This is a genomic window from Croceicoccus esteveae (assembly GCF_031846435.1).
GTDB lineage: Bacteria > Pseudomonadota > Alphaproteobacteria > Sphingomonadales > Sphingomonadaceae > Croceicoccus > Croceicoccus esteveae.
On sequence record NZ_JAVRHS010000005.1, the window covers coordinates 1 to 57671 of the forward strand.

The following is a 57671-nucleotide window of genomic DNA, read 5'->3' on the forward strand; positions in this document are numbered from 1 at the left end:
GTCTCATGAGGAGGCACAGAGCCTACAATCTTATTATAGAACCCGTTTTTTCCGCTTCTTGGTTTCGCTTCGAAAGATCACACAGCACGCCACGCATTCCACGTACCAGTGGGTTCCGATGCAGACTTGGGACAGGCTGTGGACTGATGAACAGTTGTTCGAACAGTATGGTATCGCTGACGACGAGATTAAGTTCATTGAAAGCCTGATCCGGCCGATGGAGGCGTAACGTGATCAAGCTGACAATCGATGAAATTTTGCTTCCCAAGCCAGATGGCCGTCTGCGCATTTACGCGTGGACGCCCAACGATCCGCCGCCTGCTTATACCGCACTGATAAAGGTCGGGCAAACCACGCAGGCCGACGTCAATGACCGCATCCGCCAGTCGCAGGGCCAGATGCAGCAGGCCTACACGCTGCATGTGGATGAAGTTGCGGAGCGCGATGACGGCTCCATCTTTCGCGACAATGATGTCCGCCGCCGTCTGATCGAGAAGGGCTTCGAGAAAGTCGTTATCGGTGCTTCGCGGGAATGGATGCGTTGCTCGCCAGCTGACGTGAAGAGTGCCATTACCGAACTGCGCAAAGGTCTACGCTTCGAATCCGCTCGTCACGAGACCTTCCCCATGCGCCGCGAACAAGCCGAGGCGGTGAAGGTCACTCACGACTATTTCCAGTCCCGCTGGGCCGAGGACCCTAAGGCTGTCCCACGCTTCCTGTGGAACGCCAAGATGCGTTTCGGCAAGACCTTCACCGGCTATCAGCTAGCGAAGAAGCTCAAAGCAAAGCGCGTGCTGGTCGTCACCTTCAAACCTGCCGTCGAGGATGCGTGGGAGGCTGACCTTAAGAACCACGTCGATTTCGATGGCTGGCAATACATCTCCCGCAATGCCGGGGGCAGTCCGCTCGATGTGCCCAAAGATACGCCACTAGTTTATTTCGGCTCGTTCCAGGACCTACTGGGCACGGACCGCTATGGTAACATAAAGGCCCGCAACGAGTGGATCCACGCGATCAACTGGGACCTTGTGATCTTCGACGAATATCACTTCGGCGCCTGGCGCGATGCCGCGAAGGAACTGTTCGAGGGCGAAGATGCCGAGGTCGCCAAGAAAGAGTTGGCCTACGCATCCAGCCTGGAAACCGTGAACGAGGATCTCGAAGACCTGTCTGAGGACGAGGCCGAGTTCCTGCCGATAACGACGAAAGCGTACCTCTATCTCTCCGGTACGCCCTTCAAGGCTTTGGCGACCGGCGAGTTCATCGAGGAGCAGATCTTCAACTGGACCTACACCGACGAACAGCGGGCCAAGGCCGAGTTCGCGGTCGCCCAACCGGAAGAGCGCAATCCTTATGCCGCTTTGCCGCAAATGCGGTTGCTGACCTACCAGATGCCCGACGAGCTCTTGGCTATCGCAAGCGGCGGCGAGTTCGACGAGTTCGATCTCGGCGAGTTTTTCTCTGCCAGTGGCAAGGATGTGCTCGCAACCTTCAAACATAAGAACGAGGTCCAGAAGTGGCTGGACATCATTCGCGGGTCCTTTGCACCCCAAACGCTCGATGCGTTGAAGGCCGGCGGGAAACCACCCTTTCCATACTCGGATGTCAGGCTGCTCCCCTACCTCAACCACGCATTCTGGTTTTTGCCAAGCGTCGCCGCGTGCGAGGCGATGAAGAACATTCTGGAAGAGCCGCAGAACGTCTTCTGGAAGGCTTACGACGTGATCGTGGCTGCGGGACCGCGAGCCGGAATTGGGCTCAACGCGCTGCCACCGGTTCGTGATGCGATCGGTTCCGGCCATGACACACAGACCATTACCTTGTCGTGTGGGAAGCTGACTACAGGCGTGACTGTTCCGCAGTGGTCTTCGATCCTGATGCTGCGCAACCTCAAGTCGCCAGAAACCTATTTCCAGGCTGCGTTTCGCGTCCAGTCGCCCTGGTCGATCAAGAACCCGGACGGCGACGGTCCCAATCGGGAAGACGTGTTGAAGCCGGTGTGCTTCGTATTCGATTTCGCACCGACCCGCGCGCTCCGGCAAATCTCCGAATACGGCATTGGTCTCTCGCCTAACGAGGGCAATCCCGAGAAGGCCGTCGCCGACCTGGTCTCGTTCCTGCCTGTGCTCGCCTATGATGGCGCCAACATGATGCAGATCGATGCCGGCGGCATTCTCGACATTGCGATGGCGGGGACATCCGCCACATTGCTTGCCCGAAAATGGGAATCCGCAATGCTTGTCAATGTCGACAACGACACATTGCGCCGCGTGCTGGCAGACGAAGAAGCAATGGCAGCGGTCGAACGGATCGAAGGCTGGCGCGCGCTTGGCGATAACGTGATCGAGACGATCATCAATAAGGCCGAAAAGATTAAGGACATCAAGAAGAAGGCGAAGGACAAGGACCTAGCGTCCAAGGAGAAGAAGGAACTGACGGACGAGGAAAGGGAGTACAAGTCTCTGCGCAAGAAGGTGCAGGAGAAGCTGATCAAGTTCGCAACACGTATCCCGGCATTCATGTATCTCACGGATTTTCGTGAGAACACCCTCGTTGATGTGATCACGAAGATCGAACCCGATCTATTCCGTACTGTAACGGGGCTGACCGTGGCTGATTTCAACCTGCTTGTGGATCTGAAGGTGTTCAACACGGAACGTATGAACGCTGCGGTGTTTGCCTTCCGACGCTACGAAGACGCTTCGCTCCGCTACACAGGCATCGACAGCCACGAAGGGCTCAGTACCGTTGGTGGCTACGACACCGTCATTGCGCGTGAAGCGTAAGCATCTCGGACGAAGCGAAACCTTCGCCCGCCGATTTTAAGCCGTCGTCCCCCACGTTATTGTGTCCAAAGGCTCCCAGACCAAGCCTTCTTCAACATGCGCTATCGCCATGTGCATTTCTGGCTTCAGCATATCGCTGGGGCGACATCGCACTTTTCCGATCGCTCGAAACGCCGCGAGGACAACGTCATACAAAGCCTTCGGGCCCGCCACCATCACGAATTCGGAAGATGTTGGCTCACCGAAATTTACACTGGGGGTGAAATACATATACGCGGTCGCGCAAATGTTCGGCTTGCCGGTTGCATGCTTTGAGAGAGCCTCACCCACGATGTCCGCGACAGTTGGACCTTCCGGATCCAAACTGTCCACGTCTACCTCAACCGTTGGAAGCGGCTCCTGCCTCCGCACGTAGTTCAGTTCGTGAGCTTGCCTCTCCATAAATTCGATCCTTCTTTGCAGCTGTAAGCCGGTTTGAGGCCAAGCTCGAAACCAGGTCAATCCACAACTTGTATGCTTAGACAGCTGCGCTGACCGGTGATCAGCGCAGCTCCCCTCACCATTCGAGGAGCGACTTACCGCTCAAGAAAGCTGCACCACGACAGTCCACAAATCCGGGTTCCCATGTTCGCCCTTCATGGGGCACCATTTGTTCTCATCGGAACGTTCCAAGATATTGTAGAAATGGCGGCATTCTGCCATTCTTGACCTCTAGCGCAGAAAGCGGGGTCTTGTTTTGTTCCGCTTTGCTCCAAGGTCTGATCTAGACAAGGCCGAAAGGCTGATCATGTGGCCAGGACGAGCGCAGCTTACCTTGATTGCCTTGTCAGTCGTTACCCCGCGCTCAGACCAAACTCACGCTGGCCGACCTCGCCTACACCTTCGATCGCCTGCTGTTCCAAGAACGGTGCGCAGCCACGGGACAAATGTGTCTGTAATCCGCCGAAAAGGACTTAAAGGCCGAGGAACATCGCCTAAAAGCCGCCAATCAGGTCCATCTGATGGGATTTACGGCGGTAATCCCCGCAATCCGCCAGTCACAGCGGCAAATTCATGGTTGTTGCAGGTGTCCATCTCGCCAATCAACCGCACTTGTGATGTAAATCATTCGTTCCATACGGTGTGATAGGTACTCCAGACCAGTGAGTTGCCGCGTATGAATTTTGAAGCACCCATTGCGGGGGAAATCTGGTCTGCGAAGTACCGTTTCAGCGGCTATGAGGCCGAACCGGCTGACGCAGATTTCACTGGCGCGCGACGCGACACAATGGTGGCTGAAAACTCCGCACCCGGACATCAAAGCGTTATAGACGCCGAGCGCCATTCAGACCGAATGCGCAATTTTGACCTCTCCGTGCTCGTCAATGACATCTTCATGAAGGCGCTCGACGCAGATGCCGGTTGGCTACTGGTTTTCGACGGCGAGGTCTGCTGCACGGTGCGGGCGAGCGAGTTATGGAAACGGCTGATGCGCGCCACCTATGACGTCGCCGAACCCGGCGTCCTTTTCGTTGACCGGGTGAATGCGCGCGACAAGCTGGCGCATTGGAAAACCATCAACGCTCCAAATTCTTGCGGCGAGCAGATGCTGTCGCCTTGTGGCGCGTGCCTGCTCGGCTCCATGAACCTCGCTGCTCGGGTCGAACGGCCGTTCAAAAAGGACGCGCGGCTCGATCTTGCGGCGCGCTTGTCAAACTCACTGGTACGGCGATCCGCCTGCTCGATAACATCATCGACATCAACCGCTATCCTCTCGCCGAACAGGAAGCCGAAGCAAAGGCGAAACGCCGCATCGGTCCTGGCATTATCGGGCTGGCCGACGCGCTGCTCTATTGCGGCCGCACCTATGGCTCCGCAGACGCGGTGGCCTTGCTGGAGGAGTGGCGGGGTGCCATCCGGACCGCTGTCTACCGCGCGTTGGCAGGACTGGCGGGCGAAAAGGGTGCCTTTGCGGTCTATGACCCGGTGGTGCTCGACCGGTCCAATCTGAAGGCGTTGGACGAAGACACGCGCGGGTTGATCGCGCAGCATGGTTTGCGCAATGCTTGCCTCACTTCGATAGCGCCGGCAGGCACCACTTCGCTGCTGGCGGGCAATGTGTCATCCGAAATTGAGCCGGTCTTTGCCTACAGCGATCAGCGGCACATGCTCAACTCCGGTAGCACAGCGCGGCAGGAAGCGGTCGAGGACGTTGCACTGCGCCAATGGCCTGCGCTGCGAGGCGACAAGGAGCAGCTGGCTGGACTGTTTGTCAGCGCCCGGTCCCTAACTCCCGCTGGCCATGTGACAATGCCGTCCTCGGCACAGGCGATGATCGACAGTTCAATCTTGAAAACGGTGAACGTGCCACACGAGATCGCCTTTGCTGATTTCAAGGAAGTCCACGGCGACGGCTTTGCACACGGTTGCAAGGGGCTGACGACTTATCGTCCAAACGTGATAACAGGTTCTGTGTTGAGCATCGAGAAACCTGCCGAAGCGAAGAAGGATATTCCTGCAAATCCGGTTCGTGACGACCCGCCAAATCGTGAGGAAATCCTGAATGGCACTACTTACAAGCCGAAGCGGCCTGGATCGGCTCATGCATTTTATGTGCCGATCAACCAAGGAGGGCGGCGGCACACGGCCGTTCGAGATCTTCATCAACTCCAAGAACACAGGTTACCACACATGGACGCTTGCGCTGACCCGCTCGATCCCGGCAGTGTTCCGTCGCGGAGGCGATGGCTCCTTCCTTGCCGAAGAACTGAAGGCGGTGCTCGACCCGCGCGGCGGTGCTGGGTCAGGAGAGCACTATGCGTCCTCGCTGCTGGCAGTGATCGGTGCCATTATCGAGGGGCACATGGCGCAGTTCGTGCCTGCGCAGCTCGACCTGCTCACTGAGCCTGCACTGAATGCGCCCACCCCGTTCCTGGCAGGATCCTACTACCCGCAATGTGAAATGCCCGGCATGATCCGCGAAGATGGATGCAAAAATGCCTCTCTTGTGGTTGTTCGAAGTGCGGGTGAGCGTGTGCGAGACTTAGCTGCATGAACGGAGCCAGGCGTCTTGCCCTTCGGCGCGCCCGCGAAGCGCGCGCACCTGCTGTTCTGCAGGGCGGCTTCCGGCCGTTCTTCCTGGTTGGCACTTTGTGGTTCCTGGGGGCGATGGCCTTATGGCTGGCGATGCTGGCCGGGGTGGTGCAACTCCCCTCCCACTTCCCTCCTGTCGCCTGGCATCGCCATGAGCTTATATTCGGCGGCGTCGGCGCGGCGATGGCAGGGTATCTGTTGACCGCGACGCCGAACTGGAGCGGTCGACTGCCCGCGATCGGGATGCCGCTCCTTGCCATGGTGCTCTGGTGGGCGCTCGCGCGGTTGATCAATGCCGTTGGATCGGGGTTGTGGGAAACACCGTGGCCAGCTGCGCTGATCGATACCAGCTTTTTCCTGGCACTGGCGGCCGTCTGCGGACGAGAGAGCTGGAACGGCAAGGGACGCGGCGGGACGAATGCAATCGTTGTCGGTCTGTTTGCCGCGTCATGTCTTGCAGACCACTATGCTGCGGCAGGCGCCCTGCCGGATCTGGTTGGCGTTCAGCGAATGGGTATAGCGCTCCTCGTCCTCCTCATATCCATCATCGGAGGAAAGCTGGTGCCGTCGTTCACCCGCAACGTGTTGCCGCGCGCAACCGGACGGACGATCACTGCGCAGCAGACCCGTTTCGACGATGCAGTTCATCTCATCACTGCGGCTGCCTGCCTGCTCTGGGTCGCAGATGCCGGCGTGCTGGCAAGGGTCATGCTTGGTCTTGCAAGCGCGGTTCACCTGGTGCGCGCGGTGCGCTGGCAGCCGTATCGGGTGTGGCATGAACCCTCGGTGCTCGCGTTGCATATCAGCTATCTGTGGCTGCCTATCGGCCTGCTGGCGCTGACAACCGCAGATACTGGCGATGAATCAAATGTTATTCACCTCCTCACGGCAGGCGCAATTTCCTGCATGATCCTCGCCGTCATGGCCCGCATGAGTATCGCACAGACCGGACGGCAGGCGCCATGGCGTCCGGCGGCGCTGGTTGCGGTGCTGCTGACTTCCGCCGGAGCCGCTGTTCGCGTTCTGGCTGGTACGAACATCGTACCTGTGGGCGAGGCATGGCGGCTCGCCGGCGGGCTCTGGATGCTTGGCTTTGCACTATTCCTCTTTTGCTTTGCACCAATGCTCTTACGTCGACGAGCAAAGCAACGATGACTTGAGTCAATGTGCAGCGGGTAAAGGCGCATACAGGAGCGGCATGCCTCCCGATGAAGCGCTGGATCGCGCAGAACGGCTGAGGCACGCTGCGGGGCAGTATCCAATCGCGACCTGTTTCTCCTGTTCCGAAAGCCGGATTGCGCGGGACCTGCTGTTCGGGCGAGGGCCTGGTGAGCTGTTGATGTCCCGCGATGCGGGGTACACGCTTTGTACCAGCTCGCTGAGAAGCTTCGTATTCGCGGTGCCGACATTGCAGGTGCCGCTGATCGTCATCATGCGCCACGAACGCTGCGGCGCTGTGAAGGACGCCGACATTCGGGGGTCCAGGCAGCTGTGCTGCGCAACGTTCAGCGTGCCGTTTACGAACGGCGACACGAAGCATTGCCTGCTCTGCTGGAGCCGCAGCGTTCGGGTAAGTTAAAGGTGTTCGAACCCTGTTTTCGGCAACCGGTGAGAAAACTTCTTTTGATCAGCAGATATGATCTGCCGCAAAACACCGAATGGCGAAGACCGTTACCCAGTGATCCGCGAAGCACGAAAGACATAAGATATGGACCGCGTAGCTGTTCTCCTGGCTGGCTTCACCGCTCTTGCTCTTCCTCACCAATCCGCTGTCGCGCAGGCGGCTCCCGCTGGCGCTTCGTCGGCAGCGAAACGGGCAGGCGCGCTGCCTGACTGGATCGATGTGGCGCTCGATACCCGGTATCGCTACGAATATGTCGAGCAGGACGATTTCGATCTTGATGCCCATGCCTCGACGCTGCGCCTGCGGTTTGGTGCCAAGGTGGACCCGATCGATAAGGTCAGTCTTCATGTCGAAGGCGAGACGATCGTTCATCTCGGTCCCGACAAGTTCAACGATACGGCCAACAACGTAATGAACCGACCGATCGTGGCTGATCCAGAGGATGTTCTGCTGAACCAGGCATATGTCCGGTTCAAGCCACACCTTGGCCTGGAGGTGACTGCTGGCAGACAAACGATCAACTACGACAATCAGCGATGGGTCGGCTCGGTCGGGTGGCGGCAGAACGATCAGACGCTTGACGCCGTGGCCGGCAGTGTCGAAAAGGTGGGCAACACCGGCATCTCCGCAAACTATGCTTATGCCTGGCGCGTCAACCGGGTATTTGGACCTGACTCGCCGCAAGGTATCTGGCGCGACAACGACATCCACCTGCTGCGCATTGCCAAAGATATCGGTGAACTGGGCTCACTTGTTACATACGGCTACTGGTTCGACATTCCCGAAGCTCCGCCGCTTTCAAACCGGACCTTTGGCGCGCGGTTTACAGGGCGCCATGGTGTGGCTGGCGGCCTCAGCGCTGTCTATGCTCTGGAATTCGCAAGACAGTTCGATGCTGGCCGCAACCCTGTCAGTGACAGCCATGACTACCTGCTGATGGAACCGGGATTTGGCTTTGGCCCGGCCAGCGTCAGGTTTGGCTACGAGCGACTGGGAGGAAATGGCGCATCGGCGCTGCAGACTCCGCTGGCAACGCTACACGCCTTCAATGGCTGGGCTGACAAGTTCCTGGTTACGCCGCCTACGGGACTGCGCGACCTTTATCTTGACGCTGCATATCAGGTTGAGGAAAGGCGCGGCTTTTTGTCGGCAACGACCTTCCGAGTGGTTTATCATGATTTCCGCTCGACAACCGATGACCTTCATTATGGCCGTGAGTGGAACGCGTTGGTAAGCCGCCGCCTCTTCGGGTCGGTGTCTCTGACCTTAAAGTTAGCACACTACGATGCTGTCGATTTCGCCGCTGACACCACAAAGGGCTGGGTGCAAATCGACGCGCGCTACTAGCAACCCCCCCGCTATGCCAGGCCCCCGCTATTCACCTTCCGCGACTGCCTCCAATGCTGGCTGGTTCAGGATCTGGATACAGGTCAAGGTCTCCAGCCTGATGATCCGGCTGTTCCTCAGCTGGCTGAAAACCCGGCTTACTGTCTCCTTGGTCAGACCCAGATAATCGGCAATGTCCGCCCGTCCCATGGGCAGAGTGATGTTGCTCAAGGACGTGCCAGCCGTCCGTTCAAAGCGCCGGTGCAGATATACGAGGAACGATGCGACCCGTTCGATCGCCGTCTTGCGGCCCAGTACGATGAACTGCTGTTGCGCTGCTGTTAAATCCTGTCGAGCTCTCTCCAGCAGCGAATCTTTCAAAGGTGGAATGGATGCCACAAGGCTGTCGAACCGGAGGCGGGGGAAACACCAGATGCGGCTCGGTTCCAATGCTTCGGCCGTAACATCATGCAATTCGTCCATCGCGATACCGAGAAATTCCCCCGGCAGCGCAAAGCCCGTGATCTGCCGGCGGCCATCGAAAAGAAGCCGGCCTAGCCGGAGGCTGCCTGAGATGACCGTGTAGACAAGGCTGGCATCACTGCCTTGATGAAACAAAGCTTCTTCAGCCTTGAGTTCGCGCACATTGCCAATTCTCCGCAGCTCTGACAGGTCTCGGCATTGTAGAGCATAGAACACCGAAACCCGTCGCACTTCGCAGGAGTAGCAGGGGTGATCCGGCGGTAATGTTACCGGAGCATTTTGCAGGCATTGGCTATGCGGAGCTTTCAGCAAGATGAACTCCAAAGTTCATTTGCACATGGCAATCCCGGCGCGGGAAGTCGAGCTTTTAAGTTAACCCAACAGCCAGATCAGCACGATCAAAATTGAAATCACCAGCGTGCCGAGCCAGATTATCGGCCAGATGTTGTAATCACGCCCCTTGACAGAGACGGAGGCAAGGGGTGCCACCGGCGCATCTTTCGTGCGTGCATCTCCATGAGCCTGCAGCAGACGAGGATTGAGCGGAGCGTTGTCTGCAGCATGCGTCTGCTCTGCGGAGGTGGGATTTCGACGAACCATTTCACGCGCGCTCCTTTTGTACCTGGTGTTGATGCGCTGATACATCGTGTGCGCCGCATGGCTTTTGTGCCAGACGCCAATCGATCATCGCGCCCAGACATGCGAGCGCCGGATCCGGGGCGACCCGCACATGGCTGATAAGCGTTGTCCAATCCTCTTCGCCCGCGAACCGGCTGAAATCGGCAACCGCCATCCGTGCAGCGCGTGCAGGCGCGAGGTCTTCTTGTTGCGCAAGCTTTTCAAGAGCGCGCGCCTGAAGCGGCCCAGCGGCTGCGAGCCAGCCATGTACATCTGCGCCTGCTTTCTTGGCGAGCGCAAGGTAATCCCCCAGCATCATGCCGCAAGCGTTCCTTGGCGCTGGTCGTGTTCAATTGGCGGAGCATCAAGTACCACACCCTTGATATCAGCCTTCTCAGCGAGCGACTGGACCACCTGCATCGCCGATATGGTCCAGGATCGCGCCTCGAGCAGGTCAGCAATCTTGTCTTTCGCCACCTCGAAAGGCAATTCGCGTCCATCGATGATCCGGTCCAGGCGGATCACGTGCCATCCATGTTTCGACCGCACCGGCTCGCGGTTGATCGAACCTGTTGGCGTTGTCTCGATGTGCAGCTGGACCTGTTCCACAAGTTCACCACGGCGGATCTGTCCAAGGGAGCCATTCTGCTGGCCTGATGGACAGCCGGAAAACTCCCGCGCCGCTTCTGAGAAAGCTTTGGGATCATCCGCAACAGCTTCAATGATAGTGCGCGCCTGCACTTCGGCGGCATCCCAGCCATCCTGCCCTGCACCTTCTTCCGGTTCGATCAGGATATGGGAGGCTTCGTAAAGCGTTGGTGTGCGGAAACGGTGAAGGTTGGCCTGGTAGTACCGGGCACATTCTTCTTCGGTAGGAACGGCTTCGCCAACGACATTATCGAGCAGCGCCTTGACGAGAGCTTCGTCTTCGGTCGCGCGCTTGCCTTGCACGACTGCGCTGTCGGCCGACAGACTTCTGTTGTGCGCCTCCCGCAGCAGGAGGTGGCGTACCACCAGCGCCTGCGCCGCCGCACGCCAGGCATCCTCTCCCCTGGCAGCAGGGTGATGAGGCATTTCCTCGGCGATTTGCTCGGCGGTGATCTCATGCCCATCAACCGTCACTATGCCGAACGCGGGCAACGCCACGATCTGCTCGTCGGCGCCGCCGCAGCCGTGCGTTTCGCAGGCGGAGGGCATGGCAGGCTCCGTCTGGGAGACAGGTGCGCCGATGTTGATCACATCAAGTTTGCGCGCCATTACTGCGCCTCCTCGGTGAACGCTCGCTCGGAAGCCGGACCAGCGGTGTAGGCAGGCGCGCCTCCGAAAGGCTGTGGAGCCCGGGGCGGAGCGCCTTTACCGCGGCGTGTCCGCACGATCTGGTAACCGGGCCGAAACAGATACCAGATGGGTGCGCTGAACACGTGCACCAGTCGCGTGAACGGAGTGAGGAGGAACAGGGTGAGGCCGAGCACAATGTGCAGCTTGTAGACGATATGCGTCTGCACGATGTAACTGGAGGACCCGGGCTGCAGCGTCAGGAGGCCGTTAGCCCATGCCATGAAGTTCACCATTTCGCGCCCGTCTATATGCTGAAGGGTCCAATAGGTGGTCGATAGCCCGAGCAGGATCTGAAACCAGATGAGCGCGAGAACGACGATGTCCAAAGTCGCGGAACTTCGCCGGATGCGCGGATCGACCAACCTTCGATGAAGCAGGAGAGTGCAGCCTATGAACGCTGCCACTCCGGCAATTCCGCCGGCTACCAGCGCCAGCACCTGCTTCCACTGATGCTGCACCCCAAAGAAGTCAAAGACCTGAATGGGAGTTAGCAGGCCAACCAGATGACCGCCAAGCAAAACCAGGATGCCGAGATGGAACAGGTTCGATCCAATCAGCATCTGTCTGCGCCGCAGAAACTGGCTCGACTGCGAGCGCCAGCTATATTGATTGGTGTCGAAGCGCAGGATGCTGCCAACGACCATCACCGTCACGGCAAGGTAGGGATACCAGCCAAACAGCAGATAATGGACAAACTCACTCATGCCGCGCTCCTTCTTGTGATTTGCGCGCCCGATTGGAGGCGCGGATCCGGGCGATTACCCCGGTAGGACCGCCATTGTCGAAAGCCGCGGTTCCGAAGCTGACAGGGGCCTCCTCCCACAATTCGTCCACGCTCTTGTTCTCGTCCTCGGCGAAGGCTTTGCCAATTTCTTCCACACGCCCGGCATCGGGTCGCCCGTCGGCCAGCTCCACCACTGCCGCAAAGACTGCGGCATAAGGAGTTTCGCGGTCCGCCAGGCGCTCGGCAAGGACAGTGAACACCTCGATCGGTTCCCGCAGCCAGTCACGCGCAGCCTCCGGCGTAAGCTGGCCGGTGAACTCGAGAAACATGGGAATATAATCCGGCAGTTCGTTGCTGGTCATCTCCAGACCATTCTTGATGTATTCCAGGCCAAGATCGCTCATCGCCTGGCCACGGTCCTTGTTGTCGCCATGCACATGCTCGAACAAATGCAGTGACAATCTGCGCGTGCTGTCGAACAGCTCACTGTAATCGGCCTGAAGGTCAAAAAGATTGCGGGTTGATAAGCCGATCAGCAGCGGTTCGAGCGCGGTCCTGCTGTTCGCTGATAACGCGTTCTCCTCGGCCAGGGCGGCGCGCAATTCGGGAACGGCCTCGACGAGGTTCTTGCTCGGATAACCGAGCAAGGCTGCCAGGGTGCGTAGCGAGAAGGACATCGGTCGAACCTGTTTCCTGCCGAGCATCACATGGCCTCCCGCTCGACTGGTTTGCCTGGTTGAGCCTTTTTGCCGCCGAACAGGCTTGGCGTGCGTCCTTCGGTCACCTCCCTGAAACCAAAACCGCCAGCACCGCGCAGAACATACGCGTCCTCTTCAAACTCACGATGTGCGGTGGGGATCACGTAGCGATCTTCGTACGCTGCCAAGGCCATGATGCGATACATCTCGTCGATCGTGGCACCTGTCAGGCCGACACGCGTCGCGATGCTTTCATCCCCGATACCGTGAACACGCTTGCCCCGCATGTATGCCCGCATTGCCAGCATCCGTTCCAGACCAAGCGCAATCGGATCCTCATCTCCAGCGGTCAGCAGATTGGCCAGATATTTCAATGGGATGCGCAACGAACGCACGTCGGGCATGCCATCCCGCTCGGAGATCTTGCCTGCTTCGGCCGCCGACTGGATGGGTGACAGGGGCGGCACATACCAGACCATCGGCAGTGTGCGATATTCAGGGTGAAGCGGAAAAGCGATTTTCCATTCCACGGCCATCTTGTAAACAGGGGAACGCTGCGCCGCCTGAATCCAGGCTTCGGGTATCCCGTCGAGCCTGGCCTGAGCCTGAACCTCCGGATCATTGGGGTCGAGGAACAGGGAAAGCTGCGCCGGATAAAGATCCTTGGGATCCTCAACCGAAGCGGCCTCCTCGATGCGATCCGCATCGTAGAGCACCACGCCGAGATAGCGGATGCGACCAACGCAGGTTTCCGAGCAGACCGTTGGCTGGCCCGTTTCAATACGGGGATAACAGAAGATGCATTTTTCCGATTTCCCGCTGGCCCAGTTGTAGTAGATCTTCTTGTAAGGACATGCCGACACGCACATGCGCCAACCCCGGCATTTTTCCTGATCGATCAGGACAATACCGTCCTCATCGCGCTTGTAGATCGCACCGGATGGGCAGGCCGCGAGGCATGTAGGGTTGAGGCAGTGCTCACACAGCCGCGGCAGATACATCAGGAAGGTCTTTTCAAACTCTCCGTAGATCTCCTTCTCCACTCCGGCAAAGTTGTAATCCTCGGATCGTTTCGAGAATTCACCGCCGAGCATGTCTTCCCAGTTGCCCGACCATTCTATCTTTTTCAGATTTTCACCGGTCAGCAAAGATCGCGGACGAGCCGTGGGCTGCGCCTTGAGTTCGGGTGCCTTGTGAAGCCATTCGTAATCAAAAGTGTATGGCTCGTAGAAATCGTCGATCTCGGGTAGGCTCGGATTGGCAAAAATCTTCGAAAGGATTCGCCACTTCGAGCCGAGTTTGGGCTCGATCCGGCCATTGGCCCGCCGGTGCCAGCCTCCGTTCCAGCGCTCCTGGTTCTCCCAATCCTTCGGATAACCGATGCCGGGCTTGGATTCGACATTGTTGAACCAGGCATATTCCACGCCTTCGCGATTGGTCCACACGTTCTTGCAGGTGATCGAGCAGGTGTGGCACCCGATGCACTTGTCAAGGTTGAGAACCATGGGAATTTGCGCGCGAATTTTCATCGTGCGATCTCCTTCTGCACGACAACAGGGCGCGTATTGGCCTCTTCGGGCATATCGGCCTTGTCGAACCAGTTGATCTCGCTCATCTTGCGAACAATCACGAACTCGTCCCGGTTTGCACCGACAGTTCCGTAATAGTTGAACCCGTATGCGAGCTGTACATATCCGCCAATCATGTGCGTTGGCTTCATGTTGATGCGCGTGACTGAATTGTGAATGCCACCGCGCAGGCCAGTAACCTCCGAACCCACTGTGTTCACCAGCTTTTCCTGCGCGTGGTACATGATCGCCGAACCTGGCATGATCCGCTGCGAAACGATTGCCCGGGCAGTGAGCGCACCATTGATGTTGAACACCTCGATCCAGTCGTTGTCGATGATCCCCGCTGCGCGCGCATCGTCCTCGCTGATCCAGACGGCAGGTCCGCCGCGGTTCAGCGAAAGCATGATGAGGTTCTCGGTGTAGGTCGAGTGAATGCCCCATTTCTGGTGCGGAGTCAGGAGGTTGAGCTGGATTTCCGTGTTCCCGTTAGGGAGCTTGCCGAGAACCTGCCGCACAGTGCGCGTATCGATCGGAGGCCGCCAGGTGACGAACCCCTCGCCGAACGCCCGCATCCATTGGTGATCCTGATAAAGCGACTGGCGTCCGGTAAGTGTTCGCCAGGGGATCTGCTCATGCACATTCGTGTAGCCGGCGTTGTAGCACACATGTTCGCTCTCCAGGCCCGACCATGTCGGTGAGGAAATGATCTTGCGTGGTTGAGAGACAATGTCGCGGAAACGGATCTTTTCCTCTTCCTTGCCTTCGGCCAGATGCAGGTGGTCCAGGCCGGTATTCTCGCCAAGCGCAGCCCAAGCCTTAACGGCCACTTCGCCGTTGGTTTCGGGAGCCAGCATCAGGATCGTTTCGCAAGCCTCGATGTCGCTGTCGATCCGCGGACGGCCCGCCGTTGCCTCATGCAGTGATGTGCCGTTCAGCGCCGCCAGGAGGGCCACTTCGTGCTTTGTGTCCCAATTGATCCCCTTAGACCCGTTCCCAAGCTTTTCCAACGCCGGTCCAAGAGAGGTGAAGCGGGCGAAAGTTGCCGGATAATTGCGCTCGACGACGTGAATGGTCGACATGGTCTTGCCAGGAACTGGTTCGCATTCGCCTCGACCCCAATCCTTGGGATCGAAGGCTTGCGCTATTTCATTCGGGCTGTCGTGCTGGATTGGCGAGAGGACAACGTCCTGCTCCACACCAAGCACCTCTGGAGAAATCTTCGAAAACGCTTCCGCGATGCCCCGGAAGATGGCCCAGTCGCTGCGTGCTTCCCATGCCGGGTCCACTGCCGCGGTCAGCGGGTGGATGAACGGGTGCATGTCAGTCGTGTTGAGGTCGTTCTTTTCATACCAGGTGGCTGTCGGGAGGACGATGTCGGAATAAAGGCTGGTCGTCGACATGCGAAAGTCGATGTTGACCATCAGATCCAGTTTGCCCTCTGGTGCCTCCTCGTGCCACTTGACCTCGTTCGGCGGCACGACGCCGCTTTGCGGGCCATCGACACCCAGAACGCCGTGCATCGACCCGACAAAGTGCTTGAGAAAATATTCGTGCCCCTTGCCGCTCGCGCCGAGCACGTTGGATCGCCAGAAGAACATGTTGCGCGGCCAATTGCGCGGATTGTCCGGATCGGCATTGGCAAACTGGATTTCGCCCGATTGCAGCATTTCCGGTATCGCCGTTGTAGCATTGCTGCCCGATTGCCGCAGGGCGGCGCCCACATCGAGCGGGTTTTGTTGCAGTTGCGGCGCGGAAGGTAGCCAGCCCATCCGCTCTGCACGGACGTTGTAGTCGATGATCGATCCGGTCCAGTCGGCTTTGGGTGCCGTGGGCGAGATGATATCGTCGACGGTCATTGTTTCATAGCGCCACTGGTCTGTATGCGCGTAGAAGAAGCTGGTCGCATTCATCTGCCGCGGCGGACGAACCCAGTCCGTACCCATTGCCAGAGGCAACCAGCCAGTCTGCGGACGCAGCTTTTCCTGACCGACATAATGAGACCACCCGCCACCCGATTGCCCGATGCAGCCGCACATCACGAGCAGCGCAATGATGCCGCGATAACTCATGTCCATGTGATACCAGTGGTTGAGACCGGCCCCGAGGATCACCATCGAGCGGCCCATGGTCGCATCCGCATTGGCGGCAAAGTCGCGCGCTGTCTGAATGATGGCATCGCGCGGAACCCCGGTTATGCGCTCGGCCCATGCTGGCGTAAACGGGATATCGTCGTCGAACGACTTTGCGACATTTGCACCACCAAAGCCGCGGTCGACACCATAGTTGGCGCAGAACAGATCGAAGACGGTGGTGGCCATGATCCGCTCGCCACTTGCCAGAACAATCTCGCGCGCAGGCACGTTGCGCATCAGGATTGAATCATGCTCGGTCGCGACGAAGCCGTTGGATGCTTCTGATCCGAAGTATGGAAAACCTACAGATACGATCTGGTCATGATCATGCTTGAGCGTGGTGAGCAACTTCAGCGGATTTCCGTCCTTGTCGACTTCGGCCAAGTTCCAGTGACCTTTCTCGCCCCATCGGTGTCCGGCCGTGCCAATGGGACAGACCGGTTCTCCATCCGCTTCGTTGAGAGCCACCGGCTTCCATTCCGGGTTTTCCGCCTCGCCAAGATTGCCGGAAAAATCCGAGGCGCGCAGATGACGGTCGGCAACAAGCCGCCCATCCTGCTCCGTCAATTTGACCAGGAATGGAAAATCGCTGTATTTGCGCGTATAATCAGTGAAGTAATCAGACATTCGATCGACATAGAATTCGCGCAACACGACATGGCCGAACGCCAGCGCCAATGCGGCATCAGTTCCCTGTTTGGGGTGCAGCCACATGTCGGAAAATTTTGCGGCCTCGTTGTAATCAGGGGAAATGACCACGCTTTTGGTGCCACGGTAGCGTGCCTCTGTGTAGAAATGGGCATCGGGCGTGCGCGTCATCGGCACGTTGGAGCCCCACACCAGCAGATAGCTGGAATTGTACCAGTCGGCGCTTTCGGGAACGTCGGTCTGCTCGCCCCAGGTTTGCGGACTGGAAGGCGGCAAGTCACAATACCAGTCATAGAAGCTGAGGATTGTGCCACCAATCAGCGACAGGTAGCGGCTCCCGGCTGCATAGCTGATCATCGACATTGCCGGGATCGGCGAGAAGCCGGCGACACGATCGGGACCGTATTCGCGGATCGTATAGGCATTTGCCGCCGCGATAATCTCGTTCACCTCTTGCCAGGACGAGCGGACGAGCCCTCCTCGACCGCGTCGCTTGACCCAGTCTGACCGCTTGACCGGATCGGAAACAATGGCAGCCCAGGCCGCAACCGGAGACATCGACAGCCGCGCCGCGCGCCAATGCTCAAGCAGCCGGGCGCGAACCATCGGATATTTGACACGGGTGCCGGAATACAAATACCAGCTATAACTCGCTCCGCGCGGACAACCGCGCGGTTCATGGTTGGGCAGGTCAGGACGGGTTCGGGGATAGTCAGTCTGCTGCGTTTCCCAAGTGACGATGCCGCCCTTGACGTAGATCTTCCAGGAGCACGAGCCAGTGCAGTTCACCCCGTGCGTCGAACGCACGATCTTGTCCGCCGCCCAGCGTTTGCGATAAGCGTCTTCCCACTGCCGCGATTCATCTGTTGTGATACCATGCCCGTCGGAGAAGCTATCCTGCATTCGCTTGAAGAAGGTCAGCCGGTCAAGAAAATGGCTCATAGATGTTGGTCCTCAAGCATATGCTGGTGCGGCACGGCGCGTCTCGATCTGCTTTAGCAAACCTCGGGGGCCGCTGTAGATGATCCATGACAAAAGAGCGCAGCTGACGAAGAACGCGAAGAACCCCCACAGAGCCGCATTGGCCGCACCCGTAATCTCAATCGACGAGCCATAGGCTTTGGGGATGTAGAACGCCCCATAGGCGGCGATGGCAGACGTGAAGCCGATGATTGCGGCACTCTCGCGCTCGGCCTGTCCTCGCTGCTCGTCTGCGCTCAGTGCGGGCGCGAGCCGGCGTATTTCGGACCGCATGATGTTGGGAATCATCTGGAACGTGGAGGCATTGCCAACACCGCTGGCGAAGAACAGCAGCAGGACCATGCCAAAAAAGCCCCAGAAATCGCCTGCGTTCAGAAACCAGATCATGCCCGCGATTGCCGCCATCATCACCAGAAACACGACAAAGGTGACCCGCGCACCGCCAAATCTGTCAGCTACCCAGCCGGTCGCGGCTCTCGATGCAGCTCCCACGAAAGGCCCGATGAACGCATATTTGAGCACGTCGATTTCTGGAAAGACCAGTTTGGTGAGCAGCGGGAATCCTGCCGACATGCCGATGAAGGTGCCGAATGTTCCGGTGTACAGCCAGCACATCAGCCAGGTGTGTCTCCGCCCGAAAATTGCGGCCTGGTCGGCAAATGATGCTTCCGCCGAAGCGATGTCGTTCATCCCCAACCAGGCAGCGACGGTTCCGATAATGATGAGCGGAACCCAGACAAACCCCGCGTTTTGCAGGTAGAGTACGGCACCGTCATCGGCGAGCTGCGCTTGCCCGCCCAATGCGCCGAACAGGCCCATGGTGACAACCACAGGCACCAGGAATTGCATGACACTGACACCAAGATTGCCGATCCCTGCGTTGATCGCGAGTGCGTTGCCTTTTTCCGCCTTGGGGAAAAAGAAGCTGATGTTTGCCATCGAGGAGGCGAAATTGCCGCCGCCCAGGCCACATAGCAGCGCCAGCACCAGGAAGATGAAGAACGGTGTTTCCAGGTTTTGTACAGCATAGCCGATCCCGAACGCGGGAACCAGAAGCGTCGCGGTGGAAACGGCTGTCCATAACCGGCCGCCAAAGATCGGAACGAGAAAGGAATAGAATATGCGCAGTGTCGCGCCCGACAGCCCTGGCAAAGCGGCCAGCCAGAACAGCTGGTCCGTCGTAAATTCAAAACCTATTCCCGGCAGTTTGGCCACCACCACTGACCAGACCATCCACACGGCAAATGCCAGCAGCAGATTATAGGTCGAAATCCACAAGTTACGGCGCGCGATTGCCTTTCCCTGGCTTTTCCAGAAAACCGGATCCTCCGGCCGCCAGTTCGAGAGGACACCGGCTTGCGATAGCCCCGCATTTGCATCCGTCGACCTTTGCGTCGGAAGACCTTCGGAACCCGTTCCGGAAGCGGCAGACACCGCAAGCGCAGGCATCTCTGATGCGTGGATAGGTGCCGCTTTACCAAAGTGAGTGGCCGTGCCCACCGTACCCAGGCCTTCCATCTCCGGCAGTTCAGGCGATGCGTCGGAGCGGCCCTGCAATTGGCGCGAGCGCTCCATGTATTGGATCGCAAAGTGCATCCATATGAGCGAAATGGTGACAATCAGAAAGAGCAGGGCAAAACTGCTGGTCCATACGCCAGTCAGATCGAGCATGACACCAAAGATCAGCGGAAGAACAAAGCCGCCAAGCCCTCCGATCATGCCGACCAGACCGCCCACCGCACCTATGCGATCAGGGAAATACACGGGAATGTGCTTGTAAACGGCCGCCTTGCCGAGACTCATGAAGAAGCCGAGCACGAAGATCGTGATGAGAAATGGAACAAGACCCATCTGGGTGGAGAAAGCGATCGGTCCCTTGATCCCGTCGATGACGTAACTTGTAGGCGGGTAACTCAGCAGAAAGGTGCACACGGATGACACGCCAAAGGTCCAGTAGAGTACCCGGCGGGCTCCGTATTTGTCGGAAAGATGTCCGCCATAAATCCGGAACAGACTTGCGGGTATGGAGTAGAACGCCGCGAGCATCCCTGCCTCTTTGATGCCCATGTCGTAGACTCCCATGACATAGCGGGGCAGCCACAGAGAGAGGGCGACAAAAGCTCCGAAAACAAAGAAGTAGTAGAGTGCAAAGCGCCACACTTGCACATCGCGCAACACCTTCAATTGCTCGCTCATCGGTTCAGGACGTTTCCCAGAAGCCTTGCGCGCAATGTGTTGTGGATCTTGTGGTGAGGACACGTAAAAGACTGCCGCCATCGCGGCCAGTGCCACAGCCCAGATCTGCGCCACTGCTGTCCACCCGAACGCCACCATGACAAAAGGCGCGACGAACTTCGTAACAGCGGCGCCGACATTGCCGGCGCCGAAGATGCCGAGTGCAGTTCCCTGCTTTCCCGGTGGGTAGAACGTGGCGACGTAAGCCACACCGACGGAAAATGCACCGCCTGCGAGCCCCACTCCCAGTCCGGCAATCAGGAGCATTGCATAACTGTCTGCGTAGGAAACCAGAAACGTCGCTATGGCGGCGGCAATCATGGTCAGCGCCATGATCCTGCGCCCGCCAAACTGGTCGGCCCAGATACCCAGAAACACCCGCGCGAGCGAGCCTGTCAGAATTGGTGTGCCGGCAAGCAGCCCGAACTGGGTTTCCGACAGGCCCAGCTCTTCCTTGATGCCGATGCCGATGATGGCGAAGATCGTCCAGACCGCAAAACAGGCGGTAAAGGCAATGGTGCTGAGCCAGGTCGCACGAGCCGCACCGGGGGAAGGAGACGAGAGAACCTGACTGTTCATGTGACACGTCCATTGTTGGGATCGCATCCTTTTAGGCCCGGCGGCAGAGCGCTATATGATACAGATCAAAGCATCTTTCTTCGCTGGAACTATTTTGCATGCGAGCGCAGCAAGGCACGAGGATGGCACTGATGATCGAAAAGCGCGAAGTCATCCTGTTTGGCAAGCTGGCCGACCCTCTGGGCAGTTCGGTTCGGGTAGACGGCGGCGATCGGAGTGAGCTTGTGCAGGATGTTCGCGCGCGGGTGGCAGCCCTCGAACCCCGGCTTGGGGAACTGCTAGCCGATCCCGGGGTGCGGGCCTGCGTGGACGGCGCTCTGGCAGTGGATGGCATGATCGCTGGACCGGGATGTCCGATCGAACGTATCCCGGTGGTGTCGGGCGGATGATCCGCGCCATCCTGCATGAGCCGCTCGACCCAGGCTTGGAACTGGCCAGTCTGACCGCGGCAAGTGGCAAAGCGGGCGGGGTTGTCAGCTTTGTGGGCCTGGCTCGCGAGGAGGACGGCGGCGTCGCGGCACTCGTTCTCCAGCATCATCCCGTTTTGACCATACGTTCACTCGAGAAAATCGCTGCGGTGGCGAAGAGTCGCTTTGCGGTTGATGCAGTGACTGCGGTACACCGGGCAGGTACGATCCTGCTTGGCGAGCCGATCGTCTTTGCCGGTGTGGCCGCGCGTCATCGCCGTGATGCGTTTCTTGCCGCAGATTTCCTCATGGACCTGCTGAAAACACAGGCGGTGTTCTGGAAGCAGGAAATCGGCGCGACAGGTGCTCGCTGGATCGAGCCTCGCCTCGAAGACCTGGCGGATGTAGCACGCTGGAATACGACAGCTTTGGAGATGGCGAAACAATGAGCGGGATTGATCCGGGTGCCGTCTTCCATCCTCTCAACATTGCAGTTCTGACCGTTTCCGACACCCGTGACGAAGCATCCGACAGTTCCGGAAAGCTGTTGATGGACAGGCTGGTGCAAGCGGGCCACAAGCTGGCAGACAGAACCATTGTCAAAGATGTAATAGAGACGATCCGCGCACCGATTGAACGATGGATTGAAGATCCGGACGTAGACGTGATCATCTCCACCGGCGGCACCGGTTTTTCTCCGCGAGACGTGACGCCCGAGGCAGTCAAACCTCTGTTTCGCAGGGAAATGGATGGTTTTGCGATCCTCTTTCACCAGATCAGTCAGGCAAATGTCGGGGTCGCCACCCTGCAATCACGGGCATTTGCAGGGCAAGCGCAGGACACTTTCATCTTTTGCCTGCCCGGCTCGAACGGCGCTTGCCGCGACGGATGGGATCATATCCTCGCGTACGAACTCGACAGCCGGCATAAGCCCTGCTCTCTGGCGGGCACGATCCCCCGGCTGCGTCACGTCTGCGCATGAGCGGGCTGACGCATGTCGATGCAGGTGGGCGCGCCAGCATGGTCGATGTGGGTGATAAACTGACGACCGCCCGCCACGCAGAAGCGCGAAGCGTTCTGCGTCGCATGCCGACGACAATCGAGGCTGTGACGAACGGCACCGCTCGCAAAGGCGCGGTTATCTCTGCTACGGGAGTGGCAGGCGTGAGGGCAGCAGAACGCACAGCCGACCTCATCCCGCCATGCCACCCCCTCGCTCTGACCAAGTTTGTAGTTCGCACGATGATTGCACCTGACCTGCCTGGCCTTGAGATCAAAGCCGAAGCTTGCACCAATGGGCAGACTGGTGTCGAAGTGGAGACGCTGACCGCTGTCTTGAATGTCTGCCTTACATCACGCGATATGGTCGAAGCCATCGACCGGAAGATGTTGATCGGCGCGATTAGCATCATTGCCAGGGAAGGAGGCACGAGCGGATGACCGATCTTCTCCCGCTTGATGAGGCACTCGGGATCGTGCAGTCCCTCGCGCATCCTCTTGGTGCGGAGGCTGTGTCGATTGCAGAAGCTCATGATCGTACACTGGCCTGCGCAGTCATCGCTGGCATCGCCTCTCCACGCAACGACAGTTCCGCAATGGATGGATATGCGGTGCAGGACAGCGACGTGGAAAACCTGCCAGCCAGCCTGCGAGTAACGGGCGAGAGCTTTGCAGGGACACCGCAGCCACCGGCGCTCGGCACCGGAGAAGCCGTGCGTATCTTTACCGGCGCGCCCGTTCCTGCTGGTGCCGACAGGGTCGTAATCCAGGAGAACTGCTCGCGAGACGGCGTGATGCTCACTGTGCATGAATGTGGCCCGGGACGGCATATTCGCCAAGCCGGTGGAGATTTCAAAGCAGGTGACGAGCTCCTGCCGGCAGGCACCAGATTGACCGCACGCGCGCTCGTGGCAGCGGCAGGAGCCGATCTGGCACAATTGAGCGTCGTGCGGCGGCCGCGTGTGGCGATCCTGAGCACAGGAGACGAACTTGTCCCGCCGGGTGAGGCGCAAGGGAACCCTGGCACCATCCCGGAAAGCATCTCGCCTGCTCTTGCCGCCATGATCGGTGAGGCAGGCGGTGAGATCGTTCAGCGCGACCATTTGCCCGATGATATGGCAGTGCTGGGGCAGCGCGCACAGCAAGCATTGCACAAGGCCGATCTGGTGGTGGTGACAGGCGGTGCTTCGGTTGGCGAGCGCGATTTCGCAAAAGCCATGTTCGGGAGCGATCTGGCGTTGTTGTTCAACAAGGTCGCCATCAAGCCGGGCAAGCCTGTGTGGTTGGGCCGCCGGAACGGAACGCTCATCCTCGGCCTGCCGGGCAATCCCACCTCTGCGCTGGTAACGGCACGGCTGTTTCTGGTGCCGCTGGTGAGCGGGCTTGCAGGGCGGGCAACAGGTGGTGCGCTGGACTGGCGCGATGCTTTGGCTGGAGCTGCATTTCCTCCTGTTGGCAGCCGCGAGACGTTGGCGCGGGCAAGGTGGGTTGACGGTCGGCTTGTCCCACTCGGCAGTCAGGACTCCAGTAGCCAGTTCATGCTGATGTTCGCCGATGTTCTGGTACGACGGCGGGCCGACGCGCCTGAAGCTCGACCCGGTGATCGGCTTGGCTATCTCGACTTCTGATGCGACGATCCGGTTGCGGCTGATGCGGCAGGGTCGTTGATGTTGGTGAACGGTTTCCCGCTTTCTGTAAGCCGTTCGACAGGCCGTGTGTCCAGAACTTCAGACCTGCCGTGCAGCGACTGGCGCTCTGGCGCGGCATAGCTTTGGATGATCGTCCGCGTGGCGACTGGCCGCAAGGCGCAAGCGGGATGACCCCTGCGGACACGAGCGGTATCGCAGGGATAGCCACAATCAGGAACATGCGCCCATTGAAATGGCACGCACGAGTGTAGTTGGCCAGCGCGATCGCGGAAACAACGAGGTTGAGCGTCAGCGTGATCGTACGCATCGTTTTAGGCGCGATCCCGGCGAGCGCCAGATAAGCCGATGCGCCGCCATTCCCCACCGTGGCAAAAGCATGGCTGCCAGCCCCGTCGCCATGGCCAGCAGCAGAACGGTGTGTGGCTCTATCAGCCCCCGGTGACGCTCATGTGGCGGGCCGTGGCAGGTCGGGTGAGGTCGAACTGGTGCCGTCGCGGTTTACCCGCGAGGAGATCGTCCAGCGCTGCATCGACCGCCATCGGGCCGCCCTGTCGCAAAATGTCTCGAAGCTCCACTTTCTGCTCATGCCCAAGGCAGCCATAGACAGTTCCGGTTGCAGCAATGCGGATCCGGTTGCAGCCATCGCAGAAGTTGTGGCTCATCGGAGTAATCAGGCCAAGCCGTGTGCCGCTTGGCGCCACGTCATAGTATCGCGCAGGACCGCCGCTTCGGTGAAGCGAGGGTATGAGAGTCCAGCTCTTTTGCAGATCGGCCAGAACGTCCTGCAGCGACAAATAGCACTTCGGTCGATGATCCTCGATTTCGCCAAGCGGCATCGTTTCGATCAATGTCAGATCAAATCCCCGTGCAGAGCACCATGCCAGCATGCGATCGAACTCGTCTGCGTTCACCCCGGCAAGCGCCACCATGTTGATCTTGATGGCAAGTCCCGTTGCCGCCGCCGCTTCAATCCCGTCCAGCACCTGATCGAGCCGGCCGCGTCGGGTAATGCGGGAAAAGCGTTCCGGATCGAGGCTGTCGAGGCTGACGTTGATCCGCCGTACACCGGCGGCAAAAAGCCCCTCGGCATGCCCCGCCAATTGCGTGCCGTTTGTGGTCAGCGTCAGCTCGTCCAAGCCCTTGCCGATACGCGAACCCAGCTCATCCACAAGTTGCATTACATCTCGGCGGACCAGAGGTTCACCGCCGGTCAGGCGGATACGCCGCACGCCACGGGAGATGAGCACGTCAGCCAGGACAATGATATCCTCAAAGCTCAGCAGGTCACGCCGGGGCATGAAGGTCATCTTTTCGGCCATGCAATATCGACAGCGCAAATCGCAGCGGTCGGTCACCGACACACGTACATAGGTGATGTGGCGCCCGAACGAGTCCACCATCGGTGCCGGTTGCAGGGACAGCCGGTCGACTGTTCGTGGGTCAAAGTGCTGGGTCATCAAGCCTCGGCCTGGTCAGGATCGGGAAGTAGAGCAGAACGAAAAGAGCGAACCCGCCAGCCCATAAGGTTGCGGAGAGGTGGATGGACCAGATCCCTTCCAGCCGTTCGACCGCCGTCAGGACTCGCACCACCGCTCCGGCAAAGACGAGAAGATAGGCCAGCGTCAACCCTAATCCGGCCTTCAACGGCCGGCCGGTATGCCCCAGGCTGGCGCGGCTCATCACCGCCAGAATGATGAGACCCATCGCTCCTGCCGTCAGCGCGTGAATGGCTGCGGATCGTGCAACCGCTTCGAATGCCAGATGCAAGCCGAGCAGCCCCAGCCCGAGCGGCAACCACAGATACGCCAGGTGAAGAACGACAACCAGCGGATCAGTAAAGGTGCGCCACCCGCGCCAGCGCGACAGCCGCCACAGATGAGCCAGTGCAGCGGCGAGGAACAGCCAGCCAACCACGGGTGAACTGGGCCACGCAAGCCAACCCAGAAGAGCAACCACTGTCAGGCCCAGCACACGCATATCCGCGGCATTCGGCATCACCGGCATAGAGCCGCCAGCTTTTTCGCGTGCCAGCCAGTTGCGTGTAAAGACGGGAATGATCCGCCCGCCGATCAGACCGATTACCAAGACGGCCAAGGCAAGCCCGAGCCTGAGCCCGAAATCGCGATCAGGAAGGATGCCGCCACCCTCTGCCAGATCGATTGCCGCAGCCACTCCGAAAAGAGCAACAATGATGGCTACGGGCAGATTGCGATTTGCCGACAGAACCACCTCGCGCGCAGCAAAAGCCGCAACAGCGAAGAACAGTGTCAGTTCAAGGATCAGACTTAGCCAGGGGCTGCCCAGACTTGCTGCGAGCGTTACCCTGACGGCGATCCACAACAAGACAAGAATGGCCAGTGGAGCACCGCCCAGAAGCGGCCGACCTGTCCAGTTGGCGATCGCCGTGAGCATGAACCCGATGACCGCAGCGCCGACAAATCCAAACAGCATTTCGTGCTGGTGCCAAGCCAGAGGATCAACGGCCTGACTGAAAACAGGTACACCGGAATACGCCATAACCCAGATGATCACAGCGGCCGCAGCCCAAAGGGCAGCAAACAGGAAAAAAGGCCGAAACGCTCCACGAAGAAACGGTAATTGCGGCCTTGTCAGCGGTCCTGATGGTCTGGGATCATTCATCTGCAGAACTTTAGCCATCCTCCACTAAAGTCCATTGATCCACATCAATCCCTTTACACCAAAAATGTGGTTTGTTGAGCATTGCAGCGTTCGTCAAACGCAACCATGTATTTGAAATAAGCTGTGGGAGGTCATGAGAGTGCCTTCCAACCGCAGTTGTTTAGAAAAGGTGACAAGCATGTTCTGCCCTGAATGCGGCTTGCCGACAGATGCCGGACCGTTCGACCCGCGCCAAGCGACCCACGAGCCGCGCAGTTTTGCTGAACGGATTGGCCTTCTCTGCCGCAGTTGGATGGGAATTGCCAAACCAACGGGCGAGAGGCTTGACCATGCGGCGCATGGGTCAAGATGCTCTGGAGCAAGGGTTGATGCGCAAGCGAAAAAAGATGCTCCGATGGAGCTTCACCATGCCCCTTCAGGAGGAGCAAGGAAGTGAGGATCCATGTCAGACTCCTGGCAAGAACTGCCATTGTTGTGAATAGCAGGCAGCTTTGACGCTATCCACTTGGCGGTAGGCGCTGGCAATCGCGTGGCGGATCGCCCGATGGCCCGGATCGACCTTTTGCTTGGAAGGCACCGCCAAGATCGAAATCGCAGACGACAAGCGGCCAACGACCATAAGTCACTGGCTGTATCTGCAGTTGCGGCGAGGCAGCTGATCGACCGTGGTCCTGTTGCGCCCGCAACTCAAAGAAACCACTTCCAACTGGGCTGAAAGCTTCCCAATCGACGTCGGCGCAGTTTATTGATCGCCGGCCAGTGCAGCAACTCGCTTTCTTGTAGGAACGGCCGGAAAGCGCAATGCGCGACGAGGGATACCGGCACGACATCTGTGGAGCAGCACCTTGTCGCGGCAACCCGGGTTGCCTGAGAGCGGTTGAAGCGACCTCGATCTCGCGACGGGTTTTTCAAACGTCGACTGCATGGTCGCAAATCCGATTCAATTCAGGCTTCGGCTCGGTATCGATGAAGATGCCTGGATCTCCCTCCGCCTGAAGAAGAACCTGTCCCAACGTGTGGGATCTTGGCAGCTGGAACGCCAGCGGCGCTGCTGCGGTCTCGTCGTCGGAAGCTTGGCAACGGCATTCATTTGCTCCCAAAGGCATCATCGTGCTGATCGGCCTTGGCAGTGCTGCAACGCTTACGCGTCAGAGCATTTCCGGGGTTTCGATGTGCCTGCCGGTTGGAATTACCACTATCTTGCCCGGCTGGCTCGTAAAACAGGGTAAGCCTGTAAATTGCATTGCAATGAGCGTAACACCGATGATCGGCACGCAAACTGTCAAACTGATGCTGGAGAGGGGCACCTCGGACCGGACACTGCTCGACGTCCACGATGCGGACGAACGGCCCGCAGTTTCGATCAAGCGGTTGCGGTATATCCATGTCGGCGAACTTACCGAACGACGGAGTTAGCCCGACCAGCCATCTATTCATGCAGTCATGTGCGCGAGCGGTGTGCGGGTGGCGGTGGCGGCAGGCTGGCTCGCCAGCAAGGGTTTTCAGAACCTTGGCATCCCGTTCGGATCAACGGAAGCCTGGCAAGCAGCTCATGAACAAGGCAACGCATCCGAAGGGCTTTCGATGTGAGTGTCCAAGGGATTTCAACAGCCAGACGCAATGCTCAATCCCTGTACATTCCTGAGAGGTGGATAGCAGGTCATCGTTTCCGGAAATATTGCCGATGTTCAGATCTTCGGCACGCCAGCGGGCAATTGCTGCCACGGCCGCTTCGACAGGTATTCTGCCGAAGTTTCAGTACGCCTGATGGCCATCAGAAAAATGCCTGAGTGAGCAACTCCCACCTGTGCCAGAGCCAACGCATTTCAAGCTGTTCGATCCATTGAAAAGACAGTCACCACAAGCTGCATATGGCTGCCTCCTGCGGCGCCCGGTTGAGCAGGCTCTGGTGCCAGCGCACCATCCGCAAGCCCGACTTCAGAGACTGGCCACAACCTCGACGGGCATTGCTGCATGCGTCTCCAATTGGCCGGCAGCGGCACCTTGCCGGCTGCTTCGGCAGCAAAGTCTGCTCTCCTCGACTTGACGATGCAACTTGCAGCGGGCGGCTTGCCGCTGATCCGTATGGAACGACACAGAACAGTCGCACCGCGACAGGATAACTCCGAAAACAGGTTGTTGTTGCAAAGCGGTCGCATTATCAGCGGCGGGTGAATCGCACTGCTATCCGGAACTGGTATCTCATCCACAAATGGAGCAGCCTTGTGCCGACTTTGTTTGTGCTGATGCTGTGTTTGACCGGTCTGCCGCTCATCTTCCATGATGAAATCGAGGCAATTACCGGCCAGGATTACGAAGCGGCTTTAGCAGGGACGCCGTCTGCTCAGGACGGGCTGCCGCTGGACATGATGCTGGCACATGCGATGGCCGGACGACCGGGCGAAGTGCCGCTGTTCATGGCTTTCAGTCAGAACAGTTCGCTTTTGACGATCACCACCGGTCCTGCGCCGGATGCGGCTGCTGGCGACATGACGCTTCTGTTTCTTGATCGTGCAAACGGCGCATCGCTTGGCCCGGCCCCTGCCGGCGGGTTCATGGAGTTCCTGCTCAATCTGCATACCGACATGCTGCTCGGCCTGCCAGGAATGTTGTTTCTTGGTGTCATGGGCCTCAGCCTGGTGCTGGCTCTCGTGTCCGGCACTGTGCTTTATGCGCCCTTCATGCAGCGACTGCGTTTCGGAACTGTTCGCAGTGGCAAAAACAGGCGTGCCGCGCGTCTGGATCAGCATAATTTCCTTGGCATCGTCATCCTCGCCTGGGCGCTGATCATCGGTCTGACCGGAGCGATAAACGCTTTTGCCGATCCGCTCACCGATAGCTGGCGCGAAGGTGAGATGGCTGAAATGACTTCGGCGTATGTAAATGCAGAGCCGTTGCTGCCGGCGCGTTACGGATCGCTGGATCAGGCGATGGCCTCTGCGCAACAGGCTTTGCCGGGCCGCTCGCCCCAGTTCATCGGCTTTCCTGGCGGAGACTGGAGTTCGCCGCATCATTATGCCATCTTCTTTCAGGGCGACCGTCCGTTGACCCGGCATCTGCTTACCCCGGCGCTCGTGGATGCAGAAGATGGTACGTTGACCGCGGCGCGAACGATGCCTGCGCTCAACCAGGCGCTGATGATGTCCAAGCCGCTGCACTTCGGCGATTATGGCGGATTGCCGCTGAAACTGCTTTGGGCGCTGCTGACGCTGGTGATGATATGGGTGCTGTGGACCGGCATCATGCTCTGGCTTGGCCGCCGGCCCGGTCATGTCGAACGGCGCGTCGATGCGCTTGTGGCCGGTGCTGCGCTCGATGATGGCGAGCCTGCAGGCGTCGCCGGGATGACCGCATGAGCCGCTCCAGTCGCACCTCTGCCAGGCAGTCTGTGAGCCGGGTGTTTGCCTGGCCGCTGGTGCTGGCTGCTGCAAGCCTTGCCGGACTGATCCTGGGTCTGACTGGCGACGGTGTCCTGGATGTCCTGTCCTGCCTGCTGATTGGTCTGGTTCCCATCTCTATCGTAGCCGCATGGCTGCGACGCGAAACGCCTCAGTGACACATCCTTATCCTTGCGAAAGATTCTCCATGCATTCTGGCACACGCGGCTTACCCATCCTTGTCATAGCAAGCGCGTTGAGCGTATCTTCCCATGCGCAACAGGCAGATGAGCTGATCATCGTCACTGCCCAGCGCGAAAACGAATCCACTGTCCGCAACTCGGCTGATGCAGGTGTCCTGGGCAACAAGCTGGCCGAGGACCTGCCCTTTGCGGTGCGGTCCTATGATGAATCGCTTATCCTCAACCAGCAGCCACAGACGCTGGGCGAAGTCCTGGAAAACGACCCGACCATTCGCACCACGTACGGGTTTGGCAACGGGGCCGAACAATTCGTCATTGGCGGGTTCACCCTGTTTGGTGACGATATCGGACTGAATGGCCTCTATGGCATCACGCCGCGCCAGCTCATTGCGCCCGAATTGTTCGACAGCGTGCAGGTGCTGAACGGCGCCAGCGCTTTTCTCAACGGTGCCGCACCGGGCGGATCAGGCCTTGGCGGCAGCGTAAATCTGGTGCTGAAACGCGCGCAAGGCCAGCCTCTTACGCGGACGACGCTTGGCTATACCGGGAATGCGCATCCTGGTGGCAGCTTCGACGTTGCACGGCGCTTCGGCAGCAGTGGCGCATTCGGCGTGCGGGTCAACGGCGCCTATCGCAGTGGCGAACTGGCAATCGATGGCGAGGACCGCCGATCGCAGGTGCTTGGCGCAGGCTTTGATTTTGACGGTGGCAATGTTCGCGCAGCGCTTGATCTTGCCTATCAGGAAATCCGCATCGACAGCCTGCGTCCCAAGGTGACGATTGGCAGCGCCGCTATTCCTGACGTTCCCCAAGCGGATGCCAATTACGCGCAGGATTTCGCGTTTACCGAACTGCGCGACGTGTTCGGCACCCTGTCACTGGAATACGACATCGCGGATGACGCGCTCTTCTATGCCAAGGCAGGCGCCCGGGATGGGCGCGAGGACGGCATTTACGACACCATCACCGTGCTGGACGCAACCACCGGCGCTGCCAGTGGCACGGCGCTGATCGTGCCGCGGACAGACAACAATGAGGCAGTCGAGGCCGGGCTGCGGGTGCAGCTGGGCAATACGGTTACGCATGAGATCAATTTTGGCGGTAACGCTGTGTGGCAGACCAACCGCAATGCCTTTGATTTCCTGGGTCCGGCATTTGCGACTAATATTTACGAGCCGGTGCAAGTCGACCTGCCTGCCTCCAGCTTTGCAGGCGGCGATCTGGACGATCCTTTCCCGCTGGCCAAGATTAGTCAGTTCAGCGTTTTTGCATCCAACACAATCGGCCTGTGGGATGACAACATCCTGCTCACCGGCGGGCTGCGCTTGCAGACGATCAACGTGAAAAGCTTCAGTTTCGCCAACGGCGCGTTGGTTGGCGAATATGATGAGAACGCCGTTACACCGGTTGTCGGACTGGTCGTCAAACCGGTTAACGGGTTATCACTCTATGCAAATCGTATCGAGGCGCTGCAGCCGGGCGCGACGGCGCCGATTGATCCTGCTGTTATCAACCCTGGCGAAGTTCTCGCGCCGCGCCGTTCCACGCAATATGAGATCGGCGGCAAGGTGCAGCTGGGGTCGCTTTTTGCAGGAGTCGGAGTCTACCAGATCGAACGGCCCGGAGAAGGGCTGCTGGCGGACGGCAGCTTTGGCTACATCGGCGATCAGCGCCATCGCGGAGTGGAATTCATCCTCAACGGCGAGATCGCACCGGGTTTGCGGTTCATCGGCGGCGGCGCATACACCCACGCTGAATTGGTAGGCGGGAACAACGTCGCGGGCGTGCCCGAGATCACCGCAAATGCAGACATCGAATGGGACTTGCCCTTTGCACCCGGTGTCACCGTAACGAGCCGTGCAGTCCATACAGGTGAGCAGTTTGCCAATGTTTCCAACTCACTTGAAATAGGGAGCTGGACCCGATTTGATCTTGGCGCGCGCTACGTATTTGTGGCAGGAGAAACACCGGTCACATTACGGCTTACGGTCGATAACATTGCCGATGAAAGATATTGGGCATCGGCGTTCGATGTATTTTCCACAGCCCTGCTGCAAGGCCAGCCGCGCACGGTCAAGGCATCGATCTCAGCCGATTTCTAGCTTTGTAAAGCAGTTGATCGACCAGTCGCAGCAAGCAGCGACTTCGAGAATGAGCGACACCCGGCGTGGCGGCGCAGGCGAATGTCGAGAGCGCTTTGCTTGCCGATGCACCCGCTTTTGTGATGGCCCACCAGCCCAGCGCGTTTCCCCGCCGCCGCATGCCCGTGGTATCCATCCTTGATGTGCCGGACAACATACTGATTGCCCGCCAGATGTATCGCGCTCGTGCAGGCGAGCCCGATACAGGCGGCAACGCTCCGTGGACGACTGGGATGTCCCACATTACAGGCTTTGACCAGCATCCGCCGATCCGTACGCGGCCTCCTGATCCGTGCCTGTGTCGCGACAAAGGCCGGCGCGACCAGCGTTGCGTCGGTCGGTTCGCAGAGCATCAGTGTCGATCTTACAGCTAAACCCTGCCGTGACGGCATGAGCGGCATGGCCGATCCCCATTGCGTGCTATCGTTTATCGGCAAGCCCCGGTGTACCGGATGCGGCCTCCCTCTCATATCGGTCACAGCAAGTGTTCAAAGCCCGGCTGTAGGAAAGCTTTAAGCCTGCTCTCCGCCAGAGCGTGTGACCAACAGCTCCGGTTTTCGGTTTATCAAGGCATCTGTCGCTTGCGGTCGCGATGATCGGGCAACAACGCGGTCAGGAGTCTCACGCGCTCTGAAGAGCAAGGGGTGAAGAACCACGGGCAGGTGCCAGAGCCATCCTCCTCATTCGTGCGCTGTGTGCTGCTTCAACCTTGCTGCATGCCATTCAACATGATCGCTCATGAAGGTCGAAATGAAGAAATAGGAATGGTCATAACCTTCCTGCATGCGGATGGTCGCGTCAATGCCGGCTTGCGTGCAGGCCTGATGAAGCAATTGCGGCTTCAGCTGCTCGGTCAAGAACTGATCGGCCGTTCCCTGATCCACCAGCAGTTCGGAGAGCCGCGCGCCATCTTCGATCAAGGCAACTGCATCATAGGGGCGCCATGCCTGCCGGTTTGTTCCAAGATAATTCGAAAAGGCCTTTTCGCCCCAGCTGCACTGCATGGGAGCACACAGAGGTGCAAATGCGCTGACCGAGCGGAACCGCTGTGGATTGCGCAGGGCAATCGTCAGCGCACCATGCCCGCCCATGGAATGGCCGGTAATCGACTGTCGCGCAAAATCGGCGGGAAACTGGCTCCTGACAATGGCGGGCAGCTCCTCCTCGACATAGGATCGCATGCGGTAATTGGCCGCCCAGGGCTGCTGCGTGGCATCAACGTAAAAGCCTGCACCAACGCCCAGATCATAGTCCGCATCATCGGCCACGCCCTCTCCGCGCGGACTGGTATCAGGGGCGACAAGAATGATGCCATGGCGCGCACAGGCAGCGCGATACTCCCCCTTTTCCACGACATTGGCCGCAGTGCAGGTCAGTCCCGACAGATACCACAAAACGGGCAGAGTGGCGCCTGGCGCATGATCGGGCACAAAGACACCGAACGCCATGTCCCGCCCGGCGCTGCCGGAGGCATGCGAATACATCCCTTGCACTCCGTCATGGCTGCGATGCTCCCAAATTGTTTTCATTGTCATGGACTCGCCCTTGTCCTGCGACCGGTGCGGCAGGCGCAGGGTCAATTCGTGCCGCTACATTATTGCGGCAACCCCCCACCCAGCGCAACGTAAAGGTTCACACTGGCACGCAGATACGCGCTGCGCGTGGCCAGCAACTGCTGCTGCGCTGCAAACAGATTGCGCTCCGCATCAAGCACTTCCAGGTAATCTGCCACACCTTCACGGTAACGCAGCTGAGCGATATGCGCGATCTGGCGCAGCGCTTCCAGCCCGCGTTCCTGCGCCTCGATCTGTTCAGTCAGCCAGCGCCGCCCCGCCAAGGCATCCGATACTTCGCGAAAAGCGTTCTGCACCGTCAGATCATAATTGGCGAGCTGCTCCGCCTCTTGTGCAAGAGCCAGATCGACCTGCGCGCGCCGTGCACCTGCATCGAAGATCGGCAGGCTGATCCCCGGGCCGAACGACCATGTAAACCCATCTTTTTCAAAGAGACCGCCCAGCGCGTCGGATGCAAGACCCGCTGTTCCTGTCAACGAGATGGTGGGGAAGAAGGCAGCCCGCGCGGCCCCGATATTGGCCCGCGAAGCGCGCAATTGTTCTTCTGCGGCAAAGATGTCCGGGCGCTGCAGCAGCAGCGCGGATGGCAGACCGGGTTCAAGCCGCAGCTGGTTGTTCTGCTCGGCCAGCAGCAGCCCTGCCGGCAGGTCGTCCGGGAAGCGTCCGCCAACCAGCACCTGTAGATTGTTGCTGAACTGCGCGGCTTGCAATCTTTGCGCCACCAACTCCTGCTGCGCCTGGGTCAGCAGGCTTTCGGCCTGCCTGAGCGGCAGGGCCGAGGTTACGCCGGCATCCAGTCGCAGCTGCGCGATACGCAACCCCTCTGCCCGGCTTTCAGCTGTCTGTCGGGCAAGTTCCACGCGCTCCTGCGCTTCGATTAACTGGTAGTAATTGGCCGCCACATCGCCGATCAGCGACAGGTAGAATGCCCGTTGAGCACCGATCGTCGCCAGATATTGTGCACGGGCCGCCTCGCTCAGATTGGCGACCCGACCCCAGAAGTCGAGCTCGAACGAGGATATGCCGACGCCTACGTCAAACCTGTTCAGCGTTACCGAGGATGGCGTTGCGACATCGGGCGCCGAAGGGTCTCCCACCCCGCCATCGCCTGTTCCAATTGCACCAAGGCCGCCGGTCAGAGGTGTGCGGCTGCGGATCGCACTGGCGGCCGCTGCGACCGTTGGCAAACGCCGGCTGTCCTCGATGGCGTAGCGCGCCCGGGCCTGCTCGATGCGCGCGGTTGCGGCAACCAGATTGCGGTTGTTTGCAAGAGCAGACGCCAGCAGCCTTTCAAGGCGCGGGTCGGGGAAAAAAGAGGACAATGCAACCTCAGAAGCACTGACGCCGCCAAAAGGGAAGTAATCGGGTTCGTATCGGACCGGCGTCGGCAACGGCGGCTGTACGTGATCAGGGGCAAGGTTGACGCACCCGGTCATCACGCCGGCAAGCACCAGCACCGAGATTGCGCGTGCGACGGTTCCGGCAGTCATGTGCGCTCTCCTGCAGGCTTGTCGCTGGCCGGATCGGCAACTGCATCGAAGCCAATGCCGACCTCGGCCTCGTGCCTGGGATCCTGTTTGCTGAACTTCTTGGTGCTCACCCACCTGCGGACAAGCAGATACAGCACAGGGATGATGAAAATGCCGATACCGGTCGCAGCGATCATGCCGCCCATGACGCCGGTGCCAACCGCAATCCGGCTCGCCGCACCTGCGCCGGAGGACAGCACCAGCGGCAACATGCCCAAAGCAAAGGCAAGCGACGTCATGATGATCGGGCGCAGACGCAGCAGTGCCGCCGATTTCACCGCCTGCATCGGGGTCAGCCCGCGCTCCTCCTCCTCGATTGCAAATTCGACGATGAGGATGGCGTTCTTGGCCGCAAGCCCGATGATGGTGATCAGACCCACGTTGAAATAGATGTCAGCGTTGAGCCCGCGAGCCAGCGAGAACACGACAGCACCGAACACTCCTGTTGGCACGACAAGCAGCACCGCAAGCGGTATCGCCCAGCTTTCATAAAGCGCCGCCAGCAGCAGGAACACGATCAGGAGCGACAGGCCAAGCAGCAGCGCGATCTGCCCGGCGGACTGTTTTTCTTCGTAACTGATACCTGTCCATTCATAGTCGATGCCTGGCGGCAGGCTGGCCGCAAGCTGCTCCATCTCGGCCAGAGCGTCGCCTGATGCCATGCCGGGCGCAGCTTCACCCGACAGGGTCATGGCTGGATAGCCGTTGTAACGGGCAAGCGCCGGCGGTCCTGCGCTCCATTCCGCCGTGGCGAAGCTGCTGAATGGCACCAGATCGCCTTCCGCATTGGGGATGCGCAAGGTCAGCACATCCTGCGGTGTCATCCGGTAGGGAGCATCCGCTTCCACCAGCACCTGCAGCACCCGCCCCTGACGGGTAAAGTCATTGGCGTAGGCAGATCCGAAACTGATGGAGAGCGCAGCGTTCACATCTGCAATGGACAGGCCGAGCGCACTTGCCTCCAGCCGGTCGATATTGAGTTGAAGCTGCGGCGCAGGTTGCTGGTCCTCCGGGCGCAGGTTGACGATGACGTCGCTCTGGAATGCTGCCCCAAGCAATTGATCGCGCGCCGCCGTCAGCGCTTCGCGACCGACCCCGCCCCGGTCCTCGAGCTTGAAGGAAAAGCCGCTGGCGTTGCCAAGCGCAGGGATCGGTGGCGGCTGCACCACAAAGGCGATGCCGTCCTGAAGCGCGCCAAAGGCAGCGCCGGCAATGGCGGCAAGGGCACTGGCATCATTGGCATCGCCTGACCGCTCGTCCCAAGGCTTGAGCGTGACGAACATCATCGCATTGTTCTGGCCAACCCCGAAGAAGCTGAAGCCGCGGATGATCAGCACATCGTCGACTTCCGGCTGCGATGACCAGAACTGCGCAACAGGCTCGATCACTTCCTCCGTGCGGTCGCGGGTGGCACCCGGCGGCGCCTGGACGATCGTGAACAGCGCGCCCTGGTCCTCTGTGGGAAGGAAAGCGGTCGGCAGACGCAGGAACAGCAGGACAGTGACTGCAAAGAGCGCGAGAAAGGCGGCCAGTGACCGCATCGGGCGCGACAGCAGACGATCATTGGCCCGGCCATACCGTGTCGTCATGCGTCCGAACCACCCGTTGAACCGGGTAAAGATCATCTGCGTAAACGCGGTTATCCGGCTCCAGACACCCTTTGCCCCGGCCCCGCGCGCGGCTGGATCGTGCGCATCGGCAATCCGATCATCTGCGTCATGGTAATCGGCATAATCGTCGCTTGCGGAAATGTTGCCAGCATGCGGCGCGATGCGTCGTTCTGACGTTGCAGGATGGTCGGACGGCTGCGGCACGGCTCCTTTTGCATCGCCATTGTGGATCGGCTTCAGGAAAGCTGCGCACAGCGCCGGCGTGAGCGTCAGGGCCATGAGTGCGGAAAAGAAGATGGAGATCGCCAGCGTGACCGAGAACTGCCGGTAAATTCCCCCTGTCGATCCGGGAAAGAACGCCATGGGCAGAAATACGGCGATCAGCACCAGCGTGATGCCGATGATTGCGCCTGTGATCTGGTCCATCGCCTTGCGCGTGGCTTGCAACGGAGGAAGTCCCTCCTCGCGCATGATCCGCTCGACATTCTCGATCACGACGATCGCATCATCGACCAGGATGCCGATCGCCAGCACCATGCCGAACAGCGAAAGGACATTGATGGAATAGCCGAACATCCACAGGCCAAGGCAGGCACCGGCAAGCGCGATCGGCACGACAAGCGTCGGAATGACAGTTGCCCGCCAGCTTTGGAGGAACAGCAGCATGACCAGGAACACCAGCGCCATTGCCTCGACCAGCGTCTTGACCACTTCCTCCACCGAAAGCTCGATGAAAGGTGTCGTATCGTAAGGGATTGACCACTCGAGCCCCGGCGGCAGCGTGCCTTCCAGTTCGGCCATCCGTGCACGCACACCTTCTGCCGCGCCCAATGCATTGGCTCCGGTTGCAAGCTGCACCGCCATGGCGGCGACCGGCTGACCATTGAGCGATGCAGAAGATGCATAGCTCTGCGCGCCGATTTCCACCCGCGCAACATCGCCCAGCCGCACGACCGCTCCGCCGGTCTGCGCCCGCAGGATGATCTGTTCGAATTCCTGCACGGCCGAAAACCGGTCCTGCGTCACGATGGTGGCGGTAATCTGCTGATCGGAAGCGGTCGGTTGCCCGCCGATGGAGCCGCCCGCGCTTTGGCTGTTCTGTTCGCGCACGGCGGCAAGCACCGCCGTCGGCGACAGGTTGAAAGCCGCCAGCCGCTGCGGATCGAGCCAGATGCGCATCGCATATTCGGAGCCGAACAGCTGGATATCGCCGATGCCCTGCACCCGGCGCAATTCGTCGATCACCTGCGTCGAGGCAATGTTGCCAAGATCGATGCTCTCAAACTCGCCCGATGGCGAAGTCAGCGCAACGATCATCAAAAATCCACTGTTGGCCTGGCGCACAGTGATGCCCTGACGGCGCACTTCCTCGGGCAGGCGCGCCTCGATCGTGCTCAGGCGGTTCTGAACCTCTGTCTGCGACAGGTCGATGTCCGTTCCTGCCTCGAACGTAACCGTGATCGAGGCGGTGCCGTTCGCCTCGCTCGACGAGGACAGGTAGAGCAGATTTTCGACGCCATTCAGCTGCTGCTCGATAATCTGGGTGGCATTTTGCTCAAGCGTCTCGGCGCTGGCTCCGGGATACACGAGCGAGATCGTCAGCGATGGCGGTGCGACTTGCGGATATTGCTCGATCGGCAGTGCTCGCAGCGCAATGAACCCTGCAAGCAGGATGCCCAGCGCAAGCACCCAAGCAAAGACCGGGCGGTCGATAAAGAAGCGCGGCATCAGGGTCTGGCAACCTGAGCGGATGCGCCTGCGGCCGCAGATGCGCCGATCGGCTGGACCGGCATGCCTGGCCGGATCTTCTGAAGATTGGAAGTAATGATGCGGTCGCCCACCTCAAGTCCGCTGGTCACGATCCAGTTCTTGCCCACCAGCTGGCCAAGCTCGATGCGGCGCTGCGCAGCCTTGCCATCCTTGTCCAGCGCCAGCACCGTGCCGCCGCTGTCGGTCACGGTTACTGCGCCTTGAGGTACCACGATGCCGGACCTGGTCTGCCCGACATAGAGTTTTGCACGCACGAACTCTCCGGGCAGCAGCAGCCCTGCCGGGTTTGGAAACTTGGCGCGAAGCTGGACGGTGCCGGTCGCCTGGTTGACGGAAAAATCCAGGAAGTCGATAGCGCCGGCCACCGGGTACACCGACCCGTCGCCAAGTGTCAGCCGCACCTCGACCTGATCGCCATCGCCGAGCTCGTAAGTGCCGTCCGAGATGCCTCGCCTGAACCTTTGAAGCTCGCTGGCGCTTTCGGCAAAGGTCACATAGATCGGCGACAATTGCTCGATCCTGGTGAGCAGCGTGGCTTCAGGCTGGCTGACCAGCGCGCCTTCGGTCACCTGGGCGCGGCCAGCACGGCCCGAGATCGGCGCCCGCACCGTGGTATAGCCAAGGCGCAGCGACGATTCGTCGAGCTGCGCCTTTACCTGCATGACATTGGCCGATGCTTCGCGCGATGCAGCCAGTGCAGCGTCGAACTCCTGCTGGCTGATGGCGTTTTCCGACACCAGCGGGCGATAACGCTTCACGACCGCCTCTGCGTTGGCAGCGGTGGCCTGTGCGCGTCTGAGGCTGGCCTGAATCTGTGCATAGCTGGCCTGCAGTTCGGCAGGATCGATGCGGAACAAGGGTTGCCCGGATCGCACGTCGGTGCCTTCTTCATAAAGGCGGCGCTGGACTATGCCGGTGACGCGTGCGCGCACCTCTGCTGTGCGGACAGGTTCAACCCGGCCCGGCAGTTCGATGATGTTGGGGATCACCTGCGTGCCGATCGTCATCACCTGCGCGGGGATCGCCTGCGGCGGTGCTGGCTCCTCCTCCTGTCCACAGGCCGCGACAAGCAGCATCAGCATTGCGGCAATCGTTCTGGACATTCTCGTGGTCTTTCGCGTGATCATGGTACCGAACTGCCGGCCGGCACGCTAGGCAGGGCATAGGCGATAACCGAATCGCCCAGTTTGGTTCCGATATATCGGTGTCCGCCAGCAACCTGCAGCACGATCTGCCGCCCGTCGCGGGCAAGATAGGTTATCGGTGTCGACTGTCCTCCCGCAGGCAGCCGGGCACGCCACAAAACCTTGCCCGTAGCAAGATCGTATCCGCGCAGGTAATTGTCGGCAGCGGCTGCAAGAAATGCGACCCCGCCGCGCGTGACGATCGGCCCGCCGATACCCGGGACGCCCAGCTTGAACGGTACCGGCACCGGCGCAAGGTCGCGCACCGTGCCATTGATGTGGCGGTACATCGTCTTGCCCGTCGTCATGTCGACTGCCTGTACAAAGCCCCATGGTGGTTGCTGACACGGAAGACCCAGTACAGACATGAATGGCTTCACGATGGAGGCATAGGGTGCGCCGAAATTTTCGTTGCCCAGCCCGTATTGGGGCGAGCTGACGATCGGCGTCAGACCGTCCGGCCGCCTGACCATCTGCGCTGTAAACCCAAGATAGACCGGCATTGCAAACAGCATCTGACGTTCCGGGTCCACTGCGACCGACCCCCAATTGAGGACGCCGTAGCTGCCCGGATATGTGAGCGCCCCGTTCGTGGTAGGCGGCGTGAAACGGCCTGCATAATCGAGTTTCTGAAATGCAATCCGGCACAGCATCTGGTCAACCGGGGTAACTCCCCACATCCGGGCGCCAGTGGCAACAGGCGGGGCAAACGAGATGGCAGACACAGGCTGCGTCGCAGAAGGGCGCTCACCCGCAAGAGCATTCTGCGAAACTGGGATCTCCCGCACTGGCAGCAGGGGCTTGCCCGAACGACGGTCGAGGACAAAAATGTCCCCCTGCTTGGTCGGCTGGACCAGCGCAGGAACCCTGCGCCCGCCTATGGTCAGGTCGACAAGCGAAGGCTGGGCGGGAACATCGTAGTCCCACAGATCATGATGCACCGTCTGGAACACCCAGGCGACTTTTCCAGTAGCGGCATGAACGGCCGTGATGGAGGAAGAAAACCGCTCCACCGCGTCCGAACGGTCAGGGCCCCATTGATCGGGGGAGGCATTGCCCATCGGCAGATACACCAGATCAAGCTCAGCATCATAGCTCGCGACACCCCAGCTGTTCGGTGTGTTCGGCGTGTAGGTAGCACCGGCCCGCAGCGGCGAGATCGCATCGGGATTGCCGGAATCGAAATTCCAGATCAACGCGCCGGTTCGGCTGTCGAATGCGCGCACGACTCCTGCGGGCAATTGCGTCGACAAATTGTCACCGACTGCGCCACCCACCACGATCCGGTCACCGGCAACCAGGGCAGGAGAGGTGGAATAATATGCAGTCGGGCTCACGTTGGGCATGCCCTGCCACAAATTAACCGTCCCATCGTCTCCGCCAAACCCCGGGCAGATTACTCCCGTTGTGGCGCTGATCGCAATCAGGCGCGCATCGCGTGTGGTCAGAAAGATGCGCTTCAGACAATCTGCGCGCTGCGGGCGGAAATTGGCAGTGCCAAGGGAAGCAGGCACGTTCGGGTTGGGCGCGCCTGGCTCTGCCTGACCCGTGACGATGTTCTGCGCTACACCGGCGGCGTTCCTCGTCACCTGACGACGGCTCGCGGCAACCAGTGCCGCGGCATCGGCAGCAGTAGGCACTCCTTTACCGGAAACGGCCCAGCCTCTGCCCGAAGCATCATCGTAGCTGAGCCCGCGGCAGGTAACGTAGTGAGAAAGCTTTGGATTGAGGCCCACAAGCTGCGGGTCGAACCGCCACCGCACACGGCCGGTGCTCGCATCGAGCGCAATGACCTCGCTGCGCGGCGTGCACAGGTAGAGGGTGTCGCCGATCATCAGCGGCGTGGTTTCAAACGCGGTTCCGGCAAGTTCGGGGTGAATGTCGCCGGCGTGAAATTCCCACAGCTTTTCCAGGCTTGACACGTTGCCGGGCGTGATCTGGGCCAACGTGGAGTAGCGCAAACCGTCGTTGGTCCCGCCATAGGCAAGCCATTGCGAACCTGCACCCTGTTCTGCCACGACCTGCGCGCTGCCGCTCGAGCCAGCAGCCGGCGTGGCGGCAATGTCATGCGGATCGTTGAGCATCGCTATCCCGCCAAGGATGATGCTGAACGCGATCACTCCTGCCAGCAGGGGAAGTTCAGCAATCCGCCTTCCGGAAGAAAGTGCGCCAATGCGATCGCCGCGTCGGCGGTGCCACGCGGCCACGATGAGAAGGGCGGCGCCGATTACGATCAGCAGACCGCCACGTGGCGCAAGCGCCCACCAGTCAAGGCCTACCTCCCACAATCCCCATCCCAGCGCAAAGACCAGCGCAGCGGCATAAAGCAGGAGCGCGCCCGCGCGCCGCATGAGGGAAAGTCCGCCTGAACCGACAAGCAGCAGGCCAAGCACGATGTAGCCCCAAGATCCGCCCAAAATCGCAAGATTGATGCCGCCTGCAAGCAGCGCGAACCCGAGCAGGAGAGTAATCAATCCAAGAACGATCATCGTGCGTCCTGCCGGCGGGTAAGGCTGCGCCTTTGTGCAGAAGGCGAGCTGATGATGGAGGTGCTTGCAGATTGCACCTCATCAAGCGGTTCTCCACCTGCCCTAGACGTTAGGTGGGGCAAATCAAATCCTTTCGTGCTGCACTGCGACATGCCACATGGCGCACGCCTCAAGCCTGCGCCAGCCCCGACCGTGCCCGATTGCTCGGCAATGGTCAGCTGGGAAATTCAACAGAAATGAAAAACGGGTGGCATGCTGGTCTCTCCGGCGTCAGCTAATCTGGCCGAGCTGCAATTTACAAACCTCAAGGCAGGGCCGACAATTGCTCCTTAAAAGCAAACGCTTCCGACGTGCCCGGCGTGCCGACGCTGGAATGCCTGATCCTGGCAGGCGGGAGAGGCGCAATGGTGCTGCCTGTTGCGACCACAGTCCGAGCCACGCGCATGGACGCGTGCGCAACGAGACCTTGAGAGCATGCGACGATCTGCGCCCGACCGCATCTGTTACCTTGAGATGTGATGCCAAGCCAGCTCTTGCGTCCTGACCTGGGCAGCAGCGAGAGCGCCTGCAGCACAGATGGCGGCGGTATCAGCAGGCCTGCACATGCGGTTGGCCTTGCTCATCAGGCCAGCTATACTTGGTGGCAAGCGCCCCCGTGATTTGGTGCGGGTGATCTGGTGAGGCTACCTGCTCGCAACCCAGCCACTTCTTGACCGAAGCAGATCGAAGCGGAACGCGGAGGCAGTCCGCTGCGTCAAGGATCGACGAACTCCCGCAATCTGTGCTGCTCCGCCTCCCAAATGTCAGCGCCTGAAAGGGATGATAATCAGGCCGCTGGGAATCAGCCATCCCGGCAGACGGCGGCACTCGCTGGCTCCACCCCTGCTGGCCTTAACGCCAACGCAAACGCCCCTGCTTCTGACCGAGCATTGGTGGCAGCCAGCTTTGCGCCCTGATGTGAACAAGCCCCGGCGGGAACGGCGATGAAGCGCAACTCGTCAGCGCAATCTTAACGATGACCGGGCAAACACCGGGCGGCGCACAGTTCATGCTTGCCATCGGCATTGCGCAACCTGTGCAAGGCTGCACGGCCGACGCCAATCAGCGCATCGTCAGCGTTGCTAACCTGCTGGCGCGTCATCCGTGCCGGTCAACCCTGCCGCTGGACAAGGCAACGACAGCCAAGGCACACGGCCACTTCCAAATTTGCGGTGCTGCATCTTATGTTTATGCTTGCGGGGCCAAGCGGTCGTGCCCTAAGGCGACCCCAGTCGGGGAGTGGCGCAGCCCGGTAGCGCGTCTGCTTTGGGAGCAGAGGGTCGCAGGTTCGAATCCTGTCTCCCCGACCATTCTACCTTTTTCATGTGAAATCATTAATTACGTCGCTCATGACGCTTCCTGTTGGGCAGGACCGTTTGGCCTCGTGGATCGCTCTGCGCGACGCTGGTGTCTAGACGACATCGTAGCTAGTCAGTCCTCATTCTCGTATGGTTTACGGAGGCTGGAACACCTGTGGGCAAGCGCAAACTCTCAGTGGCTTATCGCTCGTGAGAGCAGACCCGAAACGCAATGCAGCTCCAATCAAGCTTCGACATCTGGGATGAATTGTCGAAGAACCCTGAACCGGGATTTAGGTACACAGGAACCTACCCCCTGATTGAGCTGCGCCATTCACTATACGCTTTCCTGCTTCTCCGAACCGCCCTCATAGAAGACCGAAGCGGAACCGGCCTTCGCAAGCTTTTGAAGGAAGCTGAAGAACAAGAGCTTATCTCGTCGGCCGAGATACGAAACTATGAAGAGCGGCTGAAAAGATAAGATCTCCTTTGGCAAATATCATTCGGCTTCGGCACAATCTCGTTGCGCATCGCTCCGAATCATTAACGCTGCAGGATATGCAAGATCAGTTTCCGGTTAAACGTCATGATCTCAAAAAATGAATAGCGTTATATCGGGAGATCGCAGCGGAAGCTTTCGTAACCAGTTGAAAGATCTGGCCACAGAAGCATGGTCAATAGTAAAAACGCCCCGCCAACAAGTAAAATCCATGAGGATGCATTGATCGAATTTAACCCGAATTGAACTGTTGGAAAGTAGATAAGAGCAGGGCATCAGAATAACGACAACAAACTTCGACACGCTTTGCAACCCTGTTATCAGGCTTCTAACGGAAGAGGCGTGCCAATTGTCACCACGGGCTGTCCTCATGTGTCGGGCGTCAAATCTTCCCGAGTGATACCCGCAAAGCTTGTAGTACCATCCTGCGGGATCGCAGCATCGGGTCCTCGAAGCACTTTGGCGAACTCCTCCGCACGCCTCTGGAGTGCTTCGGGCGGCCGCCGTGATCATTGAGGATACGGCAGCTTTGCCGTTCTTTTCCGGAGCACCCTCGCTGCTTGCGTTTAGCCAGTCCGTAAACCGATCGAACTGGGCTAATGTGGCGTTATCAATTCTGGTAGGGTGCGTATGAAACAGAGATCGCCCTCGGTCGGTGACCTATGCAAGTCCCTTCGATGGGCCGCTCAACCGGCCTGCTTTACTTAGATAAGTCTTCGCCCACGCGAGTCGGCTGGCAAAAACACTCTGCCGCCTACCGGGAGCCTCTTCCCCTGCTCCGCCGCTGCGAGCCCCAGCTTGCCTGCCATCAACGGCACGAGTTCCTTGAGCGCGCGTGGACGGCTTGCGGCACCATACTCGCTGATCAGTGGCAACATCAGGTCTTCGTAGGTCTGGATGGCCTTGATCGCCTACTCTCCATCCGTTTGCCAGAATGTCAGCGACTCATGATTTGGCACGCAGTCTGCCAGCGATGCAACTTGGAGCGTTTGAAAAAGCCCCGCTCATTCCTCGTCTGACTGCCGAGCACTCTTACACACCGGATGTAGCGAGCAACCACCTTCTAGCCAGTGAAACCATGCAGTTTCACTGGCTAGTCAGATGATTGGACTCGGCAAAGTCGATGGTGATTGCAGCACATGACGTCGGCATGGCTCATGAAGTGGTCGCCGTCGTCAAAGCGTGCGTTCGCGTTCCTCCACTTCGAAGACCTCAAGCATATCGCCGGCCTTGATGTCGTTGGTGTCTTCCAGCACCACACCGCATTCGAGCCCTGCGCGCACCTCGGCGACGTCGTCCTTGAACCGGCGCAGCGAGGCGATGGTCGTGGCCGAGACGATGACGTCCTGACGGGTAAGCCGCGCGAACAGTCCCTTGCGGATCGTTCCTTCGACCACAAGCAGGCCAGCGGCCTTGTCGCGCTTGCCGGCGGGGAACACCTGTTTCACTTCGGCGCGGCCCACCACATGCTCGATCCGTTCAGGTCCAAGCTCGCCCGCCATTTCCTTCGCGATCGCTTCGGTCAAATGATAGATGACATCGTAATATTTCATCTCCACCTTGTTCCGCTCGATCTGCTGACGCGCCTTGGCGTTGGGCCGCACATTGAACCCGATGATTGGCGCGTTCGACGCGGCAGCAAGCGTTGCGTCGCTTTCGGTGATCGCGCCGACACCTGAATTGAGGATGCGGACCTTGATCAAATCGTTGGACAGGCGGTTGAGCGCAGTGGTGATCGCCTCGACCGAACCCTGAACATCGGCCTTCACGACAACCGGGAACTCGACGACGCTGGTGTTGAGCGCGGAGAACATCGTGTCGATGTTCGTCGGCGCGACGGTCGTGCGTTTCTCGTCCGCCTTTTCCTGCCGGTATTCGGCCACTTCGCGGGCGCGCTGCTCATCCTCCACCACGGTCAGCGTATCACCGGCACGTGGCACACCACCAAGCCCAAGCACTTCGACCGGCATCGACGGCCCGGCTTCCTTCACCTGACGCCCCTTGTCGTCGTGCAAGGCGCGCACGCGGCCGCTTTGCGTTCCGACAACAAAGATATCGCCCCGCTTCAACGTGCCGCGATTGATGAGCACAGTCGCAAGCGGGCCCTTGCCCTTGTCGAGCTTCGCTTCCACCACGGTGGCTTCGGCATCCCGATCAGGACGAGCCTTCAGTTCCAGCAGTTCCGATTGCAGATTGATGGCATCGAGCAGCTTGTCGAGCCCATCACCCGTCTTGGCCGACACTTCCACATCCTGCACGTCGCCGCTCATCTCCTCGACCACGATCTCGTGCTCCAGCAGGCGTTCGCGAATGCGCTGCGGCTTGGCTTCGGGCTTGTCCATCTTGTTGATGGCAACGATCATCGGCACGCCGGCCGCCTTGGTGTGGTTGATCGCCTCGATCGTCTGCGGCATCAATCCGTCATCCGCCGCGACCACCAGAACGACAATATCGGTCACGTTCGCACCGCGCATCCGCATCTCGGTAAACGCTTCGTGGCCCGGTGTATCGAGGAAGGTGACAATATCGCCGCCCTTGGTCTTCACCTGATAGGCGCCGATATGCTGCGTGATGCCACCTGCTTCGCCGCGGGTCACATCGGTGCCGCGCAGGGCGTCCAGCAGGCTGGTCTTGCCATGATCGACATGGCCCATGATCGTGACAACCGGCGGCCTTGGTTTCAGCGTTTCTTCGGGATCGACATCATCTGTCGTGACAATATCGACATCGGCTTCAGACACACGCTGGATGTTGTGGCCAAACTCCTCGACCAGCAGTTCAGCTGTATCCTGATCGATAGTCTGCGTGATCGTCACCGGCATGCCAAGATTGAACATCGCCTTGACCAGATCCGCACCCTTTTCGGCCATGCGATTGGCAAGTTCCTGAACCGTGATTGCCTCTGGAACGATGACGTCGCGTACCTGCTTCTCGCGCGGCTGCGCGGGACCGCGGTGATGCGAGCGGCGCTCCTTGTCGCGGGCACGCTTCAATGCAGCAAGACTGCGGGCACGCGCACCCTCGTCCTCGTTCAGCGCCTTGTTGACAGTCAGCTTGCCGCCCTTGCGCCGATCGTCCCGGGCATCGGCCTTGACGACCTTCTTTTCTTCCTTGGGCTTCTTGATTTCAGGCCGCTTGATCGGCGTAAACCGGCGCGGCGCCGGAGCCGAAGCGGGTGCTTCGTCGGTGCCGGCTTCCCTTTCGCCCGGCGCTGCTCCTTCGCCAGGTGCTGCGCTCTCGCCCGCTTGCCCGGCTTCCTGCTCGGAAAGGTTTTGCACCGCGGCGTCGGCGGCCGCGGTCGGGCCAGTCGCTTCTGCTGCGGCCTGTGCTTCCCCGGCAGACACATTGGCCTCGACGGCGGCACCCGAAGCGGCTGCGGCCTCTTCCTGCTCAGCCTGCTCCTCTAACTTGCGGTTCTCGTCGGCGCGGCGCTTTTCCTCGTCCTGCGCTTTCTGCTTTTCCTCACGCTCGCGCCGAGTCGCTTCCTCAAGCATTGCCAGGCGAGCTTCCTCTGCTTCGCGCAGCAGTCGGGCCTGTGTTTCCTGGCGCGATTCGCGGCTGGCGACCGGCCGGCGTGGAGGCGTAGGCGTGGGCGCGGCAGCCGGCGCAGGCGGAGCCGCAGCGGGTACGGCAGGCGCGTCCACAACTTCGCTCACCGCTGGCGGCGGGGACGCGTTTTCGGCCAACGCATCGGATGGCTTCAACAGCTTGCGTTTACGCTTGACCTCGACCGCCACCTTGTTGGTCCGGCCGTGGCTGAAGGTCTGTTTGACCTCGCCCGATTCCACAGCACGCTTCAATCCAAGCGGTTTGCGGGTACGGGTGGCTTTTTCGTCTTCGCTCATCTGGTCAACATGCCCTTCGGAAATCTTCGTCATCATCCGCGCCGCCGTGCAGCGCAGCGCATCTTTTCAGTGTCGGTCAGCACCATCAGCATCGGCCTTGCGCACCGCATCTGCATCAGGTTCGCGCCGGCTGTCATCAACAGGACCAGGGTCGGGACCGGAGAATGTTCTGGTCCCGCCTTGCATGCCCTTGTACTCAACCGGCCGCGGCATTGCCGCCTCCGATCCGACTTCATCCAATTCAGGTTCGCCCCGCCCGGAGAAATGAAGCAAGCGCGTCAGCAGCACAGAGACGCGCTTTGCCGCTGCTGCATCTGTCAACGCCAGATGCACCACATTTTCCCGACCCAATGCCACAGACAGGGCCGCCCGGTCCAGTGGCAAGCGCACACCCGCAAGGGCAGAGCCCTCCGCATCGCTGCCTACCCGCCAGGCCTGATCCAGCCGCCTGCATCCATCCTCGCGTGCGTCGGCGGCATGCGCAAGCCAGCATACCCGGCCTGCGCGAGCCTGCTCTGCAATCCGGTCCGATCCTGCCAGCAGCTTTGCGCTGCGCCACTCAATGCCCAGCCGATCCGTAAAAGCGCGAGTTAACGCAGCCTGCGCCCTCTCACCAAGGTCCTGCGGGATGATGAGAGCAGCGCCCTTGAAGCCACGCGCCAGCGCACCCTTGAGGTGGCCCTTTGCCATCGCCTCTTCAAGTCCGGTCCGCGACACGGCCAGCCACGCGCCTCTGCCAGGTGCACGCGCATGGGCATCAGGCAGGACCACGCCATCGGGACCGACGGCAAGGCGAAGCATTGTCTCGCGCGGGCCGGTGTTCCCGCCAAGGACACAGCGGCGTTCGGGATGGGAACGGGCGGACCGGGACGCAGTGCCCCGATCCGTCAGTTCATCAAAGCTGTCGGGCGTCAGCGTATCATTGTGAGGATTCCGCATCGGCGGCCTCCTGTGTTTCCGGCTCCGCTGCGGAAGATGCGGTCAATGCCGCGTCATTCTCGGACTCGTCACTACCGTGACCGCCCTGCTCGGAACCCACTTCCTGCGCCGCAGGATCCCCCGCATCTTCGTCATCGTCGAACCAGTGGGCCCGGGCCGCCATGATGATCTCGTTGCCCTGCTCATCCGAAAGGCCGTAAATGCCCAGCACGCCGCCCTTGTCCTCAGCCCGCTGCGGCCGCTTGGGCGCGGTCGAACTGTCGCGCCGGCGCACTTCGGCCCGACGCTTCTGCACCAGCTCATCGGTGGCAAGATCGGCAAGATCGTCAAGCGTCAGGATCTTCGCCTTGCCAAGCGTCACCAGCATTTCTTCTGTCAGGTGCGGAATGTCTGCCAAGGCATCCTCAACGCCCAGTTCGCGGCGTTCGGTGCGGAACGCATCCTCACGCCGTTCCAGCGCCTCGACCGCACGCGACTGCAGCTCCTCGGCAAGTTCCCGGTCGAAGCCTTCGATGCCGGCAATTTCCTCAGGGTCCACATAGGCGACTTCGTCAAGTTCGGTGAACCCTTCGGCGACCAGCAATTGCGACAGCGTTTCGTCGACGTCCAGTTCTTCTTCGAACATCTTGGACCGCTCGGCAAACTCCTTCTGCCGCTTTTCACTCGATTCCTGATCGGTCATGATGTCGATCTGGCTGTCCGTCAGCTGCGAAGCGAGGCGGACATTCTGCCCACGCCGCCCGATGGCCAGCGACAACTGATCGTCTGGCACGACAACCTCGATCCGGCTTTCCTCCTCGTCGATGACGACACGCGAAACCGTCGCCGGCTGCAGCGCGTTGACGATGAAAGTCGCAGTGTCTTCGCTCCAGGGAATAATGTCGATCTTCTCGCCCTGCATTTCCTGCACGACGGCCTGAACGCGGCTGCCCTTCATGCCAACGCAGGCGCCGACAGGATCAATGCTGCTGTCATGGCTGATGACACCGATCTTGGCGCGGGAACCGGGGTCGCGAGCGGCCGCCTTGATCTCGATGATGCCGTCGTAAATTTCGGGCACTTCCTGCGCGAACAGCTTGCGCATGAAATCGGGATGTGCGCGGCTCAGGAAAATCTGCGGACCTCGGTTGTTGCGCTCCACTTTCATGATGAGCGCGCGAATACGCTCACCGGCGCGGGCAACTTCGCGAGGGATCTGCTGATCGCGGCGGATGATGCCCTCAGCCCGACCAAGATTGACGATCACATGACCAAACTCGACCGATTTGATGACACCGGTAATGATCTCGCCCGCGCGGTCCTTGAATTCCTCGAACTGGCGCTCGCGCTCGGCGTCGCGGACCTTCTGAAAGATGACCTGCTTGGCCGACTGCGCATCGATGCGTCCCAGATCAACCGCCGGCAGCGGATCGACCAGGTAATCGCCAACCTTGGCATCGGCCTGCAGCTTCTGCGCTTGCTCGGTGTTCACCTGCTTGAAGTAGTCCTCGACCTCCTCAACCACTTCGACGACACGCCACAGGCGCAAATCGCCTGTCTTGGGGTCCAGCCGGGCCCGGATGTCGTTTTCCGCGCCATAACGGTTGCGGGCGCTCTTCTGGATCGCCTCCTCCATCGCCTCGATGACGATGGATTTATCAATCATCTTCTCGTTTGCGACCGATGTCGCAATGGCGAGCAGCTCGGCACGGTTGGCGGAAATCGCACTAGCCATGATCAGTCTTCCTGTTCTTCCAAATCGTCTTCTATTTCATCGGCGCCGCTGGCATCGACGGGTCCGGTAGCAGCGATCAGCCGATCAGTCAGCACCAGCTTGGCTGCATGGATGTCACCAAAGGGGATGGCCACGCGGCCCTGCTTGCGATCGTCCAGCTGCACCAGACCGTCTGCAATGCCGAATATGTCCCCGTGAAAAGTGCGTCGGTTGCCTGATGGCGCTTCGGCGCTCTTGTCGAGCGTCACCCGCGCTTCGTGCCCGGCCCAGTCTGTATAATCGCGTTCCCGCGTCAAGGGCCGGTCGATCCCGGGTGAACTGACCTCCAGCCGGTAAGCGCCATGGATAAGATCGTCGTCTGCTTCTTCTGCTGCATCCAGCGCGGCAGAAATGCGGCGGGACAGCGCCATGCACTGTTCGATCACCAGTTGCCCTGTCGCCGGATCTTCGGCCATGACCTGCAAGGTGCGCTCATCATCCGATCCGAACAGCTTCACCCGCACCAGATCATAGCCGCAACCACGTGCCTCTTCCTGGATCATGGCAGTGATGCGGTCCATTTCGACCAAGATTGCGTATCCTTCAGCTATGCGCCGGCCACCAGCAGGCGGAGGCAAAAAAATGATCGCGACATGAAATCATGATGCGGTTCAGCCACAGCCGAACCATCGTGCCGGCTCTTGGAACCGGCCCGGACCTTGCCATGACAATGTCGGGATTGGATGCGCATACCCCTTCATGCCAAGTTTGGCAAGCAGGATCAGCCAGAAGCCGAAAAGACGACGCGTCATGCCGATGGAGCATGGGTGCTTGCGCCCTCGCTCACGAAGCAGGGCTGCGCCTCGACAGGCCATGCCGCCGCAAGTCGTGACGCAACTGGTCATAAGTAAGACCAAGCGCCTTTGCCGCGTGCCGCCGGTTCCAGCGATGCCGCTCAAGAGCACCCTTCAACAACGCACGTTCATGCTCTGCCACAGCGCTGCGCAGGTCGCTCGTGACATTGGCAGCCTGATCCGCCGTGGCGAGGTCTGCCGTGGCAAGATCCGCTCGATCCTGCGGGCAAGCGCCTGCATCTGCATCAACCGTCTCACGTCCGCTATCCTGCGCAAGCCTGTCGGGCGCAGGCGTGTCTGGCGCCCATGCGGATTGAAACGGATCGAGCACGATGCCTCCCACCGGCTCCTGCGGATAGTCCCAGCGATACACCGCGCGTTCCACCACATTGCGCAATTCGCGCACATTGCCGGGCCAGCCATGCCGCTCCAGCACCGTCAGTGCCTCGGGCGTAAAACCGGGCCAGGCAGTCCAGTGCAATTCGGCCGCCATGCGCTGCGCGAAGAAGTCGGCCAACACCGCTACGTCGCCTTCACGCGCCCGCAACGGCGGCAAAGTAATGACTTCAAAGCTCAACCGGTCGAGGAGATCGGCGCGAAACCGACCTTCTCCTGCCATCGCGGGAAGGTTGGCATTGGTGGCAGCAACGATCCGCACGTCGACCTTGCGCGGTCTGGAAGCGCCGATCCGCGTTACCTCGCCATATTCGACTGCCCGCAGCAGGCGGTCCTGCGCCGCTGCCGACAGGCTGCCAAGTTCGTCGAGGAACAGAGTGCCGCCATGCGCTTCCTCGAACCGGCCGGCGCGCGCACGCGTGGCGCCGGTAAACGAGCCGGCCTCGTGCCCGAACAGTTCGGCATCCATCAGGCTTTCGGGCAAGGCTGCGCAGTTCATCACCACCAGCGGTTCGCCCCAGCGATCCGAAAGACGATGGAGCCGTTCCGCGATCAGTTCCTTGCCAGTGCCGCGCTCCCCCACGATCAGCACCGGGCGGGTCAGCGCGGCGGCACGACTGGCCCGCTCCACCGCGTCGAGCATCGCTGATGACTGGCCAATCAGTTGCGTTTCACGATCCATTGCCAAAATATAGCGCCATTTGCCATAAAGTGGTAAGTTATTATCAAGCCGGCATTTGCTGTGGCAACGCAAAGTCCAAAGATTCGGCTCATCGCGATTTGGCACAGGCCTTGCTTGGTTAAAACAGGATAAACGGCTGAGCGCGGCAGCCTTGCGGCAATCGCCAGTTCCGTTGCTGACCATCAGGAGCCTGCATGACAGAAGATATCAGACTGGAGCCGGAACGGGATGCCCCTGCCGAAACCGAGCGCAAGCGCACGCGCCTCGACGCCGAGATCGACCGTCTACAATCGCCCGGTGCGGCACGGTCGGATCTGGTGGAGCGCGACCGCTATGCCGCTCAGGGCACGAACGATCAATGGTCGGAAGCGGACTGGGCTGGCCGCTGGCGCGCCGAAGGCATTCGCTGGACCCGGAACAGCAAATATGGAGCTCCACTCATGAACATCATCGCTCGCACACGCGACATCATCGCGGCAAATTTTTCGGACCTGCTCGACCGTGCCGATGACCCGACCAAGATGGTGCGGATGATCATTGTCGAGATGGAAGATACGCTGGTGGACGTGCGCGCCAGCGCTGCCCGCACGATTGCCGATCAAAAGGAGATGCAACGCCATTGTGCGCAGCTTGCGCAGCTGGAAGCGGACTGGCGGGACAAGGCGCAGCTTGCCCTCTCGCGCGACCGCGAAGACCTTGCCCGTGGCGCACTGGTGGAGAGCAGGCGGGCGGCCGATACGCAGCGACAGCTGCGCGAGGAGATCGCCGTGCTCGATGAAGCGCTGCGTGCCTGCGACCAGGACATCCTCAAGCTGCAAAGCCGCCTGCGTGAAGCGCGCAGCCGTCAGACGCAGATCGCAGCGCGGCTGGAAAGCGCCGAAAACCGCGTGAAGCTGCGTGCGCTGCTTTCGACAGAACGCGTAGACGAGGCGGTCGCCCGTTTCGACCAGCTTGAACGCCGGGTCGATTTTGCCGAAGGTCGGGCAGAGGCATTGTATCGCACCGGGCTTGGCGCAGGCGGGGAGCCGGACCTGTCGCAACAGATCGACGCGCTTGCCAGCGACGATGCGATCAACGCCGAACTGGCCGAAATGCGCCGCATGATGGCGCGCAACTCCGACACTGATCTCGCGAAGGATTGAAGACCATGGAAGAACTGCTTGTTGGCCTGCTCATCGTCATTGCGCTCCCGTGGATGCTGTTCCATTATCTGACGAAGTGGAAGACCACGCCTCGCCTGACCGACAGTGACGAAGCCATGCTCGAAGAGCTGTACCAGCTTGCCCGCCGGCTTGATCAGCGGATGGAAACGGTGGAGCGGCTGGTGGCCGCAGACGACCCGCGTTTCGAAGCATCGATTGACAGGCACCGCGATGACCGCCTCCGACTGGTCGCCGATCAGGAGGCGGATCGAGCCAGGCTTGATGAACTCGACCGCAAACTGCATGAAAGGAACACGCGATGACAACGCAGCACACCCGCTTTTACAGAGACAAGGTCGATGGCAAGGTCCTCGGCGTGTGTTCGGGTATTGCCGATTATACCGGCGTTGATGCCTTTTGGGTGCGGCTGGGGTTCGTCCTGTTCACCATCACCATGGGCTGGCCGCTGATCCTCTACATGGCCATGGGAATGCTTGCCCCCAAGAAGCCTGCCCGTCTCTATGCCGATGCGCAGGAGCAGAAATTCTGGCAGGGCGTGCGGCAGTCTCCGTCAGCTTCGGCCCGGGATGTAAAAGGCCGCCTGCGTGATGTCGACCGTCGCCTTGCCAGGGTGGAGGAACACTACGTCGACACCAACCGCACTCTGGCGCAGGAAATCGAGAAGCTGCGCTGACATCAATCACGACGCCACCGGCTGCACAATTGAGCAGCTGGTGGTTTCAGGCAGCGGGTCAAAAGCTTGCGGGCAGGGTCGCCGACGGTGCGACATCGGGAGAACACATGGAGCTGGCAGCAATCATGGGTCTGGCAATCCCGCTCGCGCCCTTCGGGCTGGGCGGTTTGTGGATGTGGATCCGTCATCGCGAAAAGCTGGCAGAGATGGAGGCACGATTGCTCCACACCCGGCATGCGCTGGATGCAAACAGCTCTGGCGAAATAAAGAACAAGGAGCTTGAGGAACGTGTCCGCGTATTGGAGCGGATCGTGACGAGCAGCGGATATGACCTTGCACAACAGATCGATGCGCTGTCCGGGAAACGCGAGGTTGCACACGACGACAGGCAAAGCAATGATGAGCCGCTTGCCAGGTCGCAGCGGCAGGAAATCAGGCACGGGCTTGAACCCTGACCCGCATCCAGGCCTGATGACTGGCCGCCGCAGCGACGTAACGACATGAATTTTGCAGGAGCATTGCGCAATGGGTTTCTGGACCGCCGCCGTCCTGATCGTCCTTATCGTTTTTCTGGCACAGGTGCGCCGCGTCAGGAACGAGGCCAATCCCGCGGCGCTGCCCGACGAACAGGAAGTGCAGGAGTTGAAGGACCGCGTCGAGGCACTGCAGGGTCGGGTGGAAACGCTGGAACGGATCGCAACCGAGGAACGGCGTCGGATTGGCCTTGCGCAGGATATCGAAGCGTTGCGTGAACCCGACAGGACGTAGGGATGCGCCGTCCTGACGCCATTGGCGCAGGCATGCTGGTCTTGCGGCGAGTTTCAAGGAGCCGCTTGAATAAGCATGCGCGCGGGTTTAGCGGTTTTTGATGCGCAACATCGACGATATTCAGGAAGAATACGAGTTTCTCGAAGGCGACGAACGTTATCGCCTGCTGATCGAACTTGGCCGTGAGCTCGACCCGATGCCGGACGCGCTCAAGACAGAGGCGACGCAGGTGCGGGGCTGTTCGGCTTCTGTCTGGGTCTATCCGACGCAGACACCGGACGACCGGCTGCATTTTCTTGCCGATTCCAACGCTGCCATCACGAAGGGGATCATCGCGCTTGTTCTTGCGACCGTGCAGGACCGTCCGGCCGATGACGTGATCAAGATCGATATCGCCGACAGGCTCGCCCCGTTCGACCTTGGCAATCAGCTGTCCTCGAACCGGACGCAGGGCATTCCCAACATGATCGCACTTATCCGCGAAACCGCCAGCCGGGTCGCATCCGGCTGACGCTGCATGTCTTGAATGGCGCCTTGACCGGTCAGACGGATCAGGCAGCGGTGGAGCGAGTGGCGCTCATGCTGTCGGACGCTTCGTGCGAAGGCACAAACCCGTCTCGCAGGAGAGCGCGCCCTTCCTGCCTTTGCCGAGCCAGCTCCTGCTTAAGGCGTTGTGGGTGACGCGCAAAGATGAAGCCGAAACTGACGCCGCCTTCCTTGCCTTGGGTAGCGTGGTGCAGATTGTGGGCTTGAACCAGCCGCTTCAGATACCCGCGGCGCGGCACAAAGCGGAACCAGCGCTGATGCACCAGCCCATCGTGGACCAGCGTGTAGATGATGCCGTAAACCAGAATGCCCATCCCGATCCACGTTCCCGGCGCCCATGCGTTTGCCCCCATGACAAGCGTGCTGCCAATGGCGAACATGGAGATCGACATTGCCGCGCCCACAAGCGCGTACCAGTCGTTGCGTTCAAAGAAGCCGTCATGCCGTTCATGGTGGTCGCGATGCCAACCCCAGCCAAAGCCGTGCATGATGTACTTGTGCGCCGACCAGGCAACACCTTCCATGGCAAGCGCACTTGCCACGACGATCAGGATTTTTTCGGCAGGAGACATGATGGCGCGCATCATATTACAGGCAGGCTTTGCTGGCCAGCCTAATCGTGCGCGCATCGGGTGCCGTTGCTGTTGCTGGAGCATCCTGGCAACCGCGTGATTCCGGCTCCGCGAAGACCCGCCCGGCCCCTGCCGATCTTGCTTTTGCACCTCCGCAGGGCCAAGATCGGCAGCATGGCCAAACAAACTGATGCACCTGCACGCACGCTTTACGAAAAGATCTGGGACGCCCATGTTGTGGAGCGTCGGGAGGACGGCACCTGCCTCATCTATATCGACCGGCATCTCGTTCATGAAGTCACCAGCCCTCAGGCATTCGAGGCGCTGCGCAACGCGGGGCGCACGGTGCGGCGGCCCGACCTCACCTTGGCAGTGCCTGACCATAATCTGCCGACGACGCCGAGGCGCGACGCGTCTGGCAAGCGCATCCCCATTCTCGATCCGCAAAGCGCAACGCAGCTGGCGGCACTGGAAACAAATACGCAGGCATTTGGTATTCGCTACATCGGGGACGCCGACCCTGAACAGGGCATTGTTCACGTCATCGGGCCGGAGCAGGGATTTTCCCTGCCGGGAGCGACGATCGTGTGTGGCGATTCGCACACGGCAGCACACGGTGGTCTTGGCGCGCTGGCATTCGGCATCGGCACCAGCGAGGTGGAGCATGTGCTTGCCACGCAGACGCTGCTGCTGACCCCATCCAGAACCATGGAGATCCGGGTCGAAGGGGCACTTGGCGCGGGCATCACGCCCAAGGACGTGGTGCTGCACATCATCGGCACCATTGGAACGGCGGGCGGCACCGGCCATGTCATCGAGTTTCGTGGTGAAGTGTTCCGGCAGATGAGCATCGAGGGGCGCATCACTGTTTGCAACATGGCGATCGAGGCCGGCGCGCGTGCCGGGCTGGTCGCTCCCGACGACAAGACCTATGCCTATCTTCAAGGCCGACCGGTGGCGCCAACAGGTGCGCAGTGGGACGCCGCCGTGGATTGGTGGCGCAGTTTGCCGACCGATCCCGGCGCTGTCTTTGACAGTTCGATCACCATCCGCGCCGAGGACATCGAACCGACCGTCACCTGGGGCACCAGCCCCGAGGATGTGGTGGCGATCGGCGGACGTGTCCCCGACCCGCGCAGCTTTGCCGACCCGTCGAAGCAAAGGGCTGCTCAGGCCAGTCTCGATTACATGGGGCTGCAGCCGGGTATGGCGCTGGCGGATGTGGAGGTGCAGAATATCTTCATCGGATCATGCACCAACAGCCGGATCGAGGATCTGCGTGCCGCCGCTGCGGTCCTGAATGGCCGCAGGAAAGCC

General features: G+C 60.0%; 45 protein-coding genes, 1 tRNA gene and 3 pseudogenes (1 of these 49 running past the window's edge). 25 read left to right on the forward strand and 24 right to left on the reverse strand.

The window, feature by feature from the left end; genetic code table 11:
- Both RM533_RS07535 and RM533_RS07540 read left to right on the forward strand, forming a co-directional pair.
- A pseudogene (locus tag RM533_RS07535) lies at positions 1–229 on the forward strand (Eco57I restriction-modification methylase domain-containing protein); the annotation flags it as partial.
- Between the two features lies 1 nt (position 230).
- Positions 231–2786 carry a DEAD/DEAH box helicase family protein gene (locus tag RM533_RS07540; protein ID WP_311340619.1) on the forward strand — a complete coding sequence of 852 codons (2556 nt, stop codon included), beginning with the start codon at positions 231–233 and terminating at the stop codon, positions 2784–2786.
- A 36-nt stretch (positions 2787–2822) separates the two neighbouring features.
- On the opposite strand, the gene RM533_RS07545 is transcribed toward RM533_RS07540, so the two are convergent.
- Positions 2823–3227, reverse strand: coding sequence for a hypothetical protein (locus tag RM533_RS07545; RefSeq protein WP_311340620.1), 405 nt, complete (start codon positions 3225–3227; stop codon positions 2823–2825).
- 892 nt (positions 3228–4119) lie between these two features.
- Here RM533_RS07545 and RM533_RS13655 point away from each other — a divergent pair.
- The 6 genes and pseudogenes from RM533_RS13655 to RM533_RS07565 form a co-directional block, all read left to right on the forward strand.
- A pseudogene (locus RM533_RS13655) lies at positions 4120–4449 on the forward strand (hypothetical protein); the annotation flags it as partial.
- Positions 4392–5153: pseudogene (locus tag RM533_RS13660) on the forward strand (hypothetical protein); the annotation flags it as partial. The pseudogenes RM533_RS13655 and RM533_RS13660, both read left to right, overlap by 58 nt.
- A 214-nt stretch (positions 5154–5367) precedes the next feature.
- A complete protein-coding gene (locus RM533_RS07555) occupies positions 5368–5820 on the forward strand; it encodes a hypothetical protein (RefSeq protein WP_311340622.1) in 453 nt (150 codons plus the stop codon).
- Complete coding sequence (locus RM533_RS07560; RefSeq protein ID WP_311340623.1) at positions 5817–7013, forward strand: NnrS family protein; 1197 nt, start codon at positions 5817–5819, stop codon at positions 7011–7013. Before RM533_RS07555 ends, RM533_RS07560 begins: the two co-directional genes overlap by 4 nt.
- A 43-nt stretch (positions 7014–7056) precedes the next feature.
- A complete protein-coding gene (locus RM533_RS13665) occupies positions 7057–7437 on the forward strand; it encodes a carbonic anhydrase (RefSeq protein WP_432265047.1) in 381 nt (126 codons plus the stop codon).
- A gap of 129 nt (positions 7438–7566) precedes the next feature.
- Positions 7567–8829, forward strand: a complete 1263-nt coding sequence (locus tag RM533_RS07565; RefSeq protein ID WP_311340624.1) for an alginate export family protein — start codon at positions 7567–7569, stop codon at positions 8827–8829.
- Positions 8830–8856: 27 nt separating this feature from the next.
- Here the strand turns inward: RM533_RS07565 and RM533_RS07570 are convergent, their stop codons facing one another.
- The 9 genes from RM533_RS07570 to RM533_RS07610 all read right to left on the reverse strand — a co-directional run bounded on the left by RM533_RS07570 (position 8857) and on the right by RM533_RS07610 (position 20815).
- On the reverse strand, positions 8857–9453 hold the full coding sequence (locus tag RM533_RS07570; RefSeq protein ID WP_311340625.1) for a helix-turn-helix domain-containing protein: 597 nt from the start codon (positions 9451–9453) through the stop codon (positions 8857–8859).
- A gap of 210 nt (positions 9454–9663) precedes the next feature.
- Entirely contained in the window at positions 9664–9891 is a 228-nt protein-coding gene (locus tag RM533_RS07575; RefSeq protein WP_311340626.1) for a hypothetical protein, read from the reverse strand.
- A gap of 1 nt (position 9892) precedes the next feature.
- Positions 9893–10228 carry a hypothetical protein gene (locus RM533_RS07580; RefSeq protein ID WP_311340627.1) on the reverse strand — a complete coding sequence of 112 codons (336 nt, stop codon included), beginning with the start codon at positions 10226–10228 and terminating at the stop codon, positions 9893–9895.
- On the reverse strand, positions 10225–11166 hold the full coding sequence (locus RM533_RS07585; RefSeq protein WP_311340628.1) for a peptidylprolyl isomerase: 942 nt from the start codon (positions 11164–11166) through the stop codon (positions 10225–10227). Before RM533_RS07585 ends, RM533_RS07580 begins: the two co-directional genes overlap by 4 nt.
- Positions 11166–11951 (reverse strand): respiratory nitrate reductase subunit gamma, encoded by a 786-nt coding sequence (gene narI / locus RM533_RS07590; RefSeq protein WP_311340629.1) that lies wholly within the window; start codon positions 11949–11951, stop codon positions 11166–11168. The genes RM533_RS07585 and narI overlap by 1 nt, the downstream gene beginning before the upstream one ends.
- Positions 11944–12648, reverse strand: a complete 705-nt coding sequence (gene narJ, locus RM533_RS07595; RefSeq protein ID WP_311340630.1) for a nitrate reductase molybdenum cofactor assembly chaperone — start codon at positions 12646–12648, stop codon at positions 11944–11946. Before narJ ends, narI begins: the two co-directional genes overlap by 8 nt.
- Before the next feature lie 26 nt (positions 12649–12674).
- Positions 12675–14198, reverse strand: a complete 1524-nt coding sequence (gene narH, locus RM533_RS07600; protein WP_311340631.1) for a nitrate reductase subunit beta — start codon at positions 14196–14198, stop codon at positions 12675–12677.
- Positions 14195–17962: a nitrate reductase subunit alpha gene (locus tag RM533_RS07605; RefSeq protein WP_311340632.1), complete on the reverse strand. Its 3768-nt coding sequence runs from the start codon at positions 17960–17962 to the stop codon at positions 14195–14197. The genes narH and RM533_RS07605 overlap by 4 nt, the downstream gene beginning before the upstream one ends.
- Before the next feature lie 12 nt (positions 17963–17974).
- A complete protein-coding gene (locus RM533_RS07610; protein WP_311340633.1) occupies positions 17975–20815 on the reverse strand; it encodes a nitrate/nitrite transporter in 2841 nt (946 codons plus the stop codon).
- Between the two features lie 131 nt (positions 20816–20946).
- On the opposite strand from RM533_RS07610, the gene RM533_RS07615 reads away from it, so the two are divergent.
- From RM533_RS07615 to RM533_RS07635, 5 genes are read left to right on the forward strand one after another with little or no spacing between them, the layout of a single operon-like run.
- Complete coding sequence (locus RM533_RS07615) at positions 20947–21204, forward strand: hypothetical protein (RefSeq protein ID WP_311340634.1); 258 nt, start codon at positions 20947–20949, stop codon at positions 21202–21204.
- Positions 21165–21671 (forward strand): molybdenum cofactor biosynthesis protein MoaE, encoded by a 507-nt coding sequence (locus RM533_RS07620; protein WP_311340635.1) that lies wholly within the window; start codon positions 21165–21167, stop codon positions 21669–21671. Before RM533_RS07615 ends, RM533_RS07620 begins: the two co-directional genes overlap by 40 nt.
- On the forward strand, positions 21668–22204 hold the full coding sequence (gene moaB / locus RM533_RS07625) for a molybdenum cofactor biosynthesis protein B (protein ID WP_311340636.1): 537 nt from the start codon (positions 21668–21670) through the stop codon (positions 22202–22204). Before RM533_RS07620 ends, moaB begins: the two co-directional genes overlap by 4 nt.
- Positions 22201–22662 carry a cyclic pyranopterin monophosphate synthase gene (moaC, locus tag RM533_RS07630; RefSeq protein WP_311340637.1) on the forward strand — a complete coding sequence of 154 codons (462 nt, stop codon included), beginning with the start codon at positions 22201–22203 and terminating at the stop codon, positions 22660–22662. Before moaB ends, moaC begins: the two co-directional genes overlap by 4 nt.
- Positions 22659–23849 (forward strand): molybdopterin molybdotransferase MoeA, encoded by a 1191-nt coding sequence (locus RM533_RS07635; RefSeq protein ID WP_311340638.1) that lies wholly within the window; start codon positions 22659–22661, stop codon positions 23847–23849. Before moaC ends, RM533_RS07635 begins: the two co-directional genes overlap by 4 nt.
- Positions 23850–24298: 449 nt before the next feature.
- Here the strand turns inward: RM533_RS07635 and moaA are convergent, their stop codons facing one another.
- Both moaA and RM533_RS07645 read right to left on the reverse strand, forming a co-directional pair.
- Positions 24299–25327, reverse strand: a complete 1029-nt coding sequence (gene moaA / locus RM533_RS07640) for a GTP 3',8-cyclase MoaA (RefSeq protein WP_311340639.1) — start codon at positions 25325–25327, stop codon at positions 24299–24301.
- Positions 25311–26528 (reverse strand): NnrS family protein, encoded by a 1218-nt coding sequence (locus RM533_RS07645; RefSeq protein ID WP_311340640.1) that lies wholly within the window; start codon positions 26526–26528, stop codon positions 25311–25313. Before RM533_RS07645 ends, moaA begins: the two co-directional genes overlap by 17 nt.
- Before the next feature lie 996 nt (positions 26529–27524).
- Here RM533_RS07645 and RM533_RS07650 point away from each other — a divergent pair.
- The 4 genes from RM533_RS07650 (at position 27525) to RM533_RS07665 (ending at position 32192) form a co-directional block, all read left to right on the forward strand.
- Complete coding sequence (locus tag RM533_RS07650; RefSeq protein WP_311340641.1) at positions 27525–27926, forward strand: hypothetical protein; 402 nt, start codon at positions 27525–27527, stop codon at positions 27924–27926.
- A 755-nt stretch (positions 27927–28681) separates the two neighbouring features.
- Positions 28682–29866 (forward strand): PepSY-associated TM helix domain-containing protein, encoded by a 1185-nt coding sequence (locus RM533_RS07655; RefSeq protein WP_311340642.1) that lies wholly within the window; start codon positions 28682–28684, stop codon positions 29864–29866.
- Positions 29863–30066 carry a hypothetical protein gene (locus tag RM533_RS07660; RefSeq protein ID WP_311340643.1) on the forward strand — a complete coding sequence of 68 codons (204 nt, stop codon included), beginning with the start codon at positions 29863–29865 and terminating at the stop codon, positions 30064–30066. Before RM533_RS07655 ends, RM533_RS07660 begins: the two co-directional genes overlap by 4 nt.
- A 29-nt stretch (positions 30067–30095) precedes the next feature.
- A complete protein-coding gene (locus RM533_RS07665) occupies positions 30096–32192 on the forward strand; it encodes a TonB-dependent receptor (RefSeq protein WP_311340644.1) in 2097 nt (698 codons plus the stop codon).
- Between the two features lie 719 nt (positions 32193–32911).
- On the opposite strand, the gene fghA is transcribed toward RM533_RS07665, so the two are convergent.
- The 5 genes from fghA to RM533_RS07690 are packed head-to-tail and all read right to left on the reverse strand — an operon-like array spanning position 32912 to position 42387.
- Complete coding sequence (fghA, locus tag RM533_RS07670; protein ID WP_311340645.1) at positions 32912–33766, reverse strand: S-formylglutathione hydrolase; 855 nt, start codon at positions 33764–33766, stop codon at positions 32912–32914.
- A gap of 59 nt (positions 33767–33825) precedes the next feature.
- Complete coding sequence (locus RM533_RS07675; protein ID WP_311340646.1) at positions 33826–35295, reverse strand: efflux transporter outer membrane subunit; 1470 nt, start codon at positions 35293–35295, stop codon at positions 33826–33828.
- Positions 35292–38672 carry a multidrug efflux RND transporter permease subunit gene (locus tag RM533_RS07680; RefSeq protein ID WP_311340647.1) on the reverse strand — a complete coding sequence of 1127 codons (3381 nt, stop codon included), beginning with the start codon at positions 38670–38672 and terminating at the stop codon, positions 35292–35294. Before RM533_RS07680 ends, RM533_RS07675 begins: the two co-directional genes overlap by 4 nt.
- On the reverse strand, positions 38672–39817 hold the full coding sequence (locus RM533_RS07685; protein ID WP_311340648.1) for an efflux RND transporter periplasmic adaptor subunit: 1146 nt from the start codon (positions 39815–39817) through the stop codon (positions 38672–38674). Before RM533_RS07685 ends, RM533_RS07680 begins: the two co-directional genes overlap by 1 nt.
- Before the next feature lie 20 nt (positions 39818–39837).
- Positions 39838–42387 (reverse strand): membrane-bound PQQ-dependent dehydrogenase, glucose/quinate/shikimate family, encoded by a 2550-nt coding sequence (locus tag RM533_RS07690; RefSeq protein ID WP_311340649.1) that lies wholly within the window; start codon positions 42385–42387, stop codon positions 39838–39840.
- A 1272-nt stretch (positions 42388–43659) separates the two neighbouring features.
- On the opposite strand from RM533_RS07690, the gene RM533_RS07695 reads away from it, so the two are divergent.
- Positions 43660–43736, forward strand: a tRNA-Pro gene (locus RM533_RS07695).
- Between the two features lie 1147 nt (positions 43737–44883).
- Here the strand turns inward: RM533_RS07695 and RM533_RS13760 are convergent.
- The 6 genes from RM533_RS13760 to pspF all read right to left on the reverse strand — a co-directional run bounded on the left by RM533_RS13760 (position 44884) and on the right by pspF (position 52632).
- Positions 44884–45159 (reverse strand): winged helix-turn-helix domain-containing protein, encoded by a 276-nt coding sequence (locus tag RM533_RS13760; protein WP_489752974.1) that lies wholly within the window; start codon positions 45157–45159, stop codon positions 44884–44886.
- Positions 45160–45398: 239 nt separating this feature from the next.
- On the reverse strand, positions 45399–48068 hold the full coding sequence (gene infB, locus RM533_RS07700; protein ID WP_311340800.1) for a translation initiation factor IF-2: 2670 nt from the start codon (positions 48066–48068) through the stop codon (positions 45399–45401).
- Between the two features lie 66 nt (positions 48069–48134).
- Positions 48135–49007: a DUF448 domain-containing protein gene (locus RM533_RS07705; RefSeq protein ID WP_311340650.1), complete on the reverse strand. Its 873-nt coding sequence runs from the start codon at positions 49005–49007 to the stop codon at positions 48135–48137.
- On the reverse strand, positions 48988–50721 hold the full coding sequence (gene nusA / locus RM533_RS07710) for a transcription termination factor NusA (RefSeq protein WP_311340651.1): 1734 nt from the start codon (positions 50719–50721) through the stop codon (positions 48988–48990). The genes RM533_RS07705 and nusA overlap by 20 nt, the downstream gene beginning before the upstream one ends.
- A gap of 2 nt (positions 50722–50723) precedes the next feature.
- Complete coding sequence (locus RM533_RS07715) at positions 50724–51281, reverse strand: LSm family protein (protein ID WP_311340801.1); 558 nt, start codon at positions 51279–51281, stop codon at positions 50724–50726.
- A 262-nt stretch (positions 51282–51543) separates the two neighbouring features.
- Positions 51544–52632, reverse strand: coding sequence for a phage shock protein operon transcriptional activator (gene pspF / locus RM533_RS07720; RefSeq protein WP_311340652.1), 1089 nt, complete (start codon positions 52630–52632; stop codon positions 51544–51546).
- A gap of 194 nt (positions 52633–52826) precedes the next feature.
- On the opposite strand from pspF, the gene RM533_RS07725 reads away from it, so the two are divergent.
- The 6 genes from RM533_RS07725 to RM533_RS07750 all read left to right on the forward strand — a co-directional run bounded on the left by RM533_RS07725 (position 52827) and on the right by RM533_RS07750 (position 55747).
- Positions 52827–53774: a PspA/IM30 family protein gene (locus tag RM533_RS07725; RefSeq protein WP_311340653.1), complete on the forward strand. Its 948-nt coding sequence runs from the start codon at positions 52827–52829 to the stop codon at positions 53772–53774.
- Positions 53775–53779: 5 nt separating this feature from the next.
- A complete protein-coding gene (gene pspB / locus RM533_RS07730) occupies positions 53780–54097 on the forward strand; it encodes an envelope stress response membrane protein PspB (RefSeq protein ID WP_311340654.1) in 318 nt (105 codons plus the stop codon).
- A complete protein-coding gene (pspC, locus tag RM533_RS07735; protein ID WP_311340655.1) occupies positions 54094–54468 on the forward strand; it encodes an envelope stress response membrane protein PspC in 375 nt (124 codons plus the stop codon). The genes pspB and pspC overlap by 4 nt, the downstream gene beginning before the upstream one ends.
- A gap of 29 nt (positions 54469–54497) precedes the next feature.
- Positions 54498–54923: a hypothetical protein gene (locus RM533_RS07740; protein WP_311340656.1), complete on the forward strand. Its 426-nt coding sequence runs from the start codon at positions 54498–54500 to the stop codon at positions 54921–54923.
- Between the two features lie 70 nt (positions 54924–54993).
- Positions 54994–55236, forward strand: a complete 243-nt coding sequence (locus tag RM533_RS07745) for a hypothetical protein (RefSeq protein WP_311340657.1) — start codon at positions 54994–54996, stop codon at positions 55234–55236.
- A gap of 100 nt (positions 55237–55336) precedes the next feature.
- On the forward strand, positions 55337–55747 hold the full coding sequence (locus tag RM533_RS07750) for a SufE family protein (protein WP_311340658.1): 411 nt from the start codon (positions 55337–55339) through the stop codon (positions 55745–55747).
- A 40-nt stretch (positions 55748–55787) separates the two neighbouring features.
- Here the strand turns inward: RM533_RS07750 and RM533_RS07755 are convergent, their stop codons facing one another.
- Positions 55788–56369 carry a sterol desaturase family protein gene (locus RM533_RS07755; protein WP_311340659.1) on the reverse strand — a complete coding sequence of 194 codons (582 nt, stop codon included), beginning with the start codon at positions 56367–56369 and terminating at the stop codon, positions 55788–55790.
- A 159-nt stretch (positions 56370–56528) separates the two neighbouring features.
- On the opposite strand from RM533_RS07755, the gene leuC reads away from it, so the two are divergent.
- A protein-coding gene (gene leuC / locus RM533_RS07760; protein ID WP_311340660.1) for a 3-isopropylmalate dehydratase large subunit crosses the window boundary here: on the forward strand, positions 56529–57671 show its 5' portion. 327 nt of this gene lie beyond the right edge of the window; the window shows 1143 of its 1470 coding nt (coding positions 1–1143); the start codon lies at positions 56529–56531; its stop codon lies off the right edge, out of view.

Excerpts from the sequence above, each read along its gene's own strand:
- RM533_RS07545 (WP_311340620.1), bottom strand. The coding sequence starts at position 3,227 with ATGGAGAGGCAAGCTCACGAACTGAACTACGTGCGGAGGCAGGAGCCG.
- RM533_RS07555 (WP_311340622.1), top strand. The coding sequence starts at position 5,368 with ATGCATTTTATGTGCCGATCAACCAAGGAGGGCGGCGGCACACGGCCG.
- RM533_RS07560 (WP_311340623.1), top strand. The coding sequence starts at position 5,817 with ATGAACGGAGCCAGGCGTCTTGCCCTTCGGCGCGCCCGCGAAGCGCGC.
- RM533_RS13665 (WP_432265047.1), top strand. The coding sequence starts at position 7,057 with ATGCCTCCCGATGAAGCGCTGGATCGCGCAGAACGGCTGAGGCACGCT.
- RM533_RS07565 (WP_311340624.1), top strand. The coding sequence starts at position 7,567 with ATGGACCGCGTAGCTGTTCTCCTGGCTGGCTTCACCGCTCTTGCTCTT.
- RM533_RS07575 (WP_311340626.1), bottom strand. The coding sequence starts at position 9,891 with ATGGTTCGTCGAAATCCCACCTCCGCAGAGCAGACGCATGCTGCAGAC.
- RM533_RS07580 (WP_311340627.1), bottom strand. The coding sequence starts at position 10,228 with ATGATGCTGGGGGATTACCTTGCGCTCGCCAAGAAAGCAGGCGCAGAT.
- RM533_RS07585 (WP_311340628.1), bottom strand. The coding sequence starts at position 11,166 with ATGGCGCGCAAACTTGATGTGATCAACATCGGCGCACCTGTCTCCCAG.
- narI (WP_311340629.1), bottom strand. The coding sequence starts at position 11,951 with ATGAGTGAGTTTGTCCATTATCTGCTGTTTGGCTGGTATCCCTACCTT.
- narJ (WP_311340630.1), bottom strand. The coding sequence starts at position 12,648 with ATGTCCTTCTCGCTACGCACCCTGGCAGCCTTGCTCGGTTATCCGAGC.
- narH (WP_311340631.1), bottom strand. The coding sequence starts at position 14,198 with ATGAAAATTCGCGCGCAAATTCCCATGGTTCTCAACCTTGACAAGTGC.
- RM533_RS07605 (WP_311340632.1), bottom strand. The coding sequence starts at position 17,962 with ATGAGCCATTTTCTTGACCGGCTGACCTTCTTCAAGCGAATGCAGGAT.
- RM533_RS07610 (WP_311340633.1), bottom strand. The coding sequence starts at position 20,815 with ATGAACAGTCAGGTTCTCTCGTCTCCTTCCCCCGGTGCGGCTCGTGCG.
- RM533_RS07615 (WP_311340634.1), top strand. The coding sequence starts at position 20,947 with ATGATCGAAAAGCGCGAAGTCATCCTGTTTGGCAAGCTGGCCGACCCT.
- RM533_RS07620 (WP_311340635.1), top strand. The coding sequence starts at position 21,165 with ATGTCCGATCGAACGTATCCCGGTGGTGTCGGGCGGATGATCCGCGCC.
- moaB (WP_311340636.1), top strand. The coding sequence starts at position 21,668 with ATGAGCGGGATTGATCCGGGTGCCGTCTTCCATCCTCTCAACATTGCA.
- moaC (WP_311340637.1), top strand. The coding sequence starts at position 22,201 with ATGAGCGGGCTGACGCATGTCGATGCAGGTGGGCGCGCCAGCATGGTC.
- RM533_RS07635 (WP_311340638.1), top strand. The coding sequence starts at position 22,659 with ATGACCGATCTTCTCCCGCTTGATGAGGCACTCGGGATCGTGCAGTCC.
- moaA (WP_311340639.1), bottom strand. The coding sequence starts at position 25,327 with ATGACCCAGCACTTTGACCCACGAACAGTCGACCGGCTGTCCCTGCAA.
- RM533_RS07645 (WP_311340640.1), bottom strand. The coding sequence starts at position 26,528 with ATGGCTAAAGTTCTGCAGATGAATGATCCCAGACCATCAGGACCGCTG.
- RM533_RS07660 (WP_311340643.1), top strand. The coding sequence starts at position 29,863 with ATGAGCCGCTCCAGTCGCACCTCTGCCAGGCAGTCTGTGAGCCGGGTG.
- RM533_RS07665 (WP_311340644.1), top strand. The coding sequence starts at position 30,096 with ATGCATTCTGGCACACGCGGCTTACCCATCCTTGTCATAGCAAGCGCG.
- fghA (WP_311340645.1), bottom strand. The coding sequence starts at position 33,766 with ATGACAATGAAAACAATTTGGGAGCATCGCAGCCATGACGGAGTGCAA.
- RM533_RS07675 (WP_311340646.1), bottom strand. The coding sequence starts at position 35,295 with ATGACTGCCGGAACCGTCGCACGCGCAATCTCGGTGCTGGTGCTTGCC.
- RM533_RS07680 (WP_311340647.1), bottom strand. The coding sequence starts at position 38,672 with ATGCCGCGCTTCTTTATCGACCGCCCGGTCTTTGCTTGGGTGCTTGCG.
- RM533_RS07685 (WP_311340648.1), bottom strand. The coding sequence starts at position 39,817 with ATGTCCAGAACGATTGCCGCAATGCTGATGCTGCTTGTCGCGGCCTGT.
- RM533_RS07690 (WP_311340649.1), bottom strand. The coding sequence starts at position 42,387 with ATGATCGTTCTTGGATTGATTACTCTCCTGCTCGGGTTCGCGCTGCTT.
- infB (WP_311340800.1), bottom strand. The coding sequence starts at position 48,068 with ATGAGCGAAGACGAAAAAGCCACCCGTACCCGCAAACCGCTTGGATTG.
- RM533_RS07705 (WP_311340650.1), bottom strand. The coding sequence starts at position 49,007 with ATGCGGAATCCTCACAATGATACGCTGACGCCCGACAGCTTTGATGAA.
- nusA (WP_311340651.1), bottom strand. The coding sequence starts at position 50,721 with ATGGCTAGTGCGATTTCCGCCAACCGTGCCGAGCTGCTCGCCATTGCG.
- RM533_RS07715 (WP_311340801.1), bottom strand. The coding sequence starts at position 51,281 with ATGGACCGCATCACTGCCATGATCCAGGAAGAGGCACGTGGTTGCGGC.
- pspF (WP_311340652.1), bottom strand. The coding sequence starts at position 52,632 with ATGGATCGTGAAACGCAACTGATTGGCCAGTCATCAGCGATGCTCGAC.
- RM533_RS07725 (WP_311340653.1), top strand. The coding sequence starts at position 52,827 with ATGACAGAAGATATCAGACTGGAGCCGGAACGGGATGCCCCTGCCGAA.
- pspB (WP_311340654.1), top strand. The coding sequence starts at position 53,780 with ATGGAAGAACTGCTTGTTGGCCTGCTCATCGTCATTGCGCTCCCGTGG.
- pspC (WP_311340655.1), top strand. The coding sequence starts at position 54,094 with ATGACAACGCAGCACACCCGCTTTTACAGAGACAAGGTCGATGGCAAG.
- RM533_RS07745 (WP_311340657.1), top strand. The coding sequence starts at position 54,994 with ATGGGTTTCTGGACCGCCGCCGTCCTGATCGTCCTTATCGTTTTTCTG.
- RM533_RS07750 (WP_311340658.1), top strand. The coding sequence starts at position 55,337 with ATGCGCAACATCGACGATATTCAGGAAGAATACGAGTTTCTCGAAGGC.
- RM533_RS07755 (WP_311340659.1), bottom strand. The coding sequence starts at position 56,369 with ATGATGCGCGCCATCATGTCTCCTGCCGAAAAAATCCTGATCGTCGTG.